The sequence below is a fragment of the Streptomyces sp. NPDC001056 genome (assembly GCF_053598955.1).
Genome location: NZ_JBSFLI010000041.1, coordinates 1 through 56152, shown reverse-complemented (window position 1 = coordinate 56152; position 56152 = coordinate 1). Strand labels below are relative to the sequence as shown.

Here is a 56152-nt window from a genome sequence, read left to right as displayed (position 1 = left end):
AAGGAACTCAACCGGAACGCGGAGAACGTACGGAAGATGTTCCGGGACCTGGCGACCTCCGCCACCAACGCCGCAAACGCCATTGCCTGACCGTTTCACCCTTTTCGAAGGAGGTGCGTCATGAGCCTCGTCAGCTCGTTGAAGAAGGCGTCCGGGTCTCTGGAGGACTTCAAGTCCAAGGCGTCCGGCGCGGCTGCGTCGGCCAAGGGAATCGGCAGCGCCGGCCAGAAGGGCGCCGGTCAGCTCAAGGACCTCAAGTCGGCTTCGCAGAGCGCCGAGAAGGAGCTGAAGGGCCTCAAGTCCGCGTCGGACACGGCCGAGAAGTCCCTCGGCAAGGCAGGCAAGACCGGGTCCGGCGCCGGCAAGAACCTCGGGAAGTACGAGTCCGGGGCGAGCAAGGCGGCCAAGGGCCAGGACAAGATGAACAAGTCGATGAAGGGCAACTTCTTCGGCCTGCTCATGCAGCTGCTCCAGCCGCTCATCGACAAGGTCATCGACATGGTGACCAACTCGAAGACGATGCAGAAGGTCATGAAACAGGCCTTCACCGTCATCAAGACCGTGATCAGCAGCGTCATGAAGGCCATCGGGCCGATCATGAAGAGTGCCGGCAAGCTGATCAAGTCCGTCTGGACCGGCGTCAAGTCGACGGTCTCGTCCATCTTCAAGGCCATCGCGAGCGTCATCCGGTCCGCCGTCAACACCTGGAAGTCGGTCATCGGCGGCGCGCTGAAGGCGATCAAGTCGGTCGTCTCCGGCGCCTGGAACGGCATCAAGGCCGTCATCTCGCCGGTCGTCGGCTGGATCAAGTCCGCGATCCCGAGCGCCTTCAAGGCCGTCAAGGACCGGCTGTCCAGCATCTGGGGCGGCCTCAAGGGCATCGCGAGCGGCGCCTTCAACGGCATCAAGAGCGCGGTCACCGGCCCCATCAACGGTGTCATCGGCATCATCAACCGCGCCATCAGCGCCCTCAACGGCATCCACGTGTCCATCCCGGGCTGGGTCCCGATGGTCGGCGGCAAGACCTTCGGCGTCAGCCTCCCGCACATCCCGGCCCTCGCCACCGGCGGTGTCGTCATGCCGGTCTCCGGCGGCGTGCCCGCGATCCTCGCCGAGGCCGGTGAGGCGGAGGCCGTGCTGCCGCTGAGCAAGCTCGACCTGCTGCTGCGCCGGGCCGCCGCGCGGGGCCGGGCGCCCGGCGGTGCCTCCGGGCCCGACGGCGGGGCGCTGCACATCGAGCACTACTACGCCGCCGAGAACAGCAGCCCGCAGCGGACCGCGGACGCGCTGATGTTCCTGGCGAAGGCGCGCGGATGAGCAGCGCGGTCGTACGGAACCCGTTCAAGGGGGCCCTGCCCGTCCTGCGTTCCTTCCGTGGCAAGTCCGACCAGGCCAGGGCCGGCGCGCGCGCCCTCACCGACCGCGTCAAGACGGCGGCCACGGACCTCGACCGGGTCGGGACGCCGGCCCGGCAGAGCGCCACCGCCGTCCAGCGGATCAAGTCGAGCGCGGACACCGCCGCCCGTTCCGTCACCAAGGCCGGCCGCACCGCCACCACCGCCGGGTCCCGCATCAGGTCCGCGGGAGGCAGGGCGAAGAGCGCGGGGAAGTCGCTCGGCAAGCTCGGCGCGGGGCTCGGCGGGGTCTTCGCCGTCGTCGGAGCGCTGCTCGACGCCTCCGGTGTGCTCGGTGGGCTGCTGGACAAGTTCGGCACCGCCATGACCATCGGCTCCGGCATCATGCTCGCCGTCAACCTGATCACCCGCGCCAACCCCGTCGGCTTCCTCACCGGCATCCTCCTCCCCGTCGCCGGCTGGCTGCTGGACCTCGCGATGAACTCCGAGACCGGGCAGAAGCTGATGGAGCAACTGGCCACGCTGGTACTGAAGTACGTGGAGTCGGTGCTGACCGTCCTCGTACCGGTGCTCAAGGTCGTCGCGACGGTGGTGGGCACGTACCTGAAGGGGTACCTCACCGTCATCCGCGGCGTGCTCACCGTCCTCGGCGCCCTGGTCGGCACCGGGTTCGCCGTCCTCAAGGCCCTCACCACCGGCGACACCCGAGCCCTCGGCGGCAGGGTGTCCGCGGTCTGGCACGGACTCAAGGACGTGGTGCGGCCGGTGCTGGACTGGATCACCAAGGACGTCCCCCGGATGTTCCAACGGGTCAAGGACGCCGTCACCGGGACCCTGCGCGGCATGGGGCAGTTCGTCACCACCGGGGCGCAGACCGTCGCCGGGGTCGTCAAGGGACCGATCCAGGGGCTCGTCGCCTTCGCGAACTGGGTCATCGACGGGCTCAACCACCTCAGCTTCAGCTTCCTCGGCAAGAAGTTCGGCGTACACCTGGACAAGATCCCGATGCTCGCGCAGGGCGGCGTCGTCGTTCCCGGCACGCACGCCCGCGCGGGAAGGGTGCTGCCGCTGACCGCCCTCGACCGCCGGCGCGCGCTCGCCGCCCGGCACCGGACCACCGCCCAAGCCCGCTACCGCGTCAAGGAGTTCCACGAGAGCCACGGCGCCGGCGCCTACGGCACCGCGCAGGACCTGCTCTTCCTGGCCTCCGCCCACGCCTGCTCATGACGACCGCCGAATGAGGTGAAGGCCCGATGGCCGACCTGACCACAACCGCATACACCGACGACGTCCCACCCGGCTCACTCATCACCCTCGACGGGCAGATGCAGTGGGCCGGACTTCTGATGGGCCCCGGTACGCCGTACGAGATCGACAGCGGCGGGCTCACCGGCTGGGAGGACCTGCCCGACTACGACACCACCGACGCCGACCACCCCACCGCGCACGGCGCCTGGCCGGGCGCCCGCTACGCCAAGCCCCGCAAGGTCGGCGCCACGGTGTGGACCCTGCCGCCGCAGGACGACACCGCCTCCTCGCTCGCCGCCATGCGCGTCCTGCGCCAGGCGCTGCTGCTCGGCGACGACGAACGCTGGCTCGCGGTGCGGCTGCACGGCGAGACGCTGGCCGTCCGGGCGCGGGTCAGCCAGCGGGTGCTGGCCGCCGACCGGACGTACACCACCCAGGGCGTCTCCAAGGCGACCGTGCAGTGGTACGCCACCGACCCGCGCCGGTACACGATGGACGAGCAGACCGCCGTCACCGGTCCCCCGCAGCCGGAGAGCGGGCTGACCTGGCCGCTGACCTGGCCGCTGTACTGGGGGCAGGCGACCTCCACCGGAGACGTGGACGCCGACAACAACGGCTCGGCCCCCACCCACCCGGTGCTCACCTTCACCGGTCCGTGCGTCAACCCGACCGTCACCGACCGGACCTCGGGCCTGCGGCTGCGCTACGAGATCGCCCTGGCCGCCGGTGACGAGCTGGTCGTGGACACCGCGGAGGGCACCGTCACCCTCAACGCCACCGCCTCCCGCCGGCACACCGCGGCCGCCGACAGCAGCCCCGAGGAGCTGTTCGCCTTCGAACCGGGCCGCGCCGGCCTCGCGTTCCGCCCCGACAGCCATGACACGGGCGCCCGTCTCACCGTCCGCTGGCGCTCGGCGGAGTGGTGAGGCCCGCGACCGCCAGTACCCCAGCCACGAGAACACGGGAGACCGCCAGATGAACCTCCGCAGCTCCTGGGTCGCCGAGACCGGCCAGACCCGCGAGGACACCCGACTGACCCAGATCGGGGCGACCACCCCGGCCAACCCGCTCGAAGTCCGCTCCGGCATCCTCCCCGGGTCGTACGACGGTCTCAACCGGCTGTCCGGCTTCTGGCTGGACGGCACCGCCGGCACCATGCAGGCCACCGTGCACGAGGGCCGGGCCATCGTCGCGGCCGGTGCCACCCAGGGCGCCTACCCGGTCACGCTGCCCGAACCGGCCCCCCTGGCCTTCGCCGACGGCGAGGACAACCCCCGTATCGACCTGGTCGTGCTGAAGATCTACGACGCGCTGTACGACACCGGCGCCTCCGGTGGCACCCAGCAGTCCACGGCCACCCTGGAGATCGTCAAGGGCACACCGGACGCCAACCCGCAGCCGCCCGCCGCCCCGGCCATCGGGCTGCCGCTCTACCAGGTCCTGGTCCGCGCCGGGATCAGCGCGGGCAAGGGCGGCATCAACTGGAGCACCGACGTCACCGACCTGCGCACCCCCACCGTCGCGGTCGGCGGCATCCTGCCCGCCGTCGGCGACACCGGCAACGGCGCCTACCCGGGCCAGTACCGCGACTCCGGCGGCGCGCTCCAGCGCTGGGACGGCTCGGCGTGGGTGTCGTACCCGAGCGCGCTGGGCGGCATCGCCCCGGCCGGCACCGTCGGCACGGCGAGCTACACCGGGCAGTACCGGGACTCCTCGTCCGGGCTCCTCCAGCGCTGGAACGGCTCGGCGTGGGTGTCGTACCAGCCGGTGCCGAAGTGGGTGGACTACACGCCGGTCTGGGGTACCGAGACCGGTACCAAGCCCGCGATCGGCAACGGCACCCTGGCCGGGTCGTACGTGAAGACGGGCAACGTGGTCACGGTCCGCATCTATCTCAAGATCGGCTCCACGACCAACCTCTCCGCCCAGGCCACCAACGCCAACTGGACGTTCTCGCTGCCCGCCGCGCCGACCTCCACCACCTGGAAGCTGGACGGCCGGGTGCTGACCGCGGTCGCGTTCGACCAGTCGACGCAGCTCTTCTACCAGGGCACCGGCCTGCTGGCGACCACCGGCGGCGGCGTCGTCCGCTCGCTGCGCGACGGCTTCGCGTTCAGCGCCGGCATCTGGGACAAGGGCCTGCCGATGACCTGGGCCGCGAACGACGTGCTGACCATCTACGGCACCTACGAGTCCGCCTCCTGACAAGGGGTCCGCCATGACCATCAGTTCCGCATGGCTGTCCCCGGACGGCCAGACCCGGGCGGACACCCGGGTGACCCAGACCGGAGCGCTCACCCCGGTCACCGAGAGCCAGGGGCGCTCGGGTGTGCTGCCGGGCTCCGCGGGCGGTCAGTACCTCACCGGGGGTCTGTCGCTGACCGGCACGACCGGCACCATGACCGCCCAGCTCGGCGCCGGCCGCGCGGTGATCCAGTGCCCGCCGGACCGCGGTGCCTATCCGGTGACGGTCACCGAGCCGGTCCCGCTGACCTTCGCCGACGGCGACGCCCAGTACGGCCGGATCGACCTGGTCGTGCTCCGGATCTACGACCACGACTACGACGGCAGCGGCCGCACCGAGGCCGTGGCCGAGATCGTCCCGGGCACCGCGGCCCCCACTCCGGTCGCGCCCGCCGCCCCGGACGCCTCGCTGCCCCTGTTCGCGGTGACCGTCGCCGCGGGCGTCGGCGCCGCCCAGGGCATCGACTGGAACACCGCGCTCACCGACCTGCGGTCCACCACCGTCGCGGTCGGCGGCATCCTGCCGGCGCGCTCCGGCGACACGGCGGCAGGCGGGTATCCGGGCCACTACCGGGACGTCGACGGCACCCTCCAGCGCTGGGACGGCACCTCCTGGATCGCCTATCCGAAGGGCACCGGCGGCATCGCCCCGGCCGGCAAGGTCACCACCGGGAGCTACACCGGGCAGTACCGCGAGTCGTCGGCCGGCGTGCTCCAGCGCTGGAACGGCTCGGCGTGGACCTCGGCCGTGGTGACCTCGGCGTACGCGGGGTCCGTGACCTCGGGGTCCACCAACTCGACGACGTACACGTCCACGTTGGCGAACACGAGCGGCCCGCTGAGCCTCAACTTCACCGCCCCGCCCACCGGCGCGGTGCTGCTGCACTTCGGCGCGCGCATGTGGACCGCCAACAGCACGAACAGCTCCGCCTTCATGGCACCGCAGATCTCCCAGAACGGCACCGTCACGTTCGCCGCGAGCGACGACTTCTCCTGCATGTACGGCGGCCCGGTGAGCGCCTCGGTCGCGACCATGTGGCGGCTGTACGGCCTCACGCCGGGCCTCGTCTACACGATGACCGCCATGCACCGCTCGAACGACGCCGCCGTGACCTGCTGGTTCGACACCCTCTTCCTGCGTGTCGACCCGGCCAACTGACCCGATCCGAAAGGAGTCGACGTGGCCGCACGCTCCGTCTGGCTGTCCCCCGACGGACAGTCCCGCGAGGACACCCGCCTCGTACCGCTCGGCACGATGACCCCCGTCTCGCCCGTCGCGTCCCGCTCCGGCATCCTGCCGGGCTCGGCGGACGGCACGACCCGTCTCTCCGGCTTCACCGCGGAGGGCGTCGCCGGGACCATGACCGCCGTGGTCCACCCGGGCCGGGCGCTGGTCCAAGGCCCGGACGGACAGGGCGCCTACCCGGTCGCCCTCGCCGAGGACCTGACGCTCACCTTCACCGACGGCGACGCCCAGTACGACCGGATCGACCTGGTCGTTCTCCGGGTGTACGACGACGCCTACGACGGCGGCGGCCGCACCGAGGCCGTGATCGAGGTCGTCCCGGGCACCGCGGCCGCCACCCCCGCCGCCCCACCCACCCCGCCGCTCGCGCTCCCGCTGTACGAGGTCCGCATCCCCAAGGGGGCGAGCGCGAGCACCGCACCGAACTGGAGTTCGGCCCTGACCGGGCGCCGTACCGCCACGGTCGGCCTCGGCGGCATCCTGCCGGTCACCAGCGACACCACCAACGGCGCCTACCCGGGCCAGTACCGGGACCTGGGCGGTGTGCTGCAGCGCTGGTCCGGCACCGCCTGGGCCGACTACCAGCCGCCGGTCGCCGTGGAGACCACCACCACCGGGGCCACCGCGACCACCGACTGGTCGGTGCTGAGCTACAACGCCCGCCGCACCCGCGGGGTGTGCTCCTTCAACCTGGCCCTGGCCCGCACGGGCGCCAACCTCGTCGCGACCGCCGCCGGCACCACCAACCCGGGCAACCTCAACGACACGCAGATCGCCACCCTGCCGGCGGGCTGGCGGCCGGCCCAGGACAGCTACGCGATCGCCACCGACGGATACGCCGACGGCTCCGTACGCATCCTCGCCGACGGCTCGGTCCTGCTGATCACCTGGGCGACCAGCGGGGTCATCCAGACCGGCAACAACGTGCGGATCTCCGCCTGTTACGTGCTCTGACGACCGAGGGGCCGACCGCCGCATGACCACCAACACTCCCTACCGCGCGATCTTCTGCGACCTGCTCACCGACAGCACCATCGACATCCTGCCGCTGCGCGACGTCACCGTCGACGACTACATCGGCAAGGCCGGCTCACTGACCGGCACCATCCCGGTCCCCGACGCGGAGACCGCCGCCCGGGTCCGCCGCATCGAGGAGGGCCGCACCTCGGTCTACCTCCAGCGCGGCCACGACCTGTGGTGGGGCGGGATCATCTGGACCAGCACCCTGCACAGCGACGACCAGGGCATCCTCACGCTGGAGATCCAGGCGGCGACCTTCGAGTCGTACGCGCGACGGCGCTGCATCCGCGCCGACCGCTCCTTCTCCGGCGACCAGTTGGACATCGCCCGCGCCCTGTGGGCCGATCTCCAGGCGGCGCCCGGGGGCGACATCGGCGTCAGCCCCGGCACCGAGACGTCGGGGCAGCAGCGCGCGGTGGCGTACCGGGACGGCGACGAGACCGTCTACCAGGAGGCCATCGAGGCGCTCGCGGCCGTCGACAACGGCTTCGAGCAGCGCATCTCCGTCTACCGAGACCCGGCCACCGGGGCGCGGGTGCGCCGGCTCCAGCTGGGCAGTCCCGCGATCCGGATCGGCACCACCGATCTGGTCCTGGACCGCCCCGGCTCGATCCTCGCGTACTCCTTCCCGCACGACGCCACCCGCGGCGGCACCACCGCCCGCACCCGCGGCGCGTCCGTCAACGACAACCAGGCCGCCGAGTCACGCCCCCAGTGCTCCACCGAGCAGGTCGCCGGTGACCTCCTCGCCGCGGGCTATCCGCGCATCGACCTGACCTCCGACCACACCGACGTCACCGACAAGAACACCCTCGACTCCCTGGCCAGGGCGGAACTGGCCGCGGCGCGGGGGGCGGTGGTGATCCCGGAGATCACCATCCGGCTCGACCACCTGGTGCCGCCCGCGCTGCTCGGCCGTACCGCCCGGCTGCGGATCACCGACGAGTGGTTCGCCGAGGGCCTCGACGCCCGCTACCGGATCATCGGCGTCAAGGTCAGCCCGGCCCAGCGCGGCCGCCCCGACACCGCCGACCTGTACCTGGAGGAGGTCTGATGCCCCAGCTGCCCGAGGACATCATCGACCGGCTGACCCAGATGGAACGCCGGATCCAGCAGCTGTCCACGGCCGTCAACGGCCTGCCCGCGCTCAACAAGGGGGCGGGTGACAGCGGCTACCTCTCCGTGCGGGCGCCGGGCAACGGGGCGGAGGTGTTCCGGGTCGGCAAGTGGACCAAGGACGAGTTCGGCCTCGCGATCCGGCGGCAGACCGGCAGCCTCGCCCTCAGCGTCTACAACGGCGACGGCACCAGCGCCTCCGTCCAGCCGCTGCGGATCCACGACAAGGCCACCCGGGAGATCTTCTCCGACGACATCGCCACCGGCGGCCTCGCCCGGCCCTGGCTGGCCATGCTGCCCCCGCAGAACACCGCCACCGCGAGCTGGCCGCAGACCTCCTCGGCCGCGTGGACCACGATCGCGATGTCCTACAACGTGGTCTGGCAGCCGTTCATGCGCCTGCTGGTCAACACCCGGGCCGCTTCCGGCGCCACGGGCAGCGTGCGGGTGCTGGTGAACGGCGTCCCCTGGGGGAACACCGTCACGGCCCCGGCGGACTTCGACTACACGGGCGCCGTCGCCGCCGACTTCGGCTCGGCCTTCGGCGGCCAGATCAAGGTCGAGGTCCAGGCCTGCGTCACCAGCGCCTCCGGCACCGTCTTCGCCAACCCCGTGCTGATGCACGGCTGCCAGACCCAGCCCTGAGGAGGGCCACGCACATGGACATCGACACCACCCAGCCCTGGGGCCTCGCCATCGACTACGCGGGCCGCGCCACCCTCTCCGAGGCCGGCCACACGATCCACGTCAACGTCTCCGACTCCAGCTACAGCAGCATCATCGGGCCGGACTCCGTCACGGGCACCTACTCCCCCGTCACCGTCTACGCCCAGCTCACCGAGACCGGCGCGAACGGCGCGGTGCTGCGCGGCTGGGGCCGGGTGACGGTGATGCCGGTCGGCACGGACCCGGTCGTCCCGGACCAGACGGCCATCCAGCGCGCGGTCGCGGACGCCCTCGCCGACTTCCAGGCCAACACGGCGGCGTACGTGGACCTGTGCGCCACGTGGTCGTCGGCCGGGACCGGTTCGACGCCGGACCCCGGCACCGGCACCACCGGCCCCTGACACCTCCCCCCTCCCCACCGCCCCGGGCCCCCGGCCCGGGGCTTTCCCCTGTCTGGAGTTCTCATGGCCACACCCCTGTCCGCCGACGCCCTCGTCGCCGCGCTGCGCGCCGAGGGCGTCACCGTCGTGGAGCAGCCCGGCTGGCGTACCCACAACCGGAACCAGAAGGGCAGCTGGGGCCCGGTGAACGGCGTGGTCATCCACCACACCGTCTCCTCCGGCACCAGCTCCAGCGTCAACCTGTGCTTCAACGGCGACTCCGCGCTGCCCGGCCCGCTGTGCCACGGAGTGATCGCCAAGGACGGCACCGTCCACCTCGTCGGCAACGGCCGCGCCAACCACGCCGGCGGCGGCGACCCGTCCGTGCTGCGGGCCGTGATCAGCGAGACGTACGGCGACCGGCCGCCGGTGCCGCGCGAGCACGAGGGCAGCGCCGGTGCCGTCGACGGCAACTCCCGCTTCTACGGCTTCGAGTGCGTCAACCTCGGCGACGGACACGACCCGTGGCCCGACGCCCAGTTGGAGGCCATCGAGCGGGTCTCCGCAGCGCTGTGCCGGGCCCACGGCTGGGGCGCCAAGTCGGTGATCGGGCACCTGGAGTGGTCCGACTGGAAGAGCGATCCGCGCGGCTTCTCCATGTCCGGGATGCGGCAGCGGATCCAGGCACGGCTGTCCGCCGGCACCGGTCCGAAGAAGCCCCCGCAACCCCCGCGCCCGCCGCAGTACCAGCCCTTCCCGGGTGTCTCGTTCTTCAGGGACAAGCCGGACTCCCCGATCGTCACCGCGATGGGGCGCCGACTGGTCGCCGAGGGCTGCGGCCGCTACCAGGTGGGCCCGTCCGCCCAGTGGTCGGCCGCGGACCAGCAGTCGTACGCCGCCTGGCAGCGCAAGCTCGGCTACCAGGGCGCCGACGCCGACGGCTGGCCGGGCCCCACCTCCTGGGCGGCCCTGAAGGTCCCCCACACCGCCTGACGCACACCAAAAAAGCGAGGTCCCCATGTCAGAGGCCGCCAAGCGCACCCTTCGCACCGCCCTGCAGACCGCTGTCGGCCTGTGCGTGCTGCTGCCCACGCTGATCGACGCCGTCGGCGTCCCCCGCACCCTGCCCTGGGCCGCGGGTGTGCTCGCCGTCGCCGCGGGAGTCACCCGGGTGATGGCCGTACCCGGCGTCCAGGCGCTGCTGCCCACATGGCTGCGCACCGAGCACCGGCCGAACACGGACGCCGCGCTACGGTCCCTGGGCGCCGCCGCGCCGACGGAGCGGGGTGAGGCGTGAGCGAACCCTCCTCTCCCTCCTCCCTCTCCGATCCGACCGCCGTCGCTGTGGAGCTGGAGCGGCTGCGCGGCACCGTCGAGGCCGGCTTCGCCCGGGTCGACGGCTCGCTCGCGCTGCTGGTCCAGCGCAGCGACCAGACCGACAAGCAGCTCGCCGACCACGAACAGCGGCTGGACGCCCTGGAGCGTGGCCGCTGGCCGCTCGCCAGCGTCGGCGCGCTGGCCGCCCTGGCCACGGTCGCCGTCACGGTCTGGCAGCTGACGGCCCGCTGACAACGCCGGACAACGCCGAAGGGCGGCCGCCCCCCGAGGGGAGCGGCCGCCCTTCAAGCTGCTCGCTTACTGGTTGTACGGACCGTAGTCGTAGTCCTCCAGCGGAACGGCCTGGCCGGAGCCGGTGCCGAACGGCGAGTAGTCGATGTCGTCGTAGCCGACGGCCGAGTACATCGCGGCCTTGGCCTCCTCGGTCGGCTCGACCCGGATGTTGCGGTAGCGGGACAGACCCGTACCGGCCGGGATGAGCTTACCGATGATGACGTTCTCCTTGAGGCCGATGAGGCTGTCGGACTTGGCGTTGATCGCCGCGTCCGTCAGGACTCGGGTCGTCTCCTGGAAGGAGGCGGCCGACAGCCAGGACTCCGTCGCCAGCGAGGCCTTGGTGATACCCATCAGCTGCGGACGACCGGAGGCCGGGTGACCGCCCTCCTGGACCACACGACGGTTCTCGGTCTCGAACTTCGAGCGCTCGACCAGCTCGCCGGGCAGCAGCTCCGCGTCGCCCGACTCGATGATCGTCACACGGCGCAGCATCTGCCGGATGATGATCTCGATGTGCTTGTCGTGGATCGACACACCCTGCGAGTTGTACACCTTCTGGACCTCGCCGACCAGGTGGACCTGGACGGCACGCTGACCCAGGATGCGCAGCACGTCGTGCGGGTTGGTGGCACCCACGGTGAGCTGCTGGCCCACCTCGACGTGGTCGCCCTCGCGGACCAGGACCTTGGCACGCTTCGAGATCGGGAACGCCGTCTCGTCGCTGCCGTCGTCCGGGGTGACGACGATCTTCTTCGTCTTCTCGGTCTCCTCGATCCGCACGCGGCCGGAGGCCTCGGAGATCGGGGCGACACCCTTCGGGGTACGGGCCTCGAAGAGCTCGACGACACGCGGCAGACCCTGGGTGATGTCGTCACCGGCCACACCACCGGTGTGGAAGGTACGCATCGTCAGCTGGGTACCGGGCTCACCGATGGACTGGGCGGCGATGATGCCGACCGCCTCACCGATGTCGACCAGCTTGCCGGTGGCCAGCGAACGGCCGTAGCACATGGCGCAGGTGCCGACGGCGGACTCACAGGTCAGGACCGAGCGGGTCTTGACCGTCTCCACACCGTGCTTGACCAGCTCGTCGATGAGCACGTCGCCGAGGTCGGTACCGGCCGGGGCCAGCACCTTGCCGTCGACCACGATGTCCTCGGCGAGGCAGCGCGCGTACACGGACGTCTCGACGTTGCCCGTCTTGCGCAGGACACCGTCCTCGCCACGCTCGGCGATCGCCAGCTTGAGGCCGCGCTCGGTGCCGCAGTCCTCCTCGCGGATGATGACGTCCTGGGAGACGTCGACCAGACGACGGGTGAGGTAACCCGAGTCGGCGGTACGCAGAGCGGTGTCCGCCAGACCCTTACGGGCACCGTGCGTGGAGATGAAGTACTCCAGCACGGACAGACCCTCACGGAACGAGGCCTTGATCGGACGCGGGATGGTCTCGTTCTTCGCGTTCGACACCAGACCGCGCATACCGGCGATCTGCCGCATCTGCATCATGTTTCCTCGGGCACCCGAGTCGACCATCATGAAGATGGGGTTGGTCTTGGGGAAGTTCTCGTTCATCGCCTCGGCGACCTCGTTGGTCGCCTTGGTCCAGATCGCGATGAGCTCCTGAGTGCGCTCTTCCTTGGTGATCAGACCGCGCTCGTACTGCTTCTGGACCTTCTCGTCCTGCGCCTCGTAGCCCGCGACGATGGCCTTCTTCGCCTCGGGGACGACGACGTCGGAGATGGCCACGGTGACACCGGAGCGGGTGCCCCAGTAGAAGCCGGCCGCCTTCAGGTTGTCGAGCGTCGCCGCCACGATGACCTTGGGGTAGCGCTCGGCCAGGTCGTTGACGATCTCGCCGAGCTGCTTCTTGCCCACCGAGTAGTCGACGAACGGGTAGTCCTCGGGCAGCAGCTCGTTGAAGAGCGCGCGGCCCAGAGTCGTCCGCAGGCGGAAGGTGTCACCCTGCTGCCACTCCGGCTCGCCCTCCTCGCGCGCCGGCGGGGTCCAGCCGCGCGGCGGGATGGTGCCCACCGGGAAGCGGATGTCCACGGACGACTGGAGCGCCAGCTCGCCGGCGTCGAACGCCATGATCGCCTCGGCCGTGGAGCCGAACGCGCGGCCCTCGCCCTTGGTGTCACGCAGCTCGCCGTCGGTGGTGAGGAAGAACAGACCGAGGACCATGTCCTGGGTCGGCATCGTCACCGGGCGGCCGTCGGCCGGCTTGAGGATGTTGTTCGAGGACAGCATCAGGATGCGGGCCTCGGCCTGCGCCTCCGCGGACAGCGGCAGGTGCACGGCCATCTGGTCACCGTCGAAGTCCGCGTTGAACGCGGTGCACACGAGCGGGTGGATCTGGATGGCCTTGCCCTCGACCAGCTGCGGCTCGAAGGCCTGGATGCCGAGGCGGTGCAGGGTGGGCGCACGGTTCAGCAGCACCGGGTGCTCGGCGATGACCTCTTCGAGGACGTCGTACACCACGGTGCGGCCGCGCTCGACCATGCGCTTGGCCGACTTGATGTTCTGCGCGTGGTTCAGGTCGACCAGGCGCTTCATCACGAACGGCTTGAACAGCTCCAGGGCCATCGCCTTGGGCAGACCGCACTGGTGCAGCTTGAGCTGCGGGCCGACGACGATGACGGAACGCGCCGAGTAGTCGACACGCTTGCCGAGCAGGTTCTGACGGAATCGACCCTGCTTACCCTTCAGCATGTCGCTGAGGGACTTCAGCGGACGGTTGCCGGGGCCCGTCACCGGGCGACCACGACGGCCGTTGTCGAAGAGGGCGTCGACCGCCTCCTGGAGCATGCGCTTCTCGTTGTTCACGATGATCTCGGGCGCGCCGAGGTCGAGAAGCCGCTTCAGGCGGTTGTTGCGGTTGATGACACGGCGGTACAGGTCGTTCAGGTCGGAGGTCGCGAAGCGGCCACCGTCCAGCTGCACCATCGGACGCAGGTCCGGCGGGATGACCGGGACACAGTCCAGGACCATGCCCTTGGGGCTGTTCGAGGTCTGCAGGAACGCGGAGACGACCTTCAGGCGCTTGAGCGCACGGGTCTTCTTCTGGCCCTTGCCGGTGCGGATGATCTCGCGGAGCTTCTCGGCCTCTTCCTCAAGGTCGAAGGACTCCAGGCGCTTCTGCAGCGCCGCGGCACCCATCGAGCCGTCGAAGTACGTGCCGAAGCGGTCGCGCAGCTCGCGGTAGAGCAGCTCGTCGCCCTCCAGGTCCTGGACCTTGAGGTTCTTGAACCGGTTCCACACCTCGTCGAGGCGGTCGATCTCGCGCTGCGCGCGGTCGCGCAGCTGCTTCATCTCGCGCTCGGCACCCTCGCGCACCTTGCGGCGCACATCGGCCTTGGCGCCCTCGGCCTCCAGCTCGGCCAGGTCGGACTCAAGCTTCTTGGCGCGGGCCTCCAGGTCGGAGTCGCGGCGGTTCTCGATCTGCTGGCGCTCGACCGAGACGTGCGCCTCCAGGGAGGGCAGGTCGCGGGTACGACGCTCCTCGTCGACGTACGTGATCATGTACGCCGCGAAGTAGATGACCTTCTCCAGGTCCTTCGGGGCGAGGTCCAGCAGGTAGCCCAGGCGGGACGGAACGCCCTTGAAGTACCAGATGTGGGTGACGGGAGCGGCGAGCTCGATGTGGCCCATCCGCTCACGGCGCACCTTGGCGCGCGTGACCTCGACGCCACAGCGCTCGCAGATGATGCCCTTGAAGCGGACACGCTTGTACTTGCCGCAGTAGCACTCCCAGTCCCGGGTAGGACCGAAGATCTTCTCGCAGAAGAGTCCGTCCTTTTCCGGCTTCAGGGTGCGGTAGTTGATGGTCTCGGGCTTCTTGACCTCGCCGTGGCTCCACTGACGGATGTCGTCAGCGGTGGCCAGGCCGATCCGGAGCTCGTCGAAGAAGTTGACGTCGAGCACTATGCGTCAATCCCTCTCAGGGTCGTGAGTCTGTGGTCTGAAACGGGGGCCTGGGGGTCGGCGGGGCCCTGTGGGTGAGGGCCCCGCCGGACTCCCGTCAGACCTCTTCGACGCTGCTCGGCTCGCGCCGGGACAGGTCGATGCCGAGCTCCTCCGCAGCGCGGAAGACATCCTCGTCGGTGTCACGCATCTCGATGGACATACCGTCGCTGGACAGCACCTCCACGTTCAGGCAGAGCGACTGCATCTCCTTGATGAGCACCTTGAAGGACTCGGGGATGCCGGGCTCGGGAATGTTCTCGCCCTTGACGATGGCCTCGTAGACCTTCACGCGGCCGGTCACGTCGTCGGACTTGATGGTCAGCAGCTCCTGGAGGGCGTACGCGGCGCCGTAGGCCTCAAGGGCCCACACCTCCATCTCACCGAAGCGCTGGCCACCGAACTGCGCCTTACCACCCAGCGGCTGCTGGGTGATCATCGAGTACGGGCCGGTCGAACGGGCGTGCAGCTTGTCGTCGACCAGGTGGTGCAGCTTCAGGATGTACATGTAGCCGACCGAGATCGGGTCCGGGAACGGCTCACCGCTGCGGCCGTCGAACAGCCGCGCCTTGCCGGACGGGAGCACCATGCGCTCGCCGTCGCGGTTCGGGATGGTGTGCTGAAGCAGACCCGCCAGCTCGTCCTCGCGGGCACCGTCGAACACCGGGGTGGCGACGTTGGTGCGCGGGGCGACCTGGTCGGCGCCGATGACCTGCAGACGCTTGGCCCACTCGTCACCGAGGCCGGAGACGTCCCAGCCGCGGCTGGCGAGCCAGCCGAGGTGGATCTCCAGGACCTGTCCCGGGTTCATTCGGGACGGCACACCCAGCGGGTTCAGGATGATGTCGACCGGGGTGCCGTCCTCCAGGAACGGCATGTCCTCGATCGGCAGGATCTTGGAGATGACACCCTTGTTGCCGTGGCGGCCGGCGAGCTTGTCACCGTCGGTGATCTTGCGCTTCTGCGCGACGTAGACGCGGACCAGCTGGTTCACGCCCGGCGGCAGCTCGTCGCCCTCCTCGCGGTCGAAGACGCGCACGCCGATGACCTTGCCGGTCTCGCCGTGCGGCACCTTCAGCGAGGTGTCGCGGACCTCACGGGCCTTCTCGCCGAAGATGGCGCGCAGCAGGCGCTCCTCGGGGGTCAGCTCGGTCTCGCCCTTCGGGGTCACCTTGCCGACCAGGATGTCGCCCGCGATGACCTCGGCACCGATGCGGATGATGCCGCGCTCGTCGAGGTCGGCGAGGACCTCCTCGGAGACGTTCGGGATGTCCCGGGTGATCTCCTCGGGGCCGAGCTTGGTGTCACGGGCGTCGACCTCGTGCTCCTCGATGTGGATCGAGGAGAGGACGTCGTCCTGCACGAGGCGCTGCGACAGGATGATCGCGTCCTCGTAGTTGTGACCCTCCCACGGCATGAACGCCACGAGCAGGTTCTTGCCGAGGGCCATCTCACCGTTCTCGGTGGCCGGACCGTCGGCGAGGACCTGGCCCTCGATGATCCGGTCGCCCTCGTTGACGATGACCTTCTGGTTGACCGAGGTGCCCTGGTTGGAGCGGGAGAACTTGTGCAGGCGGTACGTGATGTACGTGCCGTCGTCGTTGGCGGTGGTGATGTAGTCCGCGGAGACCTCCTGGACCACACCCGCCTTCTCGGCCTTGACCACGTCGCCGGCGTCGACGGCGGAGCGGTACTCCATGCCGGTACCGACGAGCGGGGCCTCCGACTTGATCAGCGGAACGGCCTGGCGCATCATGTTCGCGCCCATGAGGGCGCGGTTGGCGTCGTCGTGCTCCAGGAAGGGGATCATGGCGGTCGCGACCGACACCATCTGGCGCGGCGAGACGTCCATGTAGTCCACGTCCTCGCCGCCGACGTAGTCGACCTCGCCGCCACGGCGGCGGACCAGCACGCGGGCCTCGGCGAAGCGGAGTTCGTCCGTCAGCGGGGCGTTGGCCTGCGCGATGACGAAGCGGTCCTCCTCGTCGGCGGTCAGGTAGTCGACCTCGTCGGTGACCTGGCCGTCGATGACCTTGCGGTACGGGGTCTCGACGAAACCGAACGCGTTGACCCGGCCGTAGGAGGCGAGCGAGCCGATCAGACCGATGTTCGGGCCTTCGGGCGTCTCGATCGGGCACATGCGGCCGTAGTGCGAGGGGTGCACGTCTCGGACCTCGAAGCCGGCCCGCTCACGGGAGAGACCACCGGGGCCCAGCGCCGAGAGACGGCGCTTGTGGGTCAGACCCGACAGCGGGTTGTTCTGGTCCATGAACTGCGACAGCTGGCTGGTGCCGAAGAACTCCTTGATGGAGGCGACGACCGGCCGGATGTTGATCAGGGTCTGCGGCGTGATCGCCTCGACGTCCTGGGTCGTCATGCGCTCGCGCACGACGCGCTCCATACGGGCCAGACCCGTGCGGACCTGGTTCTGGATGAGCTCGCCGACGCTGCGCAGACGACGGTTGCCGAAGTGGTCGATGTCGTCGGTCTCGACGACGATCGTCTCGCCGTTGTCGGCCGTCGTCTCGGTCTCGCCGGCGTGCAGCTGCACCAGGTACTTGATCGTCGAGATGATGTCCTCGACGGTCAGGATGCCCGCGTCCAGCGGGGCGTCGGCGCCCAGCTTCTTGTTGACCTTGTAGCGGCCGACCTTGGCGAGGTCGTAGCGCTTCGGGTTGAAGTAGAGGTTCTCAAGCAGCGTCTGCGCGGCCTCGCGCGTGGGGGGCTCGCCCGGACGCAGCTTGCGGTAGATGTCCAGCAGCGCGTCGTCCTGGCCCTGGGTGTGGTCCTTCTCCAGGGTGGCGCGCATCGACTCGTAGTCGCCGAACTCCTCAAGGATCTGCTCGGTCGTCCAGCCGAGCGCCTTCAGAAGGACGGTGACCGACTGCTTGCGCTTGCGGTCGATACGCACACCGACCATGTCGCGCTTGTCGATCTCCATCTCCAGCCAGGCACCCCGGGACGGGATGATCTTGGCCGAGAAGATGTCCTTGTCGGACGTCTTGTCGATGGAGGAGTCGAAGTAGACACCGGGGGAACGGACCAGCTGAGACACCACGACACGCTCGGTGCCGTTGATGACGAAGGTGCCCTTGTTCGTCATGAGCGGGAAGTCGCCCATGAAGACCGTCTGGGACTTGATCTCACCGGTCTCGTTGTTGGTGAACTCGGCGGTGACGAAGAGCGGGGCGGCGTACGTGAAGTCGCGCTCCTTGCACTCGTCGATGGAGTTCTTCGGCGGCTCGAAGCGGTGGTCCCGGAACGTCAGGGACATCGACCCGGAGAAGTCCTCGATCGGGGAGATCTCCTCGAAGATCTCCTCCAGACCGGACTTGGTGGGGACGTCCTGACCGTTCTCCAGAGCCTCCTCGACCCGACTCTGCCAGGCGGTGTTGCCGAGCAGCCAGTCGAAGCTCTCGGTCTGCAGCGCGAGCAGGTTCGGAACCTCAAGAGGCTCCTTGATCTTTGCAAAGGAAATGCGCAGCGGGGCGGTGCTGGCGCCGTTGTTCGTATTCGCGGTCGAGGCGTTGCGCGAGGCGGCCAAGAGGGGGTCCTTCCGAGGGCTCGGACTCACTACGCGCGTGCCGGCCCCTCTCCCAAACACGGAGACGGAAACCCCAGCTCAAAGGGGCTTCATCCATCGATGCTCAAGTGAGGGCAGACCCCTGGTGACGGGCAGGGGACAGCTAACAGGCAGCGCAAAGGGTCAGTGTAGCCACTTGGCACACTGATGTCCAGTGCGGGTTTGTCGAGACCCTCGCTGTCCTCACCGCTCTTGTCAACGCCCTCGGCATGTTGCCCTCAACGCACGTTGATACTGCCCTCTTCGTCGTCGATCCATGCCTCGGATTCGGATCCTTGTGACGACGCGTCCTGAGAATTGCGCGCTGCTCGCGGTTCGTCAAGAGCCTCCCACCGGAACCGGGCCGTCCGGAGACACGACGAAGATCACCATACCTCTCGCCACCGCGAGTGCAAGGCAACCGCGGTCACTCTCCGGATACGCCGAAGAGCGACCACCCGGATGGATGATCGCTCTTCGGTGCGTTCGCGTTACAGCCGAATCAGGCCGTTGTCAGCGCGCGTTCGAGTCCCGTGGACCCGTGAGGTCTTACTTGACCTCGACGGAGGCACCGGCGCCCTTGAGGGCCTCGGCGGCCTTGTCAGCGGCCTCCTTGTTGACCTTCTCGAGGACCGGCTTCGGGGTGCCGTCGACGAGGTCCTTGGCCTCCTTCAGACCCAGGGAGGTCAGCTCGCGCACGACCTTGATGACCTGGATCTTCTTCTCGCCGGCGCCGGTGAGGATGACGTCGAACTCGTCCTTCTCCTCGACGGCCTCGGCGGCGGCGCCACCAGCGGCACCACCGGCGACGACGACCGGCGCGGCAGCGGCGGCGGTGACGTCGAACTTCTCCTCGAAGGCCTTCACGAACTCGGAGAGCTCGATGAGGGTCATCTCCTCGAACTGGGCAAGCAGCTCGTCCTGGGTGAGCTTCGCCATGATGGCGGTCCTTCCACTCAATCGGCAGGTGCCGGATGTACTGGGTAAGGCGGGCGTACGTCGGCCCGCTGCGACCCGCGCCGGTTGGCGCGGGTCAGAAAGCGAGCCGAATTACTCGGCACCGCCCTGCTCGGCCTGCTTGGCGCGCAGCGCGTCCACGGTGCGGACGAGCTTCGACGGCAGCGCCTGGAAGAGGGAGGCAGCCTGGGACTGCTTCCCCTTGAAGGCACCGGCCAGCTTGCTGAGCAGAACCTCGCGGGACTCAAGGTCCGCAAGCTTCTTGATCTCGTCGGCGGTCATCGCCTTGCCGTCAAGGACACCGCCCTTGATGACGAGATTCGGGTTGTCCTTGGCGAAGTCACGGAGACCCTTCGCCGACTCCACCGGGTCACCGGTGACGAAGGCGACGGCCGTCGGACCAGCGAAGAGCTGGTCGTCCAGCGTGATCCCGGCCTCGTTGGCCGCAATCTTGGTCAGCGTGTTCTTCACCACGGCGTACTGGGCGTTCTCACCGAGCGACCGGCGCAGCGTCTTGAGCTGCGCCACGGTGAGACCGCGGTACTCGGTCAGCACGGCGGCGTTGGAGCTGCGGAACTTGTCCGTCAGCTCCGCAACCGCGGCAGCCTTGTCGGGCCTCGCCATAGAGCCTCGGCCTCCTTCCGGGTGATTCGGACCGCGCGGACCCGAAGGAGGACTGGGTAAAACGAAACGCCCCGGCGCAGGCGCTCGGGGCGGACTCGACCGGTCGCACACACGCTCGGCGCGCGCACTCCAGGAGTTCTTCCACTGACACCTGCGCGGGTCGCCCACTTTTCAGCGGATCCTTCGGCCACCGCGCCCTCTGCGAGCGCGCGGCAACGACCAGCGGTCTTTGGCTTCGGGGAAGAGCGTACGGGACCGGGGCGCCGGGGAGCAAATCGGGCCCCGGTCCCCGCACGGTCGGGCGGGGATCAGGCGGTGGTCACGAGGTACTCAGGAGCTGATGCCGCTGCCGCTGGAGGTGCCTCCGGTGGCGGTGCTGCCGCTGGAGGCGCCGCCACCCGACGGGCTGTCGAGACCGCCACCGGACTTCATCATGTCGGCGATGTCCATCGTGTCGGCGGTCGGCGGCGCCTCGGTGGAGACCCGCACGCCGTAGTCGCTGTAGTAGGCCGTGCTGTTCAGCGTGCCGTTGCTGGTGGACGCCTTCTCGGACTTCTTGACCAGAAGGTTCTGGTCGTTGATCCAGATGTCGATGGCGTCGGTGGTGATGCCGGCCTGCTTCAGCTGCTGCTTCAGAGCCGTGAGCTGGCCGGCGCTGAGGTTGCTGCTCTTGCCCGCGAGGTCGGCGACGTCCACGGTGCCCGCGTAGTGCGTGGTGTGCGCGCCGTCGACCGTCTCCTCGCCGACCTTCCTGACGTCCCCGGAGGCCAGCAGCATCTTCACCGACTGGTTCGGCGTGGACGTCTGGAGCTGGTCCTTCATGTACGTGCCGGAGGCGCCGCCGACCTTGGCGAGGTAGTCGTAGTCGTACTTGACCCAGTGCTTGCCGCCGGCCTGCTGGGCGAAGGCGTCGCTCATCTTCGCGTAGTAGGCGTCCGGCAGGTAGCGCGCCTCCATGTGCGTGGTGCCGGCCTTGCGCATCGCCTCGGCCATCTGGCCGCCGGTGTACGTGATGGTCAGCGTGCCCTTGAGGCCGTGGCCCCAGGTGAGGGCGCCGTCGGCGTTCACCGCCATGATGTCGCCCATGGACGTGGTGGAGCGCACCTTGGCCGAGTCGGCCTTGTCGGTGTTCTGCTCGACGTCGCGCAGCACGGCGGCGACGGGGCTCAGGTGGACCGTTCCGTCACCCGCCGCCTTGCCGCCGCCCTTCCCGGAGCCCGAGGAGCCGCACGCGGCCACCCCGGTCAGCGCCGCCACCACCGCCACGGAAAGGGTCACCCGGCGTACTGTCGTGCTCTTCATTGTCCTACCCCCAGCGAATCGTCTGCGCGCAGCCTAGTCCTGGCCACTGACAGTCGTACGACGAACAGGTCGTACACAGAAAGGACGGGCCCCGCACCTCGAAAGGTTGCGGGGCCCGCCCTTCAGTCACGCGTACCCGACGCGGCTACCGGTGAGCGGAGGGCTCAGACGGCGGCCGGGTCCTCCTCGACGAGGAGGTTGCGGGTGCGGTTCGGGTCGAGCTGGATGCCGGGGCCCATCGTGGTGGTGATGGCGGCCTTCTTGATGTAGCGCCCCTTGGCGGCGGACGGCTTCAGACGGAGGATCTCCTCCAGCGCGGCGCCGTAGTTCTCCACCAGCTTGGTGTCGTCGAAGGACACCTTGCCGATGATGAAGTGCAGGTTCGAGTGCTTGTCGACGCGGAACTCGATCTTGCCGCCCTTGATGTCGGTGACGGCCTTGGCCACGTCGGGGGTGACGGTGCCGGTCTTCGGGTTCGGCATCAGACCACGGGGGCCGAGGACGCGGCCGAGGCGGCCGACCTTGCCCATGAGGTCCGGGGTGGCGACGACGGCGTCGAAGTCCAGGCGGCCCTTCGAGACCTCGTCGATCAGCTCGTCGGCACCGACGATGTCGGCGCCCGCGGCACGCGCGGCCTCGGCACGGTCACCGGTCGCGAAGACCAGGACCCGGGCGGTCTTACCGGTGCCGTGCGGAAGGTTCACGGTGCCACGGACCATCTGGTCGGCCTTGCGCGGGTCGACACCCAGACGGAAGGCGACCTCGACGGTGCCGTCGAACTTGGTCGTGGAGGTCTCCTTGGCGAGACGGACGGCCTCGAGCGGGGCGTACAGCTTCTCCCGGTCGATCTTGGCGTCCGCAGCGCGGAGAGCCTTGCTGCGCTTGCTCACAACTTGCTCCTGTGTGTTCTGAAAGGAGTCGTGGTCCCTGGGCCGAGCAGGCCCTGCCACGTGCGACCGGCGACGGCCGCATTACCTGCTGGTGGTGGTCAGCCCTCGACCGTGACGCCCATGGAGCGCGCGGTGCCGGCGATGATCTTCGCCGCGGCGTCCAGGTCGTTCGCGTTGAGGTCGGGCATCTTGGTCGTGGCGATCTCGCGGACCTGCGCCTCGGTGATCTTGGCGACCTTGGTCTTGTGCGGCTCGCCGGAGCCCTTCTCCACGCCCGCGGCCTTGAGGATCATCTTCGCGGCCGGCGGCGTCTTGGTGACGAAGGTGAAGGAGCGGTCCTCGTAGACCGTGATCTCCACCGGGATGACCCAGCCACGCTGCGACTCGGTCGCGGCGTTGTAGGCCTTGCAGAACTCCATGATGTTGACGCCGTGCTGACCCAGCGCCGGGCCGACCGGCGGAGCCGGGTTGGCGGCGCCGGCCTGGATCTGGAGCTTGATGAGCCCCGTGACCTTCTTCTTCTTGGGAGGCATAGCTCTCCGGGTCCTTTCGATTCGGGTCCTGCCCGCTCCCGGGGACCACCCGGATGCAGGCATACCGCACAACGATAACGGGTATAGATGCGCGGCCAAAAACCGAGCAGGTCAGACGGGCTGCAGTCAGCCCGCCTGACCTGCTCGGAAGCGGTGGGTCCAGAAGGAGCTAGTTCTTCTGGATCTGGTCGAAGGAAAGCTCGACCGGCGTCTCGCGGCCGAAGATCTCCACCAGGCCCTTGACCTTCTTGGAGTCGGCGTTGATCTCGTTGATGGTCGCCTGGAGGGTGGCGAACGGGCCGTCGGTGACGGTGACCGAGTCGCCGACCTCGAAGTCCAGCACCTGGACCTCGACCTTGCGCTGCGGGGCGGGCTTGCCCTCGGCCTCGGCGGCCTCGCGGGCGGCCTTCTCCTCCGCCTCCGGGGCGAGCATCTTGACGATCTCGTCCAGGGTCAGCGGGTACGGGTCGTACGCGTTGCCCACGAAGCCGGTGACGCCGGGCGTGTTGCGGACGACGCCCCAGGACTCGTTGGTCAGGTCCATGCGGACCAGGACGTAACCGGGCAGCTTGTTCTGCTTGATCGTCTTGCGGTCGCCGTTCTTGATCTGGACGACCTCTTCCTGCGGCACCTCGGCCTGGAAGATGTAGTCCTCGACGTTCAGCGAGACGGCGCGCTGCTCCAGGTTGGTCTTCACGCGGTTCTCGTAACCGGCGTACGTGTGGATGACGTACCACTCGCCGGGCAGGGTGCGCAGTTCCTCGCGCAGGGCCTGGACGGGGTCGACCGGTGCGGCCGGCTCCTCCTCGACGGCCTCGGCGGCGGCGTCCTCGTCGCCCTCCTCGGCGTCCTCGTCCTCGGCGGCCTCTTCGTCCGCGTCCTCGGTGTGCAGCGCGGCCTCCTCGGCCGGCTCGCCCGCCTCGGCCTCGGCAGCCTCGAACTCGTCCTGCTCGTCCGCGCCCTCGACGATGTCGAGCTCGTCGTCCACCATCTCGGCAGCGTTCCCGCGAGGCTCGGTGGCGTCGTCGTTCAGGTTCGGGTCAGACACGATGGCTGCTTCTTCCTGGTTACATAGGGGTGGAACATGCGAAAACGGGCGCCGGTGCCACGGCGCCCTTCGCTCTTGGCTCAGCCGAAGACGTACTTGGCCGCGTGGTTGAGCCCATAGTCAATCACGGTCACCAGCGCGATCATGATGGCGACGAAGAAGATCACCACAGTGGTGTACGACGTCAGCTGGTTGCGCGACGGCCAGACGACCTTGCGGAGTTCCGCGACGATCTGACGATAGAAGGTGGCCAGCCGCTTCAGCGGACCCTTCTTGGCGCGCTTGCCGCCCTTGCGGGCCTTCTTGACCTCAGGAACTTCGTCCTGGGCATCAGGCGTGTCGATGGAGCCCACGGCGTCCGTCATAATCCTCACCTGATCCCGGGTCGTGGCCGTGCCGCGCCCGGTTACTGAGCCGCACGGCGGTGCATTGCTGTACGTACAAGCGCACACATCCTGGCGGTGTGTGTAGCAGGGCCGGAGGGACTTGAACCCCCAACCGCCGGTTTTGGAGACCGGTGCTCTACCAATTGAGCTACGACCCTTTGTGTGTCCCCCAACGTACCGCATCCGGCCGGGTGCTCGGTGTACACCTGGTCGACGGCGGCCGCTGAAGGCCAACGAGGTGAGAGTGTACGTGGTCCGGGGCCCGGCGTCGAACAGAAAGTGGCGGCCCGTGCTCCCGTGATCGAAGATCGTCCAGGCCGGGGGCGGGATCCGGATACGTGTTCACGCCTCGACCCGATGCCGTTCAGACTGTGAAACCCGCGTGCCCCGGACATTTCCGGTCTGGAACCATGGGCTCCATGAGCGCTGCAATCCCTCCCACCGAGCGCCGGGTCTCCGCCCGAGTCGGCGCGATCTCCGAGTCCGCCACCCTCGCCGTGGACGCCAAGGCCAAGGCCCTGAAGGCCGCCGGGCGACCGGTGATCGGCTTCGGCGCCGGTGAGCCCGACTTCCCCACCCCGGACTACATCGTCGAGGCCGCGATCGAGGCCTGCAAGAACCCGAAGTTCCACCGCTACACGCCGGCCGGCGGACTGCCCGAGCTGAAGGCCGCGATCGCCGCGAAGACGCTGCGCGACTCCGGCTGGGAGCCCGACGTCTCCCAGGTGCTGGTCACCAACGGCGGCAAGCAGGCCATCTACGAGGCGTTCGCCGCGATCCTCGACCCGGGCGACGAGGTCATCGTCCCGGCGCCGTACTGGACCACGTACCCGGAGTCGATCCGGCTCGCGGGCGGTGTGCCGGTGGAGGTCGTGGCCGACGAGACCACCGGCTACCGGGTCTCCGTCGAGCAGCTGGAGGCGGCGCGCACCGAGCGGACGAAGGTCGTCCTCTTCGTCTCCCCGTCGAACCCGACCGGCGCGGTGTACTCCGAGGCCGAGACCGAGGCGATCGGCCGCTGGGCCCTGGAGCACGGCCTGTGGGTGCTCACCGACGAGATCTACGAGCACCTGGTCTACGGCGACGCGGTCTCCGTGTCCCTGCCCGCCCTGCTGCCCGAGCTGCGCGACAAGTGCATCGTGGTCAACGGCGTGGCGAAGACGTACGCCATGACGGGCTGGCGGGTGGGCTGGCTCATCGGCCCCAAGGACGTCGTCAAGGCCGCGACCAACCTCCAGTCGCACGCCACCTCGAACGTGTCGAACGTGGCGCAGGCCGCCGCCCTGGCCGCCGTCTCCGGCGACCTGGAGGCCGTGGCGAAGATGCGCGAGGCCTTCGACCGGCGCCGCCGGACGATCGTGCGGATGCTGAACGAGATCGACGGCGTGTTCTGCCCGGAGCCCGAGGGCGCGTTCTACGCCTACCCGTCGGTCAAGGCGCTGCTCGGCAAGGAGATCCGCGGCAAGCGCCCGCAGAACTCGGTCGAGCTGGCCGCGCTGATCCTGGAGGAGGCCGAGGTCGCGGTCGTCCCGGGCGAGGCGTTCGGCACGCCGGGCTATCTGCGGCTGTCGTACGCGCTCGGTGACGAGGACCTGGTGGAGGGCGTGAGCCGGATCCAGAAGCTGCTGGCGGAGGCCAGGGACTGAGCGGTCCGCTTTCCGTGCGGGAGGGCCTTCGGCCTGGGAACGTTCCGGGGTCGGGGCCCTCCCGTTCGTTTGTGCGGGCAAGACCACGAACGGGGAAACGGCTACCGGGAATGCGGGGGTGTACGGCAGGATCTGGGAATGGAGCGCGTACGTGATCTTTCTGAGCTGCCGAAAGCCCATCTGCACCTGCACTTCACCGGTTCGATGCGGCCGAGCACCGTACTGGAGCTGGCCGACAAGCACGGCGTACGTCTGCCCGAGACACTGACGGAGGCCCTGACCAGCGGCGAGCCGCCGAAGCTCAGGGCCACGGACGAGCGGGGCTGGTTCCGGTTCCAGCGGCTGTACGACGCGGCGCGCTCCTGCGTGCGCGAGGCCGAGGACATCCGGCGGCTGGTGCGGGAGGCCGCGCAGGAGGATCTGCGGGACGGCTCGGGCTGGCTGGAGATCCAGGTGGACCCGACGTCGTACGCGCCCCGGCTGGGCGGTCTGATCCCGACGCTGGAGATCATCCTGGACGCGGTGGACAGCACCTCCCAGGAGACCGGTCTGGGGATGCGGGTCCTGGTGGCCGCCAACCGGATGAAGCACCCCCTGGACGCGCGCACGCTGGCCCGGCTCGCGGTGCGGTACGCGGACCGGGGCGTGGTGGGCTTCGGCCTCTCGAACGACGAGCGGCGGGGCATGGCGCGGGACTTCGACCGGGCCTTCCACATCGCGCGCGAGGGCGGCCTGCTGTCGGCCCCGCACGGCGGCGAGCTGACCGGCCCGGCCTCGGTGCGGGACTGCCTGGACGATCTGCACGCGGCGCGGATCGGGCACGGGGTGCGCGCGGCGGAGGACCCCCGGCTGCTGGAGCGGCTGGCCGACCGCCAGGTGACCTGCGAGGTGTGCCCGGCGTCCAATGTGGCGCTCGGCGTCTACGAGAAGCCCGAGGACGTGCCCCTGCGCACCTTCTTCGACGCCGGTGTCCCGCTGGCCCTGGGCGCCGACGATCCCCTGCTGTTCGGCTCCCGCCTGGCCGCCCAGTACGAGATCGCCCGGCACGCCCACGGTTTCTCCGACCCCGAACTGGCCGAACTGGCCCGCCAGTCCATCCGCGGCTCGGCGGCCCCGGAGGACACCAAGGCGCGGCTGCTGGCGGGCGTGGACGACTGGCTGACGTCGTGAGGCCCGCCCGGACGCCGTGAGGCTCGCTCGAACGCCGTGAGGCTCGCCCCGTTAGAGGCTGACGCCCACCATCACCGGCTCGTTGACCAGGGTGATCCCGAAGGCCTCGCGCACCCCGGCGACGACCTCCCGGGCGAGGACGAGGAGGTCCTCGGTGGTGGCGGTGCCGCGGTTGGTGAGGGCGAGGGTGTGCTTGGTGGAGATCCGGGCGGGCCCGGTGCCGTACCCCTTGGTGTAGCCGGCCTTGTCGATCAGCCAGGCCGCGGAGGTCTTCCTGCGGCCCTCACCGGCCGGGTAGGCGGGCGGTTCGACCCCGTCGCCGAGCCGCTCGCGCACGCGCGCCCGGAACGCGGCGAACTGCTCCTCGCCGAGGATCGGGTTGGTGAAGAAGGAACCGGCCGACCAGGTGTCGTGGTCCTCGGCGTCGAGCACCATGCCCTTGCCCGCCCGCAGCTTCAGCACGGTCTCCCGGGCCCGGTCCAGCGGCACCCGCTCCCCGGTCTCGACACCGAGCACACGGGCCGTCTCCGCGTACTTGATCGGCGCCGACAGCCCGTCCGCGTCCTCCAGTCCGAAGCGGACGCGCAGGACGACATAGCGCTCGGGGTCGGCCTTGAAGCGGCTGTGGCGGTACGAGAAGGCGCACTCCTCGTTGGACAGCGCGACCGTCTCGCCGGCGCGCCGGTCGTAGGCGATCACCTCGGAGATCGTCGCGGAGACCTCCTGGCCGTACGCCCCCACGTTCTGGATCGGCGTGGCGCCCGCCGACCCGGGGATCCCGGCCAGGCACTCGATCCCGGCGAGCCCGGCCGCCACGCTGCGGGCGACCGCGTCGCTCCAGACCTCACCGGCCGCGAGCTCCAGGGTGGTCCCCCTCAGCTCCACCCCCCGGGTGGCGATCCGCAGCGCGGTCCCCTCGAATCCCTTGTCCCCGATGACCAGGTTCGATCCCCCGCCGACGACCAGCAGCGGTGTCCCGCTGTCGTCCGCCTCCCGGACGGCGTCGATCACCTCGGCGTCCGTCTCGGCGGTCACCAGTCGCATCGCGGGCCCGCCGAGCCGGAACGTGGTCAGGGGGGCAAGGGGGGCGTCGTGGAGTAGGTGCACGGGGGCAAGACTACGAGACGGCTCCGACGGCGCCGCCGACCGGCGGTGAAGGGAGGGGCGCACGGTCAGCCGGGCATCGACTCCAGGGCCGGAGCGGGCGCGTCGTCGGGGAGGGGCTTCGGGCCGGTGGGGCGGGAGGGGATGGCCAGGGCGGCCAGGGCCGCCAGGGCGACCACCGCGGCCCCGGTGATCAGGGCGGGGCGGAGGCCGTCGACGAAGGACTGGGGGGAGGTGTAGCCGCCGTAGGCCGAGAAGATGGAGGACATGACCGCGATGCCGAGCGCGCCGCCGACCTCGCGCAGGGCGTTGTTCGCGCCGGAGGCGATGCCCTGCTCGTGGGGGCGGACGCTGGCCATGACGAGGCTGGCGGCGGGGGCGAAGTAGAGGGCCATGCCGGCGCCGCTGAGGACGAGGGCGGGCAGCTGGGCGGCGTAGGTGGCGTGCGCGGTGACGACGCAGGCCAGGTAGCCGAGGCCGGCGGCCTGGAGGAGCAGGCCCGCGGCGACGACCGGGCGGCCGCCGACGCGGTCGGAGAGGAACCCGGCGAGCGGCGCGACGAGCATCGGCATGCCGGTCCAGGGCAGCATCCGCAGCCCGGCGTCGGTGGGCGAGTAGCCGAGGACGCCCTGCATGTACTGGCTGAGCAGGAAGATCGAGCCGAACATGCCGACGAACATCAGCAGGCTCGCCGCGTTGATCCCCGAGAAGGCCCGGGAGCGGAACAGGCGCATCGGCAGCATGGGGTTCACTGCGCGGGAACCGTAGACGGTGAAGGCGACCAGCAGGGCGCCGCCGGCCGACAGGGCGGTGAGGACCACCGCGTCCGTCCAGCCGTCGGAGGGGCCGCGGACCAGGCCGTACACGATCCCGAAGAGGCCGCCGCCGGCGAGCAGGGTGCCGGGGATGTCCAGGCGGGCGCCGGCGCCATACGACTCGGCGAGGCGGAGACGGGCGAAGGGCAGCGCGATCAGGCCGAGCGGAACGTTCAGCCAGAAGATCCAGTGCCAGGACACGTGTTCGGTGAGGCTGCCGCCGATGAGCGGTCCCGAGGCGACGGCGAGGCCGTTGACGGCACCCCAGATGCCGTACACCGTCCCCCGTTTGGCGGCGGGCACGGCCGCGGTCAGCAGGGTCAGCGTGAGCGGCATCATCACGGCCGCGCCCACGCCCTGCACCGCGCGGGCGGCGATCAGGGAGCCGATGCCGGGGGCCAGCGCCGCGGCGGCCGAGGCGCCGGTGAAGACCGTGAGCCCGGCGATGAACAGCCGCCTGCGCCCGAACCGGTCGCCGAGCGCGGCGCCGAACATCAGCAGGCAGGCGAACGTGAGCGTGTACGCGCTCACCGTCCACTCAAGGTCGTCCAGCGCACCGCCGAGGTCCTCGCGGATGGCGGGCAGGGCGGTGGTGACGACGAGGTTGTCCAAGGCCGCCATGAACCCGGCGACGCCGGTGACGAGGAGGGCCCAGACGGCACTCCGGCGGGTCTGCTGGGCCTGATGAGTCTGCTGGGTCTGCTGGGTCTGCTGTGACATCGCTCCCCCGGGGAAATGAGTTCCCAGTAGCCTGTTTGGTTAGTTATTGATGACTAACTTTCGTGGACGCGGCGCGGCATGACGAGGCGAACGGCCGTACGGCCTGTCGTCCGCACCCCTCCTGGACCTATGCCTTCAGGCCGCCCCTGGCGCCCGACCCGGGCCCGGACGGAACCGTGGCCAGCCCCTCCCACACCCGGTGATCGCGCGGGAAGCCCATGGCCACCAGGCAGTTGATGAGCATTCCGTAGGCCATGAACTCGGTCGTGCCGTCCACGTCCGCGCCGAGCGGCAGATGGACCGTGTCCCACAACCGCGTCCAGCCGGCCCGCACGGCCTCACCGAACTCGCGGTCGCCCTCCTCCTCGGCGGCGGCGACGGCCAGGTACATCTGCATCTGCATCATCAGCCGTGAGGGCTGCTCCGCGAGGGCCTTGGTGTAGGCCTCGGCCATGGCGTGCAGGGCCGCCTCCCCCTCCAGGCCCTCGGTCGCCTCCTCGAACATGCGGATGGTGTCCTCCACGCAGCGTTCCGCCGCCGCGAGGAAGATCGCCCGCTTGCCCGGGAAGAGCCGGAAGAGGTACGGCTGCGAGACGCCGACCCGCTTGGCGATGGCCTCGGTGGAGGTGCCGTAGTAGCCACCTCGGCCGAACTCCTCCATCGCCGCCCGGACGACGCTTTCGCGCCGCTCTTCCGCACTCATCCTGGACATGAAAGTAAGTTAGTACTCAATTACTAATCCGGGCAAGAGGCGGACGACGGGGCCCGAACGCGTGCGAGGGGCGCCCCGCCGGGGGGACGCCCCTCGCACCTGCCGCTCCCTCAAGAGCCCGTGGCTGTCAGGCCAGTCGTACGACCGCTCGCGACATGCCCAGCACCTTCTGGCCGGCGCTGGTCGCCGTGAGGTCCACGCGGACCGTGTTGTCGTCCAGCTTGGCCGCGACCTTGGCGCTGACCTCGATCAGTGCGCCCTGGTCGTCGTTGGGCACGACGACCGGCTTGGTGAAGCGGACCCCGTACTCCAGGACCGCGCCCGGGTCGCCGAGCCAGTCGGTGACCACGCGGATCGCCTCGGCCATGGTGAACATGCCGTGCGCGATGACGTCCGGCAGACCCACCTCCTTGGCGAACTTCTCGTTCCAGTGGATGGGGTTGAAGTCCCCGGAGGCACCCGCGTAGCGCACGAGGGTGGCGCGCGTCACGGGGAAGGTCCGCGCCGGCAGTTCGGTGCCGACCTCGACGTCGTCGTAGCCGATCTTCGCCGTCATCAGCTGCTCAAACCTCCTCGGCCGCGCGGGCCACGAGCTTGGTCCAGGCGGTCACGACGTGCTCGCCCGCCTCGTCGTGCACCTCACCGCGGATGTCCAGGATGTCGTTGCCCGCGAGGGACTTGATCGCCTCGATGGTGGAGGTGACCGTGAGCCGGTCGCCGGCGCGGACGGGACGGCGGTAGGCGAACTTCTGGTCGCCGTGCACGACCCGGCTGTAGTCCAGGCCCAGCTGCGGGTCCTCGATCACCTGACCGGCGGCGCGGAACGTGATCGAGAACACGAAGGTCGGGGGGGCGATCACATCGGGGTACCCGTACGCCTTGGCGGCCTCCGGGTCCGTGAACACCGGGTTGGTGTCCCCCACGGCCTCGGCGAACTCGCGGATCTTCTCCCGGCCCACCTCGTAGGGTGCGGTGGGCGGATAGGTCCGTCCCACGAAGGACTGGTCGAGCGCCATGGCCCGGCACCTCCTGATGTCTGGTGTGAGGGTCCCGGACCAGCCGGGACCCGAGCGTGAAAACGCCGCGAGGCCGCCCCCTCGGAAGGGGACGGCCTCGCGAACGAGCCTATTTATCGCGTTTCGCGGTGCGCGGTGTGCGCGTTGCAACGCGGGCAGTGCTTCTTCATCTCAAGACGGTCCGGGTTGTTACGCCGGTTCTTCTTGGTGATGTAGTTCCGCTCCTTGCACTCCACGCAGGCCAGCGTGATCTTCGGGCGGACGTCGGTGGCAGCCACGTGAGTGCTCCTAAGACGAACGGATGGGCTAGTTCAACGCAAGAAAGAGTAGCCGATTGAAGGACCGACCCCACAATCGGCTACTGTCAGTAGCGGTGACCGGACTTGAACCGGTGACACAGCGATTATGAGCCGCTTGCTCTACCGACTGAGCTACACCGCTTTGATGAGATCGGAACCCGCCTCGCGACGGGAACCTCTCACACCAGAGCCCCAAAACGGAATCGAACCGTTGACCTTCTCCTTACCATGGAGACGCTCTGCCGACTGAGCTATTGGGGCGAGCGATGAAGACATTACACGGTCCGCCGCCGTTCGCCCAAATCCATATCCGGAGGGCGGCGGGGCGGTGCGCGGGACGGCTCACGGCGGGCTCTGCGGGTGGGGCTGTGGGGGCTTCGGGGGCGGGTACGGGGGCGTGGAACGCGGGACGGGCGGGCCGTGCGGGGCGGGTACGGGAGGCCGCGCCGACGGAAGGGGTCGGGGCGCGGCGGCCTTGCCGTACGGACCGCACGGGCAGGCAGGTCGGACACGCCGGTACGGCTGCTGCGGGGGCACGCCGACGGGCCGGGAGGGGCCACGCCGCACGACGGCCGCACGGGACACCCCAGGCCCTCGGAAGCAATGCCTGAGGCCGGCCGGGCACCACAGTTGGACCGGCGGCCCCACCCGGAGTCCGACAGAAGTCACTGCTGTCGTCGCACTGATCGCGTCGGCAAATCGGGCGACCGCATCAGCGCGGGCCGAGTACAGCCACACAGCCCGCGCCGGTACGACTGTCCGAAGGTAACTCTCCTACATGGTGGGCGTGTCAGCAGGGCCGCCCGCCCCCGCCCGGAGTTGCCCCGAGGCCGGCGCCGCTGCCGCTACGCAGATCGCACCGGCAAATCGCGCGGCCTGCTCGCGGCCTCTCGCGCCCCCCGCCGGAGCGGGCCACGCCGGTACGACACGTGGCCCCGCCAGCAGGCCACGCCGGTACGACTATTGCGCTCCTGCGCGACCTGCGCGGCCTGTCACCCTAGGCTCGACACGCCCTGTGTGATCTTGGAGCGCCCCGGGCCTCCGGTCGCCGGTTCCGGCGCGCGCAGGCACCCTCATGCCCTCCCCGACCCTGGAGCGCGATGCCCGACAGCCAGCCGCAGCCGCACCTGCCGTCGAACTCGTCGAATCCCTCGGGCGGCCTGCTGCTGTGCGGGGCGCGGCTGACCGACGGCCGGACCGTGGACGTGCGGCTGGGCGGCGGGCGGATCGAGGCGGTGGGCACCGCGGGCAGCCTGGTGCAGGGTCCGGCGCGCGGGGGCACGCAGCGCATGGACCTGACCGGTTATCTGCTGCTGCCCGCCCCGGCGGAGCCGCACGCCCACGGCGACACCGCGCTGTCCGCCGAGCGGCCCGGCCCGGCCTCGTACGCCCCCGAGGACGTCCAGCGCCGGGCCACGGAGGCGGCGCTGCTCCAGCTGGGGCACGGGGCGACGGCGGTGCGGGCGCACGTGCGTGTGGGCGACGTACAGGGACTCGGCGCGCTCGGCGCCGTACTCCGGGCGCGGCGGGCGCTGCGGGGACTGGTGGAGCTGACGGCGGTGGCGATGCCCCGGCTGCTGACGGGGGTGGCCGGCGCGGACGGACTGGCGATGCTGCGGGACGCGGCGAAGATGGGCGCGACGGCGGTGGGCGGCTGCCCGGACCTGGATCCGGACCCCACCGGGTACGTGGAGGCGGTCCTGGAGGTGGCCGCGGAGCACGGCCTGCCGGTCGACCTGCACACGGACGCCGCCGACCCGGCCCGGTTGTCCCGGCTCGCGGCGATGGCGGGTGGACTGCGCCCCGGCGTGACGATCGGCCCGTGCGCCGGTCTCACGCGCCTGCCCGCCGAGGTCGCGTCCCGCGCCGCGGACCAGCTCGCGGCGGCCGGGGTGACGGTCGTGTGTCTGCCCCAGGGCGGCTGCGGCGGCACGGACCGGCGGGGCGTGGCCCCGGTACGGCTGCTGCGCGCGGCCGGGGTACGGGTGGCGGCCGGCGGCGGAGCCCTGCGGGACGTGTCGAACCCCGTGGGCCGCGGCGACCCCCTGGAGGCGGCCTACCTCCTCGTCTCCGCCCATGGACTGCGCCCCGAGGACGCGTACGACGCCGTGGGCGCCACGGCCCGCGCGACGCTGGGCCTGCCCCGGGTCCGTGTGGAGGCCGGGTTCCCCGCCGAACTCCTCGCCGTGCGCGGCGACCATCTGCCGGGCGCCCTCTCCCTGGCGTACAGCCGGATCGTGATCCACCGCGCCCGGGTGGTGGCCCGTACCAGCTCGGTCCGCGAGTACTGCGACTCGGCGGCGGAGTCGGAGCCGGGGCTGCCGCGGCAGGGGCGGGGCGAGGTCCCGTGAGGCTGTCCGGGGCCCGGCGTGCCGGGGGCCGACCCGTACGGCAGGCGGGGGTTCCCGGGCGTACGGTCTAAAGCATGCGCATTGTCATCGCTGGTGGTCACGGACAGATCGCACTGCGGCTGGAGCGGTTGCTCGCGGCGCGTGGGTACGAGGTCGCGGGGATCATCCGCAGGGCGGAACAGAGCGACGATCTGCGGGCGGCCGGGGCCGAGCCGTTGGTGCTCGATCTGGAGTCGGCCTCGGTGGAGGACGTCACTCAGCTGCTGCGGGGCGCGGACGCGGCGGTGTTCGCGGCGGGGGCGGGGCCGGGCAGCGGCACGGAGCGCAAGGAGACGGTGGACAGGGGCGCGGCGGTGCTGTTCGCGGACGCGGCCGTACGCGCGGGCGTGCGCCGGTTCGTGGTGGTGTCCTCGATGGGCGCGGACCCCGCGCACCAGGGCGACGAGGTGTTTGACGTCTATCTGCGCGCCAAGGGCGAGGCGGACGCGTACGTCACCCGTCAGCAGGATCTGGAGTGGACGATCCTGCGGCCCGGCGCGCTGACCGACGACGCGGGCACGGGCCTGGTCCGCCTGGAAGCGCACACCGGGCGCGGCATGATCCCGCGGGACGACGTGGCCGCCGTACTCGCGGAGCTGGTCGACACGTCGGCGACGGCCGGTCTGACGCTGGAACTGACGGGGGGTTCGACCCCGGTGTCGGTCGCGGTGAAGTCGGTGGCGGGGAACTGAGGCCGCCGCGACGGAAGTTGAGCGCGTCTCAGAACAGCGGCAGCTGACCGGGAAACTCCGGTACGACGTAACCGTCCAACGTCGGCTGCGCGGCGCCGAGTTGCGCCTGCCTGCGAGATCCCTCGCAGGACACGAGCCGCGCGTCCTCCCGCGCCCCCGGCGGATCGTGCCGCGCGAAGCGGCCCGCCACGACGGCGATCTCGCGGTGGCACACGGGGCAGGTTCTGCGTCGGGAGGACATACCGCCAGTGTGCCCGCTTCAGGCGCGCGACTCCGCCTCCCAGCGCTCGGGGCCCATCCCGCGCCAGTCGATCAACGGCGAGTCCGCGACCTGCTCGGGCTCGATCTCCAGCCCGGCCCGCCGCAGGAACTCCACCAGGTCCCGCACGTTGTGCGCGAGCCCGAGGATCTCCCCGTCCACCCGCACTCGGCGCCCGCCGCTCGGCGAGGGCGGCTGGACGACGATGGGCCGCTTCCCGGACATGCCTCCAGCATCGTCCGGCCCGGCACTCTCCGCACCCGGACCCCCCGATCGATAGTCGTTCATACGTTCGATTCTAGTGACTCGCAAGAGCGCGGGCCGCCGTGAGTGCGCGAGCGCGTCGGCCGCACCGCGCGGCGCGGCGGCGAGCGGCCACGCGGGACGGGCATGCTCGGGAGCAGGACACGGAAGGGGAGGGAGCGCCGATGAGCACGAGCGCGATTCACGCGACGGTGTGGGACGAGACCGGCGGCCGGGGAGTTCCCGCGGTATTCGTGCACAACATCTTCACGTGGGGCAGCGACGAGGTGTACGGGTTCGCGGCCCAGCGGCCGCTGGCCGACCGCCACCGCCTGCTGCTGGTCGACCGCCGCGGCTACGGCCGCAGCCCCGGCACCGGCCGCAGCGACTTCGACACCGATGCCGACGACCTGGTGGAACTGCTGGCGCGGCAGGACGGAGGCGCTCATGTGGTCGGCCATGGCAACGGCGGCCTGGCGGCCATGCTCGCCGCCGGGCGCCGCCCCGACCTCGTGCGCTCCCTGACGCTGATTCAGCCCTCCGCGTTCTCCGCGGCCGCCGGTCACCCGGTCGTCGAGGCCATGCTGCACCGGGTACGGGACAGCGTCGGCGTGCCGGAGTCGGTGACGCCGGAGCAGTACCTGCGCGCCTCCACGGAGGGTCTGGGGATGACCATGCCCGACCCCACCCCGCGGCGCCTTCGTGCCGTGGCCACGTCGATGCGCGAGCGCCCGGTATGGGAGGCGACGGTGCCCCTGGAACCGTTGCGGACCGCGCCGTGGCCGACGCTCGTGATCTGCGGGACCTGGCAGGACGCGCCGGAGCCGTACCGCACGTACGCCGGGGAACCGCTGATCGCCTGCGCCGAAGCCGTGGCCGACGCCGTCGGCGCCCGACTGCTGCGTGTGGCGGGCTACTACCCGCACACCCAGCAGCCCGCCACCGTCAACGCCGCCCTGCGCGAACTGTGGCAATAGCCGGCGCCAGGTGCTTCGCGGACAAACGAGAAACCCCCTCCGACCTGCCGTATCGGCTGATCGGAGGGGGTTTCCCTCACTGTGGCGGCGCCAGGATTCGAACCTGGGAAGGCTGAGCCGGCAGATTTACAGTCTGCTCCCTTTGGCCGCTCGGGCACACCGCCAAGTTTGCTGCCAATCGAACCCGCTTTCGGCGGTGTTCCCCGGCAACGACGTAAACAATACCCGATGCACGGGGGTGCTTCGCCACCCGGTTGATCTCCCGCTCTCGGGTCCCGGGGTGGCTAGGCTGGTGCGGATGCGGCCCGGCAGGATGCCGGGCTCGGCGGCCGCCGCCGCGCACGCCGGAACGCACCGACACGCACCCCGATACAAGGAGCCACAGGACATGGCCGACTCCAGTTTCGACATCGTCTCGAAGGTCGAGCGGCAGGAGGTCGACAACGCCCTCAACCAGGCCGCCAAGGAGATCTCCCAGCGCTACGACTTCAAGGGCGTCGGCGCCTCGATCTCGTGGTCCGGGGAGAAGATCCTCATGGAGGCGAACTCCGAGGACCGGGTGAAGGCTGTCCTCGACGTCTTCCAGTCCAAGCTGATCAAGCGCGGTATCTCCCTGAAGTCGCTGGACGCGGGTGAGCCCCAGCTGTCCGGCAAGGAGTACAAGATCTTCGCCTCGATCGAGGAGGGCATCTCCCAGGAGAACGCCAAGAAGGTGGCGAAGATCATCCGTGACGAGGGTCCCAAGGGCATCAAGGCTCAGGTCCAGGGCGACGAGCTGCGCGTCAGCTCCAAGAGCCGCGACGACCTCCAGGCCGTGATCGCCCTCCTGAAGGGCAAGGACTTCGACTTCGCGCTGCAGTTCGTGAACTACCGGTAGGAAACCGGGAGAAGAACGGAGAGAAGGGTGGGCCCCTCACGGGCGCCCGCCCTTCCGTGCCGTCGGGGCGGTGCTCAGTCGCGGGAGTTGCCGAAGACCAGGCGGTAGGCGATCAGCAGCACCAGGGAGCCACCGATGGCCGCGACCCAGGTGGCACCGTCGAAGAAGTGCTTGCTGATGGGGTGGCCCAGCCAGCGGGACGAGATCCAGCCGCCGACGAACGCGCCCACGATGCCGATGACGGTCGTCCCCAGGAGGCCGCCGGGGTCACGTCCCGGCAGCAGGAACTTGGCTATGGCCCCGGCCAGCAGCCCCAGGATGATCCAAGCGATGATGCCCATACCGCGAACCCTGCCCTTTCGCGCCCGGTGCGCACTACCCGCGCCCGTGAGACCTTGGTGAAGGATCAGCGGTTCGCCGTGCGCGCGTTGGTGCCGTCTTGGTGAACAGGACGCCGGCAAACCTCCGCCCGGTTGCCGTCGCAGGTCAGGCGTTCGTCCGGGAACGCCCCCCGATCGCGCCACAGGGGCGCCGAGGAGCCCGCTCGAAGGGCTGACCGACTGGATACTCGTGGCGACAGGGAAGCCCCGGTGGAGTGACCTGAGAGGTGCCGATCATGAAGGTGTTCAACCTGCTGCTCAACATCCTGTGGCTGCTCTTCTGCGGCATCTGGCTGTCGATCGGCTACCTGATCGCCGCGCTGATCTGCTTCGTCCTGATCATCACGATCCCGTTCGGCATCGCCTCGCTGCGCATCGCCGGGTTCGTGCTGTGGCCGTTCGGGCGGACCGCCGTGGAGAAGCCGGGCGCCGGCACCGGCTCGGTCATCGGCAACGTCATCTGGGTGATCTTCGCGGGCTGGTGGCTCGCCCTCGAACACCTGATCACCAGCATCCCGCTGTTCCTGTCGATCATCGGGATCCCCTTCGGCTGGGCGAACCTCAAGCTCATCCCGATCTCACTGATGCCGCTGGGCCGCGAGATCGTCCGGACGGACCAGGCGTTCGGAAGCCGCTGATCGATGTGCGCGGGCGCCGTATCTCCGCAATCATCGGTACGGGGACGGTCATGGGGGTAGGACGCCTGTCCAGGCTTGGGGGAAGTGCACATTCCGGCATCCGTACGGAGTTTTCCGATGCCCAGGCACCACACCGGCCCGAGCACCGCCGCCGCGCCGTCGGCCACCCGGCAGGGCGCCGACCGTACGGGGGTGAGCGCCGGGGACTGCGGGCTGCTGCTCCTCCGGCTGACCTTCGGGCTGTTCCTCGCGGGACACGGCTCCCAGAAGCTCTTCGGACTGTTCGGCGGACAGGGGCTGACCGCCACCGCCAAGGGGTTCGAGTCGCTCGGCTACCGCCCCGGGCGGTTCTTCGCGTGCCTCGGCGGGCTCTCCGAGTTCCTCGGCGGCCTCGGCCTCGCCGCGGGCCTGTTCACTCCGCTCGCGGCCGCCGCCCTCGTGGGTGTGATGATCAACGCCATGGTGACCGTGACCGCCGCCCACGGTCTGTGGGTGGACCGGGGCGGGGTGGAGTACAACATCGCCGTCATCGTCGTCGCCCTGGCCGTCGCGGCCATCGGGCCCGGCCGGCTCGCGCTGGACCGGTTCTTCCGGTGGGGCGGGGGCGGGTGGCCCCAGGCGGCCATCGCGCTCGGCCTCGGGGGCTTGGGGGCGGCGCTCGCGCTGGCCCTGTAGGCGAGCGGCCCTGCCGACCGGCCGTATGCCTGGTCGACCGGCACCTCATGAGGAGCCGAGATTCCGATCGTACGATCGGCAGCCCGCACCCCTCGGAGCCAGTGCCCCGCGGCCTGTCGGAGCTGCGTCCCGCGGCCTGTCGGAGCCAGTGCCCCGCGGCCTGTCGGAGCTGCGTCCCGCGGCCTGTCGGAGCCAGTGCCCCGCGGCCTCCCGGAGCCAGTGCCGCGCGGGCCCCTCAGAGCCTGCGCCCCGCCATGCCCTCCAGGCGCGCGATCCGCTCCGCCATCGGCGGGTGCGTGGAGAACATCCTGGACAGCCCCTGCCCCGGACGGAACGGGTTCGCGATCATCATGTGGCTCGCGGTCTCGATCCGCGGCTCGGGCGGCAGCGGCAACTGCTGCGTGCCGATCTCCAGCTTGCGCAGGGCGCTCGCGAGGGCGAGCGGGTCGCCGGTGAGCTGGGCGCCCGAGGCGTCCGCCTCGTACTCCCGGGAGCGGCTGATGGCCAGCTGGATCAGCGTGGCGGCGAGCGGGCCCAGGATCATGATCAGGAGCATGCCGAGCAGGCCGGGGCCCTCGTCGTCGTCCGAACGCCCGATCGGGATCAGCCAGGCGAAGTTCACCAGGAACATGATCACAGAGGCGAGCGCGCCGGCCACCGAGGAGATGAGGATGTCCCGGTTGTAGACATGGCTCAGTTCATGCCCGATGACCCCGCGCAGCTCGCGCTCGTCCAGCAGGCGCATGATGCCCTCGGTGCAGCACACCGCCGCGTTGCGCGGATTACGGCCCGTGGCAAAGGCGTTCGGGGCCTCGGTCGGGGAGATGTAGAGCCGGGGCATGGGCTGGCGGGCCTGCGTGGACAGCTCGCGGACCATCCGGTACAACTGCGGGGCCTCGAACTCACTCACCGGGCGGGCCCGCATCGCGCGCAGGGCCAGCTTGTCGCTGTTCCAGTACGCGTACGCGTTCGTGCCGAGGGCGACCAGCAGCGCCACGATCAGTCCGGTGCGGCCGAAGAAGCTGCCGATGACGATGATGAGCGCCGACAGTCCCCCGAGGAGTACTGCGGTCCTGAGCCCGTTGTGCCGGCGGTGCACGGTACGCCCTCCAAGTGATGCGGCAGGGAACCCTTCGGTCCAGTGGACCCTCCCGCTCTGGTCAACGCCAGGCGAGGGTCGCAAGTTCCCAGGTGGGCGGGGGCGCACACGGCGGCCGTAGGAGTGACGGGGTTCCCGGGCACCCTCGGAAGGGCGCCGTGGGCCGCCCGGAGGCGCCCGCCGGGCCGCCCGGAGGGGCGCGGCCGGCCCCTCCGGGGGAACACGGTCGGCGCCCCCGCCGAGCCGGCCCGCCTCCTCGTAGGCGCGCGGTCCGCGCCCCTACGCCGAAGAGCCCGGTCGGCCTCCCTCAGAAGAGCCCGGTGGCCGCGAACCGCAGCACCAGCTGGGGCGCCCCCGAGAGGGCCACGCCGGCCACCCCGGCGAGCGCGATCGCGGCCGTGAGCGGGGCCGGGACCCGGTGCCGAACAGCCTCGCCCTCGGGGGCGCGGAACAGCAGGGCCGTCCACTGGAGGTAGTAGAAGAGGGCGATCACCACGTTGACGGCCATGACGACCGCGAGCCAGCCGAGGCCCGCGTCGACGGCCGCCGAGAACACGGTGACCTTGGCGAACAGGCCGATGATCCCCGGCGGCAGCCCGGCCAGGCAGAGCAGGAAGAAGGCCAGGAGGAGGGCGGTCACCGGGTTGGTGGCGTACAGGCCCCGGTAGTCGGAGATCCGGTTCCGGGCGCGGCTGCGGCCCACCACCGCGGCCACCGCGAACGCGCCCAGGTTCACGACGGCGTACATGAGGGCGTACGCGACGGTCGAGCCGATCGCCTTCCGCGCGTCCTCGACGTACCCGGCCGCCGCGATCGGTACGAGGAGATAGCCGGCCTGGCCGACGGAGGACCAGGCGAGCAGTCGTACGGCGCTGTGGGCGCGCGTGGCCTGCTGGCGCAGGGCGCCGACGTTGCCGACGGTCATGGTGAGCGCGGCCAGGACGGCGAGCGCGGGGCCCCAGACATCGGCGTAGGACGGGAAGGCCACGACGGTGACGAGGATCAGGCCGGAGAAACCGACCGCCTTGCCGACGACCGACAAGTAGGCGGCGACGGGCAGCGGCGCACCCACATAGGTGTCGGGCACCCAGAAGTGGAAGGGCACGGCTGCCGCCTTGAAGGCGAAGCCGATCAGGGTGAGGACGACGCCCGCCTGGGCGAGGGTGTGCAGTTGGCCGGCCGTGTCCGGAAGACGGTGGGCCACCTGGGTGAGGTAGAGGGTTCCGGTGGAGGCGTAGACGAAGCTGACGCCCATCAGGCTGACCGCGGTGGCGGTGACCGAGGACAGGAAGAACTTCAGGGCGGCCTCGGAGGACCGTCGGTCGCCGTACCGGATGCCGACGAGGGCGAACGCGGGCAGGGAGGCGACCTCCAGGGCCACGATCAGGGTGGCCAGGTCGCGGGAGGCGGGCAGCAGGGCGGCGCCGGCCGTGGCGGACAGCAGCAGGAACCAGAACTCCCCCGGCGGGACGCACCGCCGGTCGTCGTCCAGGGTGGTGACCGACAGCAGGGCCGCGAGCAGGGCCCCGCCGAGCACCAGGAACTGGATGACGAGGGTGAAGTGGTCGGCGGTGTAGCTGCACGCGCGCGGGGTGCCGTTCAGGCAGAAGGTGGCGCGTTCGCCGTCCAGGAGGGGCAGCAGCATCAGCGCGGCGGCGGCGAGCCCGGCGACGGAGATCCAGCCGAGGACGGCCTTGCGGGCCTCGGGAAGGAAGAGGTCGGCGACGAGCACGCCGAGCGCCACGACGGCGGCGATCAGGGGCGGGGCGACGGCGAGCCAGTCGACGGACTGGACGAGCGAGGCGGCGAGGGGCTGTCCGAGGGGGTGGGCCAGCGACCCGGCGGACTCCGCGAGAGGCTGGGCGAAGGGCTGGGCGCTCATCGGGTGCCTCCTGCGAGCAGCTGGTGCACGGCCGGGTCCGTCAGGCCGAGCAGGGCCCGCGGCCACAGCCCGGCGACGACGGTCAGGGCGACGAGCGGGCTCCAGGCGGCGAACTCGTAGCCCTGGACGTCGGCGAGCTTCGGGGCCTCGCTCTCGGCGCCGCCCATGCAGACCCGGCGGACCACGATCAGCATGTACGCGGCCGTCAGCAGGGTGCCGAAGGCGCCGATCGCCATGAAGGTGAGGAAGGCGGGGCGGCTGAGGCCGGCGGCGGGTTCGAACGCGGCGAACAGAGAAAGCATCTCGCCCCAGAACCCGGCGAGTCCGGGCAGTCCGAGGGAGGCGACGGCGCCGAAGGCGAGCAGGCCGCCGAGGCGGGGGGCCTTGCCGTACAGGGCGAGTCCGGCCCGGGACTGATCCGGCGCGGCGGAGCCGCTCGTCACGGGGCGGCGGTCGGGCGACGGAAGGGCGAGCGTGTCGAGGTCGGTGCTGCCGGTGCGGTCCTTCAGGGCGCCGACCAGGAAGAACAGCAGGCCGGTGATGAGGCCGTGGGCGATGTTGGCGAACAGGGCGCCGTTCACGCCGGTCGGGGTCATGGTGGCGATGCCGAGGAGGACGAAGCCCATGTGGCCGACGGAGGAGTAGGCGATCAGCCGCTTGAGATCGCCCTTCGCGCCCTGCCTGGCGAGGGCCAGACAGGCCAGGGACCCGTAGATGATCCCGACGACGGCGAACGCGGCGAGGTACGGCGCGAAGGTGCGGAAACCGTGCGGCGCGACCGGCAGCAGGATCCGTACGAACCCGTACGTGCCCATCTTCAGCAGGACGCCGGCGAGCAGCACCGAGCCGGTGGTCGGGGCGGCGGTGTGGGCGTCGGGCAGCCAGCTGTGCAGCGGCCACATCGGGGTCTTGACGGCGAGCCCGAGTCCGATCGCGAGAACGGCGATGACCTGCACGGAGGCGGTCAGGGACCGGCCGTTGTCAGTGGCGAGTGCCACCATGTCGAACGTGCCCGCCTTGATTCCGATCAGGAGCAGGCCGAGCAGCATGACGACGGAGCCGAGCAGCGTGAACAGGATGAACTTCCACGCGGCCCGGGTCCGCCCCTCGCCGCCCCAGCGGGCGATGAGGAAGTACATCGGGATCAGCACGGTCTCGAACGCGAGGAAGAACAGCAGGAGATCGAGCACCGCGAAGGTCGCGAGCGTGCCGGTCTCCAGCAGGAGCAGCAGGGCGACGAACGCCTTCGGGGACGGACCCGTGGGCGGCTTGAAGTAGGAGTACAGCGCGCACAGGAAGGTCAGCAGCGCGGTCAGCACGACGAGGGGGAGGGAGATGCCGTCGATGCCGAGGTGGATCCGCACGTCGAGCGCGGGGATCCAGCTGATGTCGGTCGTGGCCTGCATCCTCGACGGATGGTGGTGGTCGAAGCCGAGCGCGAGCAGGATCGCGGCGGCGAGGATCACGCCGGTCACGGTGACGCCATGGCGCAGCACGGACTGCTCGGGGGACTTCCCCTTCAGCCCGGGCGGGGCCGGGAGGAGGACGGCGACGGCGCCGAGGAGCGGGCCGACGACGACGAATGCCAGAAGGAACCGCATCACGGACTCGTTGATATCGATCACGCCTGCTCACGCTCCCGTGGCGACGAGGACGACGGCGACCGCCAGGACGACGGTGCCGGCGAGCAGCGCGCTCACATAGGTCTGCACATTGCCGGTCTGGGCGCGGCGTACGGCGGCCCCGAGCAACCGGGGCAGCGCGCCGGCGGCGCCGACGTAGGTGTCCACGACCTCCCGGTCGAGGAAGCGGACGAGGCTCGCTCCCGCCCGCACCGGGCGGACGAACAGCGCCGCGTAGACGGCGTCGAGGTGGAAGCCGACGGCCGCGTGCCGGTGCAGCGGGCCGAGCAGCGCCCGTCCGGGGTCCGCCGGGTCGGGGGCGTAGGCGATGTCGCCGTAGGCCGGGATGTGGGTGGCGATGGCCTCGGCCTCGACCAGTCCGGCGTCGGCCCCGGGGTGGGCGGCGACCGCGCCGAGCGGGGGGCTGACGAGGCTTCGGGTGGTGCGCTGCCAGACGCCGTAGGTGAGGAGGGCGCCGACCACGGCGAGACCCGTGCCCAGGATGGAGGTGAGCGGGGTGGGGGTCAGGGGGTTGCCGTCGAACCAGCCGGGCAGCGCGCGGTAGGCGAGCCCGCCGAAGGCCAGGGAGGGCACCGCGAGGACCCACAGGACCACGGTCATGGTCAGCGGCTGGCGGCCGTGGTCGGGGGCCTCGGCGCCCCGGCCGTGGAAGGCCAGCAGCCACAGCCGGGTGGCGTAGGCGGCGGTGAGTACGGCGGTGACCAGGCCGGCGACGAGGACGAGCCAGCCCGCCGCGCCGGGCACGTGCGCGGTGTCCCCGTGGGTCGCGTGTTCGGCGGCGCCGAGCACGGACTCCTTGGAGAAGAAGCCGCTGAACGGCGGGATCGCGGCGAGCGCGAGCAGGGCCACGGTCATCGTCCAGTAGGCGTCCGGGACGCGCTCGCGCAGGCCGCGCATGCGGGACATGGCGGCGAGCGAGTTGGTGCCGGCGGCGTGGATGACCACACCGGCGGCGAGGAACAGCAGCGCCTTGAAGGCGCCGTGGGCCAGGAGGTGGAAGACGGCGGCGCCGCGGTCGCCGACGGCGAGGGCGCCGGTCATGTAGCCGAGCTGGCCGACGGTCGAGTAGGCGAGGACGCGTTTGATGTCGTCCTGGGCGAGCGCGGCGAGACCGGAGCCGGTCATGGTGACGGCGGCCATCACGGCCAGGACCAGCATCGCGGCCTGGGACGCCTCGAACACCGGGAGGAGACGGGCGACGAAGTAGACACCGGCGGCGACCATCGTGGCGGCGTGGATCAGCGCCGAGACCGGCGTCGGGCCCGCCATGGCGTCCGGGAGCCAGGTGTGCAGCGGGAACTGCGCCGACTTGCCGGCCACGCCCGCGAGGAGCAGCAGCGCGACGAGGGTCGGGTGGTGCAGGCCGCCGCTCGCGACGGTGCCGAGGACGCGGGTGACGCGGAAGGAGCCGGCGTCGGTGGCGAGCGCGAACAGGCCGATCAGGAACGGCACGTCGCCGAGCTTGGTGACCAGGAAGGCCTTGAGGGAGGCGGCGCGGGCCTCGGGGGTCTCCCAGTAGTGGCCGACCAGGAAGTAGGAGCAGATGCCCATGACCTCCCAGCCGACCAGCAGCACGATCAGGTCGCCGGAGTAGACGACGAGCAGCATCGCGGAGGTGAACAGGGAGACGAGCGCGGCGTACGAGGGGTAGCGCGGGTCGTCGCGCAGATAGCCCGTGGAGTAGATCTGCACGCAGGCGGCGACGAACGCGACGAGGATCGCGACGAGCGCGGCGAAGCCGTCGATGTGCAGGGCCAGTTCGACGGGCACCGAACCGGTGGGCGTCAGCTCCGTGTGGGCGTCCAGGGCCGGGCCGCCGCCCTGGCGTACGGCGACCAGCGCGGCCAGCACCAGCGAGGCCAGCGGCGGCAGCACGGCGAGCGGGCGCACGAACCCGGGCGCGGTGCGGCCGAGCAGCAGCCCGGCCGCGGCGCCGAGGAACGGCAGGAGGGGGACGAGTACGGCGAGGGTGGTCGTGGTCACGCGGTGGCCTCGGTCTTCTGTGCCGCGACGGCACCCGGTTCCGCGCCGTCGGGGCCTTCGGCGGTGTCGCGGAGCTTGTCGATGTCGGAGGTGCCGCTGTTGCGGTACACGGCGAGCACGATCGCCAGGCCGATGCCGATCTCGGCGGCCGCGATGGCGATGGTGAACAGGGTCAGCGCCTGGCCCGAGTGCAGGCTGTCGCGGGCGGCGCGGCCGAGCCAGACGTCGAAGGCGACCAGGTTGAGGTTGACGGCGTTGAGCATCAGCTCGACCGACATCAGGACCAGGATCGCGTTGCGGCGGGCGAGGACGCCGTACAGGCCGGTGCTGAAGAGGAGAGCCGAGAGTACGGCGGGGTAGACGAGGTGCATCAGCGGGCGCCGTCCTTCCGGGCGGAGGGGACGGCCGGGGTCGTGCCGTTCGCTTCCGGGAGGGTGTCGGCCTTGGCCTTGCGGGACAGGACGATCGCGCCGACCAGGGCCGCGAGGAGCAGTACGGACAGGGCCTCGAAGGGCAGCACCCAGTACCGGAACAGACTCGCGCCGGTGACGCGGGTGGTCCCGGCGGCCGGTCCGGTCAGGTCGATCCAGGTCGTGCGGAAGGCGTCGGCGACCACCCACACCAGGGCGACGGCGGCGGCGACCGCGACGGCCAGCGCGGCCCAGCGGTTGCCGGAGTCGGCGTCCGGGGAGCGGCCGATGGGGGCCCTGGTGAGCATCAGCCCGAACAGGAGGAGCACGACGACGGAACCGACGTAGATCAGGACCTGCACCCAGGCGATGAACTCGGCCGTGAGCAGCAGGTACTCCACGGCGAGGCCGCCGAGCGCGACCACCAGCCACAGCGCGGCGTGCACGAGCTGTCGGGTGGTGACGGTGATCAGCGCGGCACCGAAGGTGACCAGGCCGACGAGGAGGAAGGCGATCTCGACGCCGGTCGGCGAGAGGAAGCCGTGCGGGGCCGCGGCGAGGCCCAGCGCGGGGGCGGGGCTCATGCGTCGCCCTCCTCGGGGCCGGCCGGCGCGGCGTCGGTCTGCGCGGCCTTCGCCTGGGCTGCCTCGGCCTGGACCGCGGCGGCCAGCTTCTCGGCCGTCTTGCGGGCGGCGGCGATCTCCTTCGGCTCCTCCGCGCCCGGGTCGAGCGCGGGCGGGGCCGGGACGGTCCACATCCACTCGCGGAGCTTGTCGCGCTCGTGGGTGAGTTCGTGGATGTCGGTCTCGGCGTACTCGAACTCCGGGGACCAGAACAGCGCGTCGAAGGGACAGACCTCGATGCAGATACCGCAGTACATGCACAGGGAGAAGTCGATGGCGAACCGGTCGAGGACGTTGCGGCTGCGCTCGCGGCCGCCGGGGGCCGCGGGCGGGACCGTCTCCTTGTGGGAGTCGATGTAGATGCACCAGTCGGGGCACTCGCGGGCGCACAGCATGCAGACCGTGCAGTTCTCCTCGAACAGGCCGATCACGCCCCGGGTGCGGGGCGGGAGTTCGGGCAGGGTGTCCGGGTACTGCTCGGTGCCGTGCTTCCTCGTCATCGTGCGCAGGGTGACGGCCAGGCCCTTGGCGAGGCCGGAGCCGGGGATGCGGGGCCGGGTGGGCGGGAGCGACGCAGCCATCAGGAGATCACCACCTTGACGATGCCGGTGAGGGCGATCTGGGCGAGGGAGAGGGGGACGAGGAGGGTCCAGGACAGCTTCTGGAGCTGGTCCTCGCGCAGCCGCGGGTAGGTGACGCGGAGCCAGATGACGACGAAGGCGAGGATCGCGGCCTTCAGCAGCGTCCAGACCCAGCCGAGCCCGTCGGCGCCGAAGGGGCCGTGCCAGCCGCCCAGGAAGAGCACGGTGGTCAGACCGCACAGGACGACGATGCCGGCGTACTCGGCGAGCAGGAACAGGGCGAAGCGCAGGCCGGTGTACTCGGTGTACGCGCCGAAGATGATCTCCGAGTCGGCGACGGGCATGTCGAACGGCGGGCGTTGCAGTTCGGCGAGTCCGGCGACGAAGAAGACGATCGCGCCGATGAGCTGCCAGGGCAGCCACCACCAGTGGAAGGCGTGCAGGATGCCCGGCAGGGAGACGGTGCCGGCGGCCATCGCGACGGAGGCCGCGGCGAGCAGCATCGGCAGTTCGTAGGCCAGCAGCTGGGCGGCGGTGCGCAGGCCGCCGAGCAGGGAGAACTTGTTGGCGCTCGCCCACCCGGCCATGAGCGAACCGAGCACGCCGACGCCCATCACCGCGAGCGCGAAGAACACGCCCGCGTCCAGGGCCTGTCCGACGGCGCCCTCACTCGGGCCGATCGGGATGACGAGCAGGACGAGCAGGTACGGCAGCAGGGCCACGGCCGGCGCGATCTGGAAGACCCGGCGGTCGGCCTCCGCCGGCACCACGTCCTCCTTCTGCGCGAACTTCACCCCGTCCGCGACCAGCTGGGCCCACCCGTGGAAGCCGCCCGCGTACATCGGCCCGAGCCGCCCCTGCATATGGGCCATGACCTTGTGCTCGGTCTGCCCCACGATCAGCGGGAAGGTGAGGAACACGACGAACACGGCCACGAGCCGCAGGGCGACGTCGAGTGCGCCGTTCACTGCGGGCCTCCTGGGGGGTCGGTCGGGGGGACTTCGGGCTGGTGGTCGGGGGCGGGGGCGGCCGGGGGTCGGTCGGGGGCGGGGGCGGCCGGGGGTCGGTCGGGGGCGGGCTCGGACCCGTCCGGTCGCGACGGCTCGGCGGACTCCGAGGGCTCTTCCGGTCGCGAAGGCTCGGGTACGGGCCGCGGCTCGGCGGGTTCGGTGGGCCGCGGCTCGGGCCGCTCCGAAGCCGGATGCGACTCGGCCGACTCCGACGGCTCGCGCGCGGGCCGCGCCTCGGCCGCCTCACCCGCATCGGCGGGCTCCGGCCCCCGGGCGGGCTCCGGTGACCCGGACTGCCCGGCACCGGTGTCCGGCTCACCGGCGGGCTGCGACGCGCCCCGCCCAGACGGCTCGGAGACGGTCTGCCGCTCGGCGGCCTCATGCGGTTCCACGGCATCTCGCTCGGCCGCCTCGCGAGCCCCCGGCTCGGCAGGCTCGTCGAACGCCGGGCGGGCGTGGTGCCACGGGGCGTCCGAGCTGCGCGGCGTCGTACGACGGGCGGGGCGCTCGGCGCTGCCGGAACCCGAGGGCTCCTCCCCCGTCTCGGTCGCCGGGGGCTCCGGGGCGCGCTGCGAGGCCGAGCCCCCCGAGGCGCTGCGGGCACGACGGGGGCGGGCCGGTGCCGGGGTCGGCTCGTGCGCCACCGCGGCCTCGGCCTCGGCCTCGGGACCCTCCGCCGCGCGCCGCGCGGCATCGCCCTCGGCCGCCGACTCCTCGCGCTCCCCCGCCACCTGACTCGCCGAACCCTCGCTCGCGCTCCGCATCCGCCGCGGCCGAGCCGGAGCACCGGCGGCGGCACTCTCCGCCGCCTGGCTCGCCGAACCCTCGCTCGCGCTCCGCGTCCGCCGCGGCCGAGCCGGGGCGGCGCCCTCCGTCGCGGCCGGCCGGCCCGCGGAGCCCTCCGCCGCTGTGCGGGTGCGTCGTGCCGGACGGTCGCCGGCGGCGCGGGCCGGGGCGGCGGGGAGCTGGCCCTTCAGGGGCCCCCACTCGTTGGGGTCGGGGACGCCCGGCGGCAGCATCTGGCGGCGCTTGGGGCCGCCGTGCTCGGACTCGCCGGGTTCCTTCGCGCCGGGCCAGGCCTTCGCGACGCGGGCGGCGAGGACGAAGTCCTTGCGCAGGGGATGGCCCTCGAAGTTCTCGGGGAGGAGCAGGTGTGCGAGCCCCGGGTGGCCCTCGAAGGTCACGCCGAACATCTCGTGCGTCTCGCGTTCGTGCCAGGCCGCACCGGCGTACACCCCGACGGCGGACGGCAGCACGGGCGCCGAGTGCGGCACGGTCGTACGGAGGAGGAGACGGCGGACCGGGTTCAGGGCCACGACGTGGGCGGACACGCGAAAGCCCGCGCCCGGTTCGTCGACCGCGCTGAGCCAGTCGAAGTAGGTGCAGGTCAACGTCGTACGGGCCGTCTCCAGCGCGGTGAGCCAGGCGGACGGCGGGACGTCCACCGCGAGGACCTCGTACGACTCCTCGGCGACCGCCTCCGCGCCGAACAGTTCCTCCGCGGGGGCGGGCAGCCAGCCGACCGTGCTCATCGCGCGCCCTCCTCGCTGGCCGGGGCGGGCGGCCGTACCAGACCGCTCTGCAGCGCGGCCGCGGACGGCCGGCCGGCCCCGTGGCCGTACCGCTCCCCCAGCGACTCGGCGGCGATCTTCTCCTGGAGCTTGAGGATGCCCTGGAGCAGCGCCTCGGGACGCGGCGGGCAGCCGGGCACGTACACGTCGACGGGAATGATCTGGTCGACGCCTTTGGTGACGGAGTACGAGTCCCAGTACGGGCCGCCGCAGTTGGAGCAGGCACCGAAGGAGATGACGTACTTCGGTTCGGGCATCTGTTCGTACAGCCGCTTGACGGCGGGGGCCATCTTGTCCGTGACCGTGCCCGAGACCACCATCAGGTCGGCCTGGCGGGGACCCGGCGCGAAGGGGATGACTCCGAGCCGGATGAAGTCGTGCCGGGCCATGGACGCGGCGATGAACTCGATCGCGCAGCAGGCGAGGCCGAAGTTGAAGACCCAGAGCGAGTAGCGGCGGCCCCAGTTGAGGACCACCTTCATGGGTTCGGGGGCCAGCCGGGCCAGCGCCCCCAGCCGCTTGGGCTCCGGGAGGTGAACGGGGTCCGGGGTCACGTCCATGCCAGGACGCCCTTCTTGTATGCGTACAGCAGGCCCACGGCGAGGAAGCCGAGGAAGATGAACATCTCCACGAGGGTCGTCGCGCCGTAGCCGCGGGCGGCGAAGACCGTCGCCCAGGGGAACAGGAAGACCGAGTCGACCGCGAAGATCACGTACAGGAAGGCGTAGACGTAGTAGCGGACCTGGGTGTGGGCCCAGCCCTCGCCGACGGGGTCGACGCCGCACTCGTAGGTCAGGAGTTTCTCGGGGGTGGGCACTACGGGGCGCAGCAGGCGGCCGGCGCCGAACGCGACCGCGACGAACAGCACGCCGACGACCGCGAGCAGCCCCACGGCCGAGTAGGACCGGAAGTATCCGGCCGCGGTGACGACGTGCGTCGCGGCGATGGTCGAGTCCCCCAGCGTCTCCCGCACCGTCCGTCCCTCGCTCCCTGACCTCGTGACCTGTACGCACGGGAGTCTAGGCCCTGATAAAGGGACGGTAAGCAGGCAGTCGCACCGGGAGACGCCAGGGGCGGCGCGGGTACGGCGGCGGGTCCGGCGCCTCGCTCCCCCCGGGCCGGCGGGCGCGGCCCTGTGCGGAGTGCCCCTGACATGGCCCGGGGTGGGGTTTTCCCCCGTGGGCGGAGGGCGGCGTACCGCATGGCGCGGAGGGTGCGGCATTGGGCAGGCTGTCCGGTATGACCGCTCCCAGCTCCGCCGCCGACCGGTACGACGGCCCCGACCGCCCCGGCATATCCGGCGGGCCCGACGGCACCGACCGCTTCCCGCCCCCGAGGCCGGCCTACGACGTGCACACCTGGAAGGAGATCGCGCACCTCCTGCTGAACCTGCCGATGACGGTGTTCGGCTTCGTCTACGCGATCACCGTGCTGTCGGTGGGCGGCGCCCTCACCCTCACCGTGGTCGGCCTGCCGCTGCTCGCGCTGTCGCTGCTGGGTTCCCGGCAGGTGGGGAAGCTGGAGCGGGCGCGGGCCCGGGCTTTGCTCGGGGTCCGGGTGGAGGAGCCGTCGCCGCTGCCGCTCGCCCGCGGCGGGGGCATGCTCCAGCGGGCGTGGACGGCGCTGAAGGACCCGGTGGGCTGGCGCTCGCTGCTGTACGACGCGATCCGGCTGCCCTGGGGCATCCTCACCTTCTGCACCGTGCTGATCTCGCTGTTCGTGCTGTGGCCCGCGCTGCCGTACCTCGCCCGGGGCCTGGCCAACGTGGACCGGGCGATGGTGCGCGGCCTGCTGTCCCCCTCCGACGAGCTGGAACGCCGCATAGCGGAACTGGAGTCGGACCGCGGCGTCGTGGTGGACACGGCCGCCGCCGACCTGCGCCGCATCGAGCGCGACCTGCACGACGGTGCCCAGGCCCGGCTGGTCAACCTGGCCATGGGGCTGGGCCTGGCCAAGGAGAAGCTGCTTGAGGACCCGGACACCGCCGCGGCGATGGTGGCGGAGGCGCACGGCGAGGTGAAGCTGGCCCTCCAGGAGCTGCGCGACCTGGCCCGGGGCATCCATCCCGCCGTCCTCACGGACCGGGGCCTGGACGCCGCCCTCTCCTCGGTCGCCTCCCGCTGCACGGTGCCGGTCAAGGTGACCGTGGACCTCGCGGACCGTCCGGCGGCGGCCATCGAGGGCATCGCCTACTTCACCGTCTCCGAGCTGCTGCAGAACGTCAGCAAGCACAGCGCGGCCCGGTCCGCCTCGGTCGACGTGTGGCGCGCCGACGACCGGCTGCTGATCCAGGTCCACGACGACGGCCGGGGCGGCGCCCGTCTGGACGGCGGCAGCGGGATGCGGGGCCTGGCGGACCGGCTCGGCGCCGTGGACGGCCTGTTCGCGGTCGAGTCCCCGGCCGGCGGCCCGACGGTGGTCACCGCCGAACTGCCGTGGCGGGACCGGGAGAAGTAGCGGAGGAAGCGCTCCGCGGACGGCAGCGCTCCGCGGACGCCCTTCGGGCCCCTGGGGTCGGGTGGGGGTGGGGAAAACCCCCGGTCGAGGACGCCGACGGACTCCATGGTCCGGGAAGGCGCGACGCACGACTCTTGAGGTACGGCTGAAACCGCCGCTGGACGAGGAGAACGGGACGACATCGATGGCCACGGAGTACGGACACGGCGGATACGGCCGGGGCTACGAGCCCGGCGGCGACGAAAGCCGGTACGGACACGGCCCGCACCTCGGCCGTCCCGCCGGAACCCCTGGAATCCCCGGACGCGGCCACCGTCCCCGGAGCCCCCTGGCGCTGCGGGCGCCGTTCGAGGCCCGTGCCTGGCGGGAGCTGGGTTACGTCCTGCTGAGCCTGCCGGTCTCGGTGGTGCTGTTCACCTGGACGGTGACGATGGTGTCGCTGGGCGCGGGCCTGCTGGTGACCTTCCTCGGCGTGCCCGTCCTCGCCGCGGCCCTGGTCGGCTGCCGGGGCTTCGGCGCGCTGGAGCGGGCGCGGGCACGGGCGCTGCTGGACCTGGACGTGCCCGGTCCGGAGCCGCTGCGGGTGGGCAAGCCGGGCGCGCTGGCCTGGATGGGCGCGGTCCTCAAGAGCGGCGCCTCCTGGCGGAGCCTGCTGTACACGCTGGTGCAGTTCCCCTGGGCGGTGTTCACCTTCACGGTCACGGTGACCCTCTGGACGCTGGGCTGGACCCTGCTGACCTACCCGCTGTGGTTCTGGGTCTTCCCGGCGTACGTGGGCCAGGGCGGTGTCCAGCTGTACGGCGACGATCACCACCGCATCTACCTCGACAACCCCTTCGAGATCACCGTGACCGCGCTGGTCGGGCTGCTGTTCACGCTGGCCTTGCCCTGGCTGGTCCGTGCCCTGACGACGGTGGACGGGCTGCTGGTGCGGGGGCTCCTCGGCCCGTCGCTGCTGTCGGAGCGGGTGGTGGAGCTGGAGTCCGACCGGGGCGTCGTGGTGGACACGGCCGCCGCCGACCTGCGCCGCATCGAGCGCGACCTGCACGACGGTGCGCAGGCCCGGCTGGTCGGTCTCGCGATGGATCTTGGGCTGGCGAAGGAGAAGATGCGGGAGGACCCGCAGGCGGCGGCGCGCATGGTGGAGGAGGCGCACGGCGAGGTGAAGACGGCGCTCCAGGAGCTGCGCGACCTCGCCCGGGGGATCCACCCGGCCGTGCTGACCGACCGGGGCCTGGACGCGGCCCTGTCGGCGGTGGCGTCCCGGTGCACGGTGCCGGTCCGGGTGGAGGTCGACCTGCCGTCCCGCCCCGCGCCGGCCATCGAGGGCATCGCCTACTTCACGGTCTGCGAGCTGCTGCAGAACGTCGCCAAGCACAGCGGGGCGCACTCCGCCACGGTCGATGTGTGGCGCTCGGAGGACCGGCTGATGCTCCAGGTGACCGACGACGGCGTGGGCGGCGCGGACGCCGCCGCCGGCTCGGGCCTCGCAGGCCTCAAGGGCCGCCTGGACGCGGTGGACGGCATCCTCCTGGTGGACTCCCCGGCGGGCGGGCCGACCCGGGTGATAGCGGAACTGCCCTGGCGCGGCTGACCAGCACTCCGATCAGCGGCCGCCCAGTGGCGGACCGGAGACCCACCAGCGGAGGATCGGCGTCTCGGCCGAGCCGCTCGACGGCCAACTGGCTTTTGACCAGCGGATACACCGGCACTCGACCAGTTATCCACAGGGCGTGGCACGCTGTGTGCCGATTCCTGGAATGCTTGGCCTCGTACGAAGGCGCGTCCCCGGCGGACGTCGCCACGGGACCGGGCAGGACGGGGGCGAAGGATCGTGGAGGACAGGGTGCGGGTGGTCATCGCCGAGGACTCGGTGCTGCTCCGGGAGGGCTTGACCCGGCTGCTGACCGACCGGGGACACGAGGTGGTGGCCGGGGTCGGGGACGCGGAGGGGCTGATGAAGACCATCGCCGATCTGGCCGGAGACGGCGCGCTGCCGGATGTGGTGGTGGCGGACGTGCGGATGCCGCCGACGCACACCGACGAGGGGGTGCGGGCGGCCGTGTCCCTGCGCAGGACGCATCCCGGGCTCGGGGTGCTGGTGCTGTCGCAGTACGTGGAGGAGCGGTACGCGACCGAGCTGCTGGCGGGTTCCACCCGGGGCGTGGGCTATCTGCTCAAGGACCGGGTGGCGGACGTCAGGGAGTTCGTGGACGCGGTGGTGCGGGTCGCCGAGGGCGGTACGGCGCTGGACCCGGAGGTGGTCACGCAGTTGCTGGGCCGCAGCCGCAAGCAGGACGTGCTGGCCAAGCTCACCCCGCGCGAGCGCGAGGTGCTGGCGCTGATGGCGGAGGGGCGCACGAACTCGGCGATCGCCCGGCAACTGGTCATCAGCGACGGCGCGGTCGAGAAGCACGTCAGCAACATCTTCCTCAAGCTCGGGCTGGCGCCGAGCAACGGGGACCACCGGCGGGTGCTCGCGGTGCTCACCTACCTGAACTCCTGACGGCGTCCTCGGCGCCGGGTCGGCGGGGCCTGGCGTCAGGGCCGTGTCAGAGCATCCGGCTTCCGTGGGAAAGAGGGGTGCCCGGCAGGAGAGCGGGGGGTGGAACCGGGGAAGGAAGCCCTGACATGTCAGCGCTACACGTCGTCTCGAAACATCATCCCAATCTGCGGATGACCTCGGGAAGGCGACCCTAACCGACGTAGGGTTGATCCTGGGATGGTCCGTGGGACGACCACGCCCCGGACAGCCGCCTCGAAGGAGGTCCAGTTCAGTGACCAGCCAGGTCAGCAGCCCAACGGAGCAGACCGACGGATCCGTCGTCGGGGAGCAGCGCAAACCGGGCGGCACGAAGGATGTGCGCCGCCTGGACCGGGTGATCATCCGGTTCGCGGGGGACTCGGGTGACGGCATGCAGCTCACCGGTGACCGCTTCACCTCGGAGACCGCTTCCTTCGGCAACGACCTCTCCACCCTGCCGAACTTCCCCGCCGAGATCCGCGCACCCGCCGGCACCCTGCCCGGCGTCTCCTCGTTCCAGCTCCACTTCGCCGACCACGACATCCTCACGCCGGGCGACGCACCGAACGTCCTCGTCGCGATGAACCCGGCCGCGCTGAAGGCCAACATCGGCGATCTGCCGCGCGGCGCCGAGATCATCGTGAACACGGACGAGTTCACCAAGCGGGCCCTGCAGAAGGTGGGCTACGACGCCTCGCCGCTGGAGGACGGTTCGCTGGACGGCTACGGCCTGCACCCCGTGCCGCTGACCACCCTGACGGTCGAGGCGCTCAAGGAGTTCGACCTCTCCCGCAAGGAGGCCGAGCGCAGCAAGAACATGTTCGCCCTCGGCCTGCTGAGCTGGATGTACCACCGGCCCACCGAGGGCACCGAGAAGTTCCTGAAGTCGAAGTTCGCGAAGAAGCCGGAGATCATGGCGGCGAACATCGCCGCGTTCCGCGCCGGCTGGAACTTCGGCGAGACCACGGAGGACTTCGCGGTCTCCTACGAGGTCGCCCCGGCCGCCAAGGCCTTCCCGGTGGGCACCTACCGGAACATCTCCGGCAACCTCGCCCTGGCCTACGGCCTGATCAGCGCCTCCCGGCAGGCGGATCTGCCGCTCTTCCTGGGCTCGTACCCGATCACCCCGGCCTCGGACATCCTGCACGAGCTGAGCAAGCACAAGAACTTCGGCGTGCGGACCTTCCAGGCGGAGGACGAGATCGCGGGCATCGGGGCGGCGCTGGGCGCGGCGTTCGGCGGTTCGCTGGCGGTGACCACCACGTCCGGCCCCGGTGTCGCCCTCAAGAGCGAGACCGTCGGCCTGGCGGTCTCCCTGGAGCTGCCGCTGCTGGTGGTGGACATCCAGCGCGGCGGCCCGTCCACCGGTCTGCCGACCAAGACCGAGCAGGCGGACCTGTTGCAGGCGATGTACGGGCGCAACGGCGAGGCGCCGGTGCCGATCGTCGCGCCGAAGACCCCGGCGGACTGCTTCGACGCGGCCCTGGAGGCGGCGCGGATCGCGCTGACGTACCGCACCCCGGTGATGCTGCTGTCGGACGGCTACCTGGCCAACGGCTCCGAGCCCTGGCGCATTCCGGAGCTGGACGAACTCCCGGATCTGCG

54 protein-coding genes and 4 tRNA genes (1 of these 58 cut by a window edge) are annotated in these 56152 nt (G+C 70.9%); 25 read left to right on the top strand and 33 right to left on the bottom strand.

The window, feature by feature from the left end:
* The 13 genes from ACWDD7_RS32960 to ACWDD7_RS32900 form a co-directional block, all read left to right on the top strand.
* Positions 1–90, top strand: the final stretch of a protein-coding gene (locus ACWDD7_RS32960; RefSeq protein ID WP_450460070.1) for a hypothetical protein. The gene continues 720 nt to the left of window position 1, outside the view; the window shows 90 of its 810 coding nt (coding positions 721–810); its start codon lies beyond the left edge, outside the window; the stop codon is at positions 88–90.
* Between the two features lie 30 nt (positions 91–120).
* Complete coding sequence (locus ACWDD7_RS32955; RefSeq protein WP_392218195.1) at positions 121–1317, top strand: phage tail protein; 1197 nt, start codon at positions 121–123, stop codon at positions 1315–1317.
* The gene (locus tag ACWDD7_RS32950; protein WP_450460069.1) at positions 1314–2582 is read left to right on the top strand and encodes a tape-measure protein; all 1269 of its coding nucleotides are present in this window, start codon (positions 1314–1316) and stop codon (positions 2580–2582) included. The genes ACWDD7_RS32955 and ACWDD7_RS32950 overlap by 4 nt, the downstream gene beginning before the upstream one ends.
* Positions 2583–2608: 26 nt before the next feature.
* Positions 2609–3529, top strand: a complete 921-nt coding sequence (locus tag ACWDD7_RS32945; protein ID WP_450460068.1) for a phage distal tail protein — start codon at positions 2609–2611, stop codon at positions 3527–3529.
* A gap of 49 nt (positions 3530–3578) precedes the next feature.
* Positions 3579–4808: a hypothetical protein gene (locus ACWDD7_RS32940; RefSeq protein WP_450460067.1), complete on the top strand. Its 1230-nt coding sequence runs from the start codon at positions 3579–3581 to the stop codon at positions 4806–4808.
* Positions 4809–4821: 13 nt separating this feature from the next.
* Positions 4822–6006 carry a hypothetical protein gene (locus ACWDD7_RS32935; RefSeq protein ID WP_450460066.1) on the top strand — a complete coding sequence of 395 codons (1185 nt, stop codon included), beginning with the start codon at positions 4822–4824 and terminating at the stop codon, positions 6004–6006.
* Positions 6007–6027: 21 nt separating this feature from the next.
* Positions 6028–7047, top strand: a complete 1020-nt coding sequence (locus ACWDD7_RS32930; RefSeq protein WP_450460065.1) for a hypothetical protein — start codon at positions 6028–6030, stop codon at positions 7045–7047.
* Between the two features lie 22 nt (positions 7048–7069).
* The gene (locus ACWDD7_RS32925) at positions 7070–8167 is read left to right on the top strand and encodes a hypothetical protein (RefSeq protein WP_450460064.1); all 1098 of its coding nucleotides are present in this window, start codon (positions 7070–7072) and stop codon (positions 8165–8167) included.
* Positions 8167–8874, top strand: a complete 708-nt coding sequence (locus ACWDD7_RS32920; RefSeq protein WP_351876644.1) for a hypothetical protein — start codon at positions 8167–8169, stop codon at positions 8872–8874. Before ACWDD7_RS32925 ends, ACWDD7_RS32920 begins: the two co-directional genes overlap by 1 nt.
* A 14-nt stretch (positions 8875–8888) precedes the next feature.
* Positions 8889–9296, top strand: a complete 408-nt coding sequence (locus ACWDD7_RS32915) for an ATP-binding protein (RefSeq protein WP_450460063.1) — start codon at positions 8889–8891, stop codon at positions 9294–9296.
* 63 nt (positions 9297–9359) lie between these two features.
* Positions 9360–10268 (top strand): peptidoglycan-binding protein, encoded by a 909-nt coding sequence (locus ACWDD7_RS32910; protein WP_450460062.1) that lies wholly within the window; start codon positions 9360–9362, stop codon positions 10266–10268.
* Between the two features lie 25 nt (positions 10269–10293).
* Entirely contained in the window at positions 10294–10572 is a 279-nt protein-coding gene (locus tag ACWDD7_RS32905; RefSeq protein WP_351876647.1) for a hypothetical protein, read from the top strand.
* Positions 10569–10844 (top strand): hypothetical protein, encoded by a 276-nt coding sequence (locus ACWDD7_RS32900; RefSeq protein ID WP_450460061.1) that lies wholly within the window; start codon positions 10569–10571, stop codon positions 10842–10844. The genes ACWDD7_RS32905 and ACWDD7_RS32900 overlap by 4 nt, the downstream gene beginning before the upstream one ends.
* Before the next feature lie 66 nt (positions 10845–10910).
* On the opposite strand, the gene ACWDD7_RS32895 is transcribed toward ACWDD7_RS32900, so the two are convergent.
* The 10 genes from ACWDD7_RS32895 to ACWDD7_RS32850 form a co-directional block, all read right to left on the bottom strand.
* Positions 10911–14810 (bottom strand): DNA-directed RNA polymerase subunit beta', encoded by a 3900-nt coding sequence (locus tag ACWDD7_RS32895; RefSeq protein ID WP_351876648.1) that lies wholly within the window; start codon positions 14808–14810, stop codon positions 10911–10913.
* Positions 14811–14907: 97 nt separating this feature from the next.
* On the bottom strand, positions 14908–18393 hold the full coding sequence (rpoB, locus tag ACWDD7_RS32890) for a DNA-directed RNA polymerase subunit beta (protein ID WP_351876649.1): 3486 nt from the start codon (positions 18391–18393) through the stop codon (positions 14908–14910).
* A 567-nt stretch (positions 18394–18960) separates the two neighbouring features.
* The gene (gene rplL / locus ACWDD7_RS32885; RefSeq protein ID WP_450460060.1) at positions 18961–19350 is read right to left on the bottom strand and encodes a 50S ribosomal protein L7/L12; all 390 of its coding nucleotides are present in this window, start codon (positions 19348–19350) and stop codon (positions 18961–18963) included.
* 111 nt (positions 19351–19461) lie between these two features.
* Positions 19462–19992, bottom strand: coding sequence for a 50S ribosomal protein L10 (gene rplJ / locus ACWDD7_RS32880; RefSeq protein ID WP_351876651.1), 531 nt, complete (start codon positions 19990–19992; stop codon positions 19462–19464).
* Positions 19993–20322: 330 nt separating this feature from the next.
* On the bottom strand, positions 20323–21294 hold the full coding sequence (locus ACWDD7_RS32875) for a LolA-like protein (RefSeq protein ID WP_351876652.1): 972 nt from the start codon (positions 21292–21294) through the stop codon (positions 20323–20325).
* A gap of 164 nt (positions 21295–21458) precedes the next feature.
* Positions 21459–22184 (bottom strand): 50S ribosomal protein L1, encoded by a 726-nt coding sequence (gene rplA, locus ACWDD7_RS32870; RefSeq protein WP_145482786.1) that lies wholly within the window; start codon positions 22182–22184, stop codon positions 21459–21461.
* Between the two features lie 98 nt (positions 22185–22282).
* Positions 22283–22717, bottom strand: a complete 435-nt coding sequence (gene rplK / locus ACWDD7_RS32865) for a 50S ribosomal protein L11 (protein WP_046419431.1) — start codon at positions 22715–22717, stop codon at positions 22283–22285.
* Between the two features lie 169 nt (positions 22718–22886).
* Positions 22887–23765 (bottom strand): transcription termination/antitermination protein NusG, encoded by an 879-nt coding sequence (gene nusG / locus ACWDD7_RS32860; RefSeq protein WP_351876777.1) that lies wholly within the window; start codon positions 23763–23765, stop codon positions 22887–22889.
* 80 nt (positions 23766–23845) lie between these two features.
* Positions 23846–24130, bottom strand: coding sequence for a preprotein translocase subunit SecE (secE, locus tag ACWDD7_RS32855; protein WP_351876776.1), 285 nt, complete (start codon positions 24128–24130; stop codon positions 23846–23848).
* 106 nt (positions 24131–24236) lie between these two features.
* Positions 24237–24309 (bottom strand) — tRNA-Trp (locus ACWDD7_RS32850).
* Between the two features lie 261 nt (positions 24310–24570).
* Between ACWDD7_RS32850 and ACWDD7_RS32845 the strand changes: the two genes are divergently transcribed.
* Together ACWDD7_RS32845 and ACWDD7_RS32840 are read left to right on the top strand one after the other, a co-directional pair.
* Positions 24571–25797 (top strand): pyridoxal phosphate-dependent aminotransferase, encoded by a 1227-nt coding sequence (locus ACWDD7_RS32845; RefSeq protein ID WP_351876775.1) that lies wholly within the window; start codon positions 24571–24573, stop codon positions 25795–25797.
* A 138-nt stretch (positions 25798–25935) separates the two neighbouring features.
* Positions 25936–26967 carry an adenosine deaminase gene (locus tag ACWDD7_RS32840; RefSeq protein WP_351876774.1) on the top strand — a complete coding sequence of 344 codons (1032 nt, stop codon included), beginning with the start codon at positions 25936–25938 and terminating at the stop codon, positions 26965–26967.
* A 51-nt stretch (positions 26968–27018) separates the two neighbouring features.
* Here the strand turns inward: ACWDD7_RS32840 and ACWDD7_RS32835 are convergent, their stop codons facing one another.
* The 8 genes from ACWDD7_RS32835 to ACWDD7_RS32800 form a co-directional block, all read right to left on the bottom strand.
* Positions 27019–28074 carry a UDP-N-acetylmuramate dehydrogenase gene (locus ACWDD7_RS32835; protein ID WP_450460059.1) on the bottom strand — a complete coding sequence of 352 codons (1056 nt, stop codon included), beginning with the start codon at positions 28072–28074 and terminating at the stop codon, positions 27019–27021.
* Between the two features lie 65 nt (positions 28075–28139).
* On the bottom strand, positions 28140–29606 hold the full coding sequence (locus tag ACWDD7_RS32830) for an MFS transporter (RefSeq protein WP_450460058.1): 1467 nt from the start codon (positions 29604–29606) through the stop codon (positions 28140–28142).
* Between the two features lie 127 nt (positions 29607–29733).
* Entirely contained in the window at positions 29734–30318 is a 585-nt protein-coding gene (locus ACWDD7_RS32825) for a TetR/AcrR family transcriptional regulator (protein WP_450460057.1), read from the bottom strand.
* 127 nt (positions 30319–30445) lie between these two features.
* Positions 30446–30874 carry a MaoC family dehydratase gene (locus ACWDD7_RS32820; protein ID WP_285561873.1) on the bottom strand — a complete coding sequence of 143 codons (429 nt, stop codon included), beginning with the start codon at positions 30872–30874 and terminating at the stop codon, positions 30446–30448.
* A gap of 7 nt (positions 30875–30881) precedes the next feature.
* Positions 30882–31334, bottom strand: coding sequence for a MaoC family dehydratase N-terminal domain-containing protein (locus ACWDD7_RS32815; RefSeq protein ID WP_351876770.1), 453 nt, complete (start codon positions 31332–31334; stop codon positions 30882–30884).
* Between the two features lie 113 nt (positions 31335–31447).
* Positions 31448–31612 carry a 50S ribosomal protein L33 gene (gene rpmG, locus ACWDD7_RS32810; protein ID WP_003948671.1) on the bottom strand — a complete coding sequence of 55 codons (165 nt, stop codon included), beginning with the start codon at positions 31610–31612 and terminating at the stop codon, positions 31448–31450.
* A gap of 90 nt (positions 31613–31702) precedes the next feature.
* Positions 31703–31775, bottom strand: a tRNA-Met gene (locus ACWDD7_RS32805).
* A gap of 46 nt (positions 31776–31821) precedes the next feature.
* Positions 31822–31894: transfer RNA gene (locus ACWDD7_RS32800), tRNA-Thr, on the bottom strand.
* Positions 31895–32733: 839 nt separating this feature from the next.
* On the opposite strand from ACWDD7_RS32800, the gene ACWDD7_RS32795 reads away from it, so the two are divergent.
* The gene (locus ACWDD7_RS32795) at positions 32734–33984 is read left to right on the top strand and encodes a hydrolase (RefSeq protein ID WP_450460056.1); all 1251 of its coding nucleotides are present in this window, start codon (positions 32734–32736) and stop codon (positions 33982–33984) included.
* Between the two features lie 74 nt (positions 33985–34058).
* Positions 34059–34715, top strand: a complete 657-nt coding sequence (locus tag ACWDD7_RS32790; RefSeq protein WP_351876768.1) for an SDR family oxidoreductase — start codon at positions 34059–34061, stop codon at positions 34713–34715.
* A 28-nt stretch (positions 34716–34743) separates the two neighbouring features.
* Here ACWDD7_RS32790 and ACWDD7_RS32785 read toward each other — a convergent pair whose 3' ends face one another.
* Both ACWDD7_RS32785 and ACWDD7_RS32780 read right to left on the bottom strand, forming a co-directional pair.
* Complete coding sequence (locus ACWDD7_RS32785) at positions 34744–34956, bottom strand: hypothetical protein (protein WP_351876767.1); 213 nt, start codon at positions 34954–34956, stop codon at positions 34744–34746.
* An 18-nt stretch (positions 34957–34974) separates the two neighbouring features.
* Positions 34975–35199, bottom strand: coding sequence for a hypothetical protein (locus ACWDD7_RS32780; RefSeq protein WP_285561908.1), 225 nt, complete (start codon positions 35197–35199; stop codon positions 34975–34977).
* A 203-nt stretch (positions 35200–35402) separates the two neighbouring features.
* Between ACWDD7_RS32780 and ACWDD7_RS32775 the strand changes: the two genes are divergently transcribed.
* Positions 35403–36194 (top strand): alpha/beta fold hydrolase, encoded by a 792-nt coding sequence (locus ACWDD7_RS32775; protein ID WP_450460055.1) that lies wholly within the window; start codon positions 35403–35405, stop codon positions 36192–36194.
* An 82-nt stretch (positions 36195–36276) separates the two neighbouring features.
* On the opposite strand, the gene ACWDD7_RS32770 is transcribed toward ACWDD7_RS32775, so the two are convergent.
* Positions 36277–36358: transfer RNA gene (locus ACWDD7_RS32770), tRNA-Tyr, on the bottom strand.
* Positions 36359–36582: 224 nt separating this feature from the next.
* Here ACWDD7_RS32770 and ACWDD7_RS32765 point away from each other — a divergent pair.
* Complete coding sequence (locus tag ACWDD7_RS32765) at positions 36583–37071, top strand: YajQ family cyclic di-GMP-binding protein (protein WP_351876765.1); 489 nt, start codon at positions 36583–36585, stop codon at positions 37069–37071.
* Positions 37072–37145: 74 nt separating this feature from the next.
* Here the strand turns inward: ACWDD7_RS32765 and ACWDD7_RS32760 are convergent, their stop codons facing one another.
* A complete protein-coding gene (locus ACWDD7_RS32760; RefSeq protein ID WP_351876764.1) occupies positions 37146–37412 on the bottom strand; it encodes a GlsB/YeaQ/YmgE family stress response membrane protein in 267 nt (88 codons plus the stop codon).
* Between the two features lie 275 nt (positions 37413–37687).
* Here ACWDD7_RS32760 and ACWDD7_RS32755 point away from each other — a divergent pair, with 275 nt between their 5' ends.
* Both ACWDD7_RS32755 and ACWDD7_RS32750 read left to right on the top strand, forming a co-directional pair.
* Positions 37688–38089, top strand: a complete 402-nt coding sequence (locus ACWDD7_RS32755; RefSeq protein WP_351876763.1) for a YccF domain-containing protein — start codon at positions 37688–37690, stop codon at positions 38087–38089.
* Between the two features lie 117 nt (positions 38090–38206).
* A complete protein-coding gene (locus tag ACWDD7_RS32750) occupies positions 38207–38764 on the top strand; it encodes a DoxX family protein (RefSeq protein ID WP_450460054.1) in 558 nt (185 codons plus the stop codon).
* 235 nt (positions 38765–38999) lie between these two features.
* Here ACWDD7_RS32750 and htpX read toward each other — a convergent pair whose 3' ends face one another.
* The 11 genes from htpX to ACWDD7_RS32695 all read right to left on the bottom strand — a co-directional run bounded on the left by htpX (position 39000) and on the right by ACWDD7_RS32695 (position 50539).
* Positions 39000–39863 carry a zinc metalloprotease HtpX gene (gene htpX / locus ACWDD7_RS32745; RefSeq protein WP_450460053.1) on the bottom strand — a complete coding sequence of 288 codons (864 nt, stop codon included), beginning with the start codon at positions 39861–39863 and terminating at the stop codon, positions 39000–39002.
* A 307-nt stretch (positions 39864–40170) separates the two neighbouring features.
* Positions 40171–41745: an NADH-quinone oxidoreductase subunit N gene (locus tag ACWDD7_RS32740; protein WP_450460052.1), complete on the bottom strand. Its 1575-nt coding sequence runs from the start codon at positions 41743–41745 to the stop codon at positions 40171–40173.
* On the bottom strand, positions 41742–43370 hold the full coding sequence (locus ACWDD7_RS32735; RefSeq protein WP_450460051.1) for an NADH-quinone oxidoreductase subunit M: 1629 nt from the start codon (positions 43368–43370) through the stop codon (positions 41742–41744). Before ACWDD7_RS32735 ends, ACWDD7_RS32740 begins: the two co-directional genes overlap by 4 nt.
* Before the next feature lie 6 nt (positions 43371–43376).
* Positions 43377–45371, bottom strand: coding sequence for an NADH-quinone oxidoreductase subunit 5 family protein (locus ACWDD7_RS32730; RefSeq protein WP_450460050.1), 1995 nt, complete (start codon positions 45369–45371; stop codon positions 43377–43379).
* Complete coding sequence (nuoK, locus tag ACWDD7_RS32725; RefSeq protein ID WP_450460049.1) at positions 45368–45742, bottom strand: NADH-quinone oxidoreductase subunit NuoK; 375 nt, start codon at positions 45740–45742, stop codon at positions 45368–45370. Before nuoK ends, ACWDD7_RS32730 begins: the two co-directional genes overlap by 4 nt.
* Complete coding sequence (locus ACWDD7_RS32720; RefSeq protein ID WP_351876756.1) at positions 45742–46365, bottom strand: NADH-quinone oxidoreductase subunit J family protein; 624 nt, start codon at positions 46363–46365, stop codon at positions 45742–45744. Before ACWDD7_RS32720 ends, nuoK begins: the two co-directional genes overlap by 1 nt.
* A complete protein-coding gene (locus ACWDD7_RS32715) occupies positions 46362–46985 on the bottom strand; it encodes a NuoI/complex I 23 kDa subunit family protein (protein ID WP_450460048.1) in 624 nt (207 codons plus the stop codon). Before ACWDD7_RS32715 ends, ACWDD7_RS32720 begins: the two co-directional genes overlap by 4 nt.
* Positions 46985–47953: a complex I subunit 1/NuoH family protein gene (locus tag ACWDD7_RS32710; RefSeq protein WP_351876754.1), complete on the bottom strand. Its 969-nt coding sequence runs from the start codon at positions 47951–47953 to the stop codon at positions 46985–46987. Before ACWDD7_RS32710 ends, ACWDD7_RS32715 begins: the two co-directional genes overlap by 1 nt.
* A complete protein-coding gene (locus ACWDD7_RS32705) occupies positions 47950–49527 on the bottom strand; it encodes an NADH-quinone oxidoreductase subunit C (RefSeq protein WP_450460047.1) in 1578 nt (525 codons plus the stop codon). Before ACWDD7_RS32705 ends, ACWDD7_RS32710 begins: the two co-directional genes overlap by 4 nt.
* On the bottom strand, positions 49524–50126 hold the full coding sequence (locus ACWDD7_RS32700; protein ID WP_450460046.1) for an NADH-quinone oxidoreductase subunit B: 603 nt from the start codon (positions 50124–50126) through the stop codon (positions 49524–49526). Before ACWDD7_RS32700 ends, ACWDD7_RS32705 begins: the two co-directional genes overlap by 4 nt.
* Complete coding sequence (locus tag ACWDD7_RS32695; protein ID WP_351880596.1) at positions 50117–50539, bottom strand: NADH-quinone oxidoreductase subunit A; 423 nt, start codon at positions 50537–50539, stop codon at positions 50117–50119. The genes ACWDD7_RS32700 and ACWDD7_RS32695 overlap by 10 nt, the downstream gene beginning before the upstream one ends.
* A gap of 266 nt (positions 50540–50805) precedes the next feature.
* On the opposite strand from ACWDD7_RS32695, the gene ACWDD7_RS32690 reads away from it, so the two are divergent.
* The 4 genes from ACWDD7_RS32690 to ACWDD7_RS32675 all read left to right on the top strand — a co-directional run.
* Positions 50806–52023, top strand: a complete 1218-nt coding sequence (locus tag ACWDD7_RS32690; RefSeq protein WP_351880599.1) for a sensor histidine kinase — start codon at positions 50806–50808, stop codon at positions 52021–52023.
* Between the two features lie 184 nt (positions 52024–52207).
* Entirely contained in the window at positions 52208–53617 is a 1410-nt protein-coding gene (locus ACWDD7_RS32685) for a sensor histidine kinase (protein ID WP_450460045.1), read from the top strand.
* Between the two features lie 252 nt (positions 53618–53869).
* Complete coding sequence (locus tag ACWDD7_RS32680; RefSeq protein ID WP_351880608.1) at positions 53870–54529, top strand: response regulator transcription factor; 660 nt, start codon at positions 53870–53872, stop codon at positions 54527–54529.
* Between the two features lie 271 nt (positions 54530–54800).
* Positions 54801–56152: 2-oxoacid:acceptor oxidoreductase family protein (locus ACWDD7_RS32675; RefSeq protein WP_450460044.1), on the top strand; the 1352-nt coding region annotated here is incomplete at its 3' end.

Excerpts from the sequence above, each read along its gene's own strand:
- ACWDD7_RS32685 (WP_450460045.1), top strand. The coding sequence starts at position 52,208 with ATGGCCACGGAGTACGGACACGGCGGATACGGCCGGGGCTACGAGCCC.
- ACWDD7_RS32830 (WP_450460058.1), bottom strand. The coding sequence starts at position 29,606 with ATGTCACAGCAGACCCAGCAGACCCAGCAGACTCATCAGGCCCAGCAG.
- ACWDD7_RS32705 (WP_450460047.1), bottom strand. The coding sequence starts at position 49,527 with ATGAGCACGGTCGGCTGGCTGCCCGCCCCCGCGGAGGAACTGTTCGGC.
- ACWDD7_RS32950 (WP_450460069.1), top strand. The coding sequence starts at position 1,314 with ATGAGCAGCGCGGTCGTACGGAACCCGTTCAAGGGGGCCCTGCCCGTC.
- ACWDD7_RS32740 (WP_450460052.1), bottom strand. The coding sequence starts at position 41,745 with ATGAGCGCCCAGCCCTTCGCCCAGCCTCTCGCGGAGTCCGCCGGGTCG.
- ACWDD7_RS32795 (WP_450460056.1), top strand. The coding sequence starts at position 32,734 with ATGCCCGACAGCCAGCCGCAGCCGCACCTGCCGTCGAACTCGTCGAAT.
- ACWDD7_RS32700 (WP_450460046.1), bottom strand. The coding sequence starts at position 50,126 with ATGGACGTGACCCCGGACCCCGTTCACCTCCCGGAGCCCAAGCGGCTG.
- ACWDD7_RS32945 (WP_450460068.1), top strand. The coding sequence starts at position 2,609 with ATGGCCGACCTGACCACAACCGCATACACCGACGACGTCCCACCCGGC.
- ACWDD7_RS32905 (WP_351876647.1), top strand. The coding sequence starts at position 10,294 with ATGTCAGAGGCCGCCAAGCGCACCCTTCGCACCGCCCTGCAGACCGCT.
- ACWDD7_RS32765 (WP_351876765.1), top strand. The coding sequence starts at position 36,583 with ATGGCCGACTCCAGTTTCGACATCGTCTCGAAGGTCGAGCGGCAGGAG.
- ACWDD7_RS32910 (WP_450460062.1), top strand. The coding sequence starts at position 9,360 with ATGGCCACACCCCTGTCCGCCGACGCCCTCGTCGCCGCGCTGCGCGCC.
- ACWDD7_RS32920 (WP_351876644.1), top strand. The coding sequence starts at position 8,167 with ATGCCCCAGCTGCCCGAGGACATCATCGACCGGCTGACCCAGATGGAA.
- ACWDD7_RS32955 (WP_392218195.1), top strand. The coding sequence starts at position 121 with ATGAGCCTCGTCAGCTCGTTGAAGAAGGCGTCCGGGTCTCTGGAGGAC.
- ACWDD7_RS32790 (WP_351876768.1), top strand. The coding sequence starts at position 34,059 with ATGCGCATTGTCATCGCTGGTGGTCACGGACAGATCGCACTGCGGCTG.
- ACWDD7_RS32825 (WP_450460057.1), bottom strand. The coding sequence starts at position 30,318 with ATGTCCAGGATGAGTGCGGAAGAGCGGCGCGAAAGCGTCGTCCGGGCG.
- ACWDD7_RS32925 (WP_450460064.1), top strand. The coding sequence starts at position 7,070 with ATGACCACCAACACTCCCTACCGCGCGATCTTCTGCGACCTGCTCACC.
- ACWDD7_RS32760 (WP_351876764.1), bottom strand. The coding sequence starts at position 37,412 with ATGGGCATCATCGCTTGGATCATCCTGGGGCTGCTGGCCGGGGCCATA.
- ACWDD7_RS32785 (WP_351876767.1), bottom strand. The coding sequence starts at position 34,956 with ATGTCCTCCCGACGCAGAACCTGCCCCGTGTGCCACCGCGAGATCGCC.
- ACWDD7_RS32915 (WP_450460063.1), top strand. The coding sequence starts at position 8,889 with ATGGACATCGACACCACCCAGCCCTGGGGCCTCGCCATCGACTACGCG.
- secE (WP_351876776.1), bottom strand. The coding sequence starts at position 24,130 with ATGACGGACGCCGTGGGCTCCATCGACACGCCTGATGCCCAGGACGAA.
- ACWDD7_RS32750 (WP_450460054.1), top strand. The coding sequence starts at position 38,207 with ATGCCCAGGCACCACACCGGCCCGAGCACCGCCGCCGCGCCGTCGGCC.
- ACWDD7_RS32845 (WP_351876775.1), top strand. The coding sequence starts at position 24,571 with ATGAGCGCTGCAATCCCTCCCACCGAGCGCCGGGTCTCCGCCCGAGTC.
- ACWDD7_RS32720 (WP_351876756.1), bottom strand. The coding sequence starts at position 46,365 with ATGAGCCCCGCCCCCGCGCTGGGCCTCGCCGCGGCCCCGCACGGCTTC.
- ACWDD7_RS32935 (WP_450460066.1), top strand. The coding sequence starts at position 4,822 with ATGACCATCAGTTCCGCATGGCTGTCCCCGGACGGCCAGACCCGGGCG.
- rplJ (WP_351876651.1), bottom strand. The coding sequence starts at position 19,992 with ATGGCGAGGCCCGACAAGGCTGCCGCGGTTGCGGAGCTGACGGACAAG.
- ACWDD7_RS32820 (WP_285561873.1), bottom strand. The coding sequence starts at position 30,874 with ATGACGGCGAAGATCGGCTACGACGACGTCGAGGTCGGCACCGAACTG.
- ACWDD7_RS32755 (WP_351876763.1), top strand. The coding sequence starts at position 37,688 with ATGAAGGTGTTCAACCTGCTGCTCAACATCCTGTGGCTGCTCTTCTGC.
- rplL (WP_450460060.1), bottom strand. The coding sequence starts at position 19,350 with ATGGCGAAGCTCACCCAGGACGAGCTGCTTGCCCAGTTCGAGGAGATG.
- ACWDD7_RS32875 (WP_351876652.1), bottom strand. The coding sequence starts at position 21,294 with ATGAAGAGCACGACAGTACGCCGGGTGACCCTTTCCGTGGCGGTGGTG.
- ACWDD7_RS32690 (WP_351880599.1), top strand. The coding sequence starts at position 50,806 with ATGACCGCTCCCAGCTCCGCCGCCGACCGGTACGACGGCCCCGACCGC.
- ACWDD7_RS32815 (WP_351876770.1), bottom strand. The coding sequence starts at position 31,334 with ATGGCGCTCGACCAGTCCTTCGTGGGACGGACCTATCCGCCCACCGCA.
- ACWDD7_RS32780 (WP_285561908.1), bottom strand. The coding sequence starts at position 35,199 with ATGTCCGGGAAGCGGCCCATCGTCGTCCAGCCGCCCTCGCCGAGCGGC.
- ACWDD7_RS32715 (WP_450460048.1), bottom strand. The coding sequence starts at position 46,985 with ATGGCTGCGTCGCTCCCGCCCACCCGGCCCCGCATCCCCGGCTCCGGC.
- nuoK (WP_450460049.1), bottom strand. The coding sequence starts at position 45,742 with ATGCACCTCGTCTACCCCGCCGTACTCTCGGCTCTCCTCTTCAGCACC.
- ACWDD7_RS32775 (WP_450460055.1), top strand. The coding sequence starts at position 35,403 with ATGAGCACGAGCGCGATTCACGCGACGGTGTGGGACGAGACCGGCGGC.
- rplK (WP_046419431.1), bottom strand. The coding sequence starts at position 22,717 with ATGCCTCCCAAGAAGAAGAAGGTCACGGGGCTCATCAAGCTCCAGATC.
- ACWDD7_RS32840 (WP_351876774.1), top strand. The coding sequence starts at position 25,936 with ATGGAGCGCGTACGTGATCTTTCTGAGCTGCCGAAAGCCCATCTGCAC.
- ACWDD7_RS32940 (WP_450460067.1), top strand. The coding sequence starts at position 3,579 with ATGAACCTCCGCAGCTCCTGGGTCGCCGAGACCGGCCAGACCCGCGAG.